We start from the raw sequence: 57671 nt of genomic DNA, 5'->3' as shown, positions 1-57671 counted from the left end.
CTGTGTCACCAAAGGCTATCTGCAGTCCTTCGGCGGTCAGCTCGATGTCCAGCTTCAGCCGGACTGGCAGATGCAGATCACCGCCGGCCATTTCGACGAGCAGCGTGAAGAGCGCTACGACGGCGAACGCCAGAGCCTGACTGAAACACACCGCGATGAAGTCGGCCTTCAGCACCGCTTCACCCGTGACAATGGCGTCGACGTACTGGGCGTCGACTATCGCCACGACAATATTGATTTCAATAATCGGGCAGGAGAATCATACCAAAAGGATAGCCGCGAAAATTACGGCATCTATGGCATGATGCAGCGCAACTACGGTGCCCACGAGCTTTCCGGCTCCTTGCGCTATGACGATGACTCCCTTTTCGGTGACAAAGCGACAGGCAACGCCGCCTATGCCTATCAGCTAACTCAAAATCAGCGTTTGGGTGTTAGTTATGGCACAGCTTTCAAGGCTCCCAGCTTAAGCGATATGTATGGCACCTATAATCCCAATCCAGACTTAGACGCCGAAGAATCCAAGAGCCTAGAAGCTTTCTGGGCTTTTTCTCAAGGCGACTGGAAGACACGTGTCACGGCTTTTCAGAATCGTATCGAGGATATGATTGTTTATACGGGAGTATCTCCCAACGGTACTTATCGAAATATAGATGAGGCTAGAATTCGTGGCCTTGAGCTCAGCGGCGGCTGGCATGGAGAGCGACTGGTAACACAGCTTTCCGTTACGTTTCAGGATCCCGAAGTACGGAGCTGGTCGGATGATTATGCCGGCATTTCAGCAGGGGACCGCTTGCTGAATCGTTCGGAGCACTATGCGCGTTTGGACACGGATTACAAAATTAATAATGAATGGAGTATTGGCTCCACCCTTTGGGCCTTCAGCGAACGAACTTCTTATGGTGGCCAGGAAGTAGGCGGCTACGGCGTGGTCGACCTGCGGACCAGTTGGCAGGTTACGCCCATGGTCGAGCTCTCGGCCAAGATGGAGAATGCCTTCGACAAGGAGTACCAACTGGTCGATGGCTACAATACCCAAGATCGCTATGTGGAAGGCGGCGTGACACTGCGCTTCTGATTCGCCTCTTCTCCTACGATGTAACGCAAACGCCCTGCCCCTTCATGGGGCGGGGCGTTATGCTGTAGGCCCTTTACAGGAGAACATCCATGGCGTTAAGCAAGACCCAAAGCAGCTTCTATCGCCGCTTATATGTCGCGCACTTGATCGCCGACGGCACGGCCAGCATCCCGGCGCTGATCGAGGCCACGGGCATGCCCCGCCGCACCGCCCAGGATACCGTCACCGCGTTGACCGAGTTGGATATTCACTGCGAATTCGAGCAGCAAGCCGGGGCCCGGCATCATATCGGACGCTATGTCATTCGCGACTGGGGACCCATCGACCCGACGTGGGTCGCCGCGCATGCCGAACGCTTGCGCGAGGCGCTGGGCTATCCGCCGGTATGACACCACACCGGTCGGGTTGAACACGTCTCCATGATGCCTATACTGTACTCATATACAGTCAAGGCGACACATGATGACGACGCCCAGAGACCGCTCCCAGGCCCGCAAGGGACGCGGCGCGACCTTCGACCCCCATAATCGCTTTGCGCCCACGCTCAGCGAGGCCGTCGACGACGGCTGGTGGCAGGAAGAAGCGCCGGTACGGCTGGCGACTCAGGTGCGCGACGAGCCCGCCAAGAGTGCGCTTTCCTGGAATCATTCGCCGGATCTGTCCTTCGATCGCTCGTTGAATCCCTATCGCGGTTGCGAGCACGGCTGCATCTACTGCTACGCACGTCCCAGCCACGCCTACTGGGACATGTCGCCGGGGCTCGACTTCGAAACCAAGTTGATTGCGCGCACCGGCATGGTCGAGCGGTTACGCGACGAACTCGACAAGCCCGGTTACGTGTGTCGCCCGATCAATCTATCGGGCAACACCGATTGCTATCAGCCGCTGGAAGCCGAGCGCGGCACCACCCGGGCGCTGCTGGAACTGCTGCTGGATACTCGCCACCCCGTCACGCTGGTCACCAAAAGTGCCCTGATCCTGCGCGACAAGGCGCTGCTCGCCGAGATGGCCGAGCACCGCCTGGTGCGCGTCTTCGTCAGCCTGACCAGCCTCGACGACGACCTCAAGCGCACGCTGGAACCGCGCACGGCGGCGCCACGCACGCGCCTCAAGGTCATCCGCGAACTCAGCGAGGCGGGCATTCCCGTGGGCACCTTGATTTCGCCGGTGATTCCGGGACTGACCGATCACGAACTCGAGTCCCTGCTGGAGGCCGGGCACGACGCCGGCGCGCGCACCGCTGCCTGGATGCTGCTACGCCTGCCGCATGAGGTCGCGCCGCTGTTCGAGACCTGGCTCAACGAGCATTACCCACTACGTGCCGACAAGGTCATGAGCCTGATTCGCCAGTGCCGTGGCGGCGAGGAGTACGATGCCCGCTTCGGCCATCGCATGCGCGGCGAAGGCGTCTTCGCGGAACTTCTGGCGCAGCGTTTTCGCACCACCTGCCGCCGCCTGGGCATCGGCAACCGTACCGAGATGGGGCTCGATACCCGTGCATTTCGCGCTCCGCACGCCCAGGGCGATCTGTTCGACTGAGCGGTCCGCCGCCGTGAATGCGACTCAGGCGGCGTCGTGGAAAACCATCGCCACACCCGCGCCGTACAACAGCACCAGTGCCACGCTCTCGAAGCCGATACGCGCCGGGCCGTGTTTCTCGCGGCGCACAAGTCCCAGCAGCAACACCGCCGTCATCAACACCGATAGCGCGATCCACAGCAATGTCTGATCGGAAACGGCGTGATAGATCGAACCGTCGCGGTAAGCGATATCGGAAGCCGCCGCAAACAGCGTATCGAAGGCGTTACCGCCGATGATCCCGCCCACGGCCAGGGTCAGTGCACCACGACGCACGGCGGCCACGGCAGTCACCAGCTCGGGCAAGGAGGTCGCGACCGAGGTCAACAGTATGCCCACGGCGGTCTGGCTCATGCCCGTTTCGGTCGCCAGCGTCGTCGCCGCTTTCTCCATCACCCAGCCGGACACGCCCAGCAACAAGGCCAGAGCGGCGAATCCGCCCCACAGCCGCGTCAAGGAATAGCGCTGGGCGTCATCATCCGGCGCATCTTCGCGGGTTTCACGCGTGCGTCGCGGCATCCACATCGGCTGGCTACGCACTTCATCGATGATGCGCAGCCCATACATATAGCCCAGAAATAGAAGCGGCGTGACCGGGTGAATCCCCCAGAATGTCCACTCCGGCGAATAACGCGCCACCAGCAGCATGCCCAGCAGGCACATCAACAATGCGCCCTGTGCCAGATTGCCGATGGAAGCCGCCGCATGTTCGAGATTGACGCGTCGCAGCGCCACATCGGCGACGGTGAGAAACAATGTCTGTGCAGCGATCCCGCCTACGGCGTTGCTCATCGCCAGTTCGGGCTGGCCTTTCCAGGCCGCCGTTACCGACAGCACGATGCCGGATAACGAGGTCGCCATGCCCATCAGCACCGCCCCGGCAATGGCCTCCCCCATGCCGGTACGATCGGCCAGCGTATCCACCACGCCGGTCAGGCGCGTCCCGACTACCCCGATGACCAGCGCGCATCCAGCGAACAACGCCACACTCAGCATCAAGCTCATATTACTCGTCCTTGAGACATGTGCGCCCTACCTTAGCAGCCGGGGTTGCGAGCCGGCACGTCAACGTTTTGGGTGACGTGCCACCATGACGGCAATAACGCCTGAATGCGGGGTTCGGCGAAGCGGTCGTCGATCAGGTGAATCGTACCCCGGTCCTCGCGGGAGCGAATCACGCGCCCAGCGGCCTGAATCACCTTCTGTACCCCGGGGTAGACGTAGGCATAGTCGTAACCGGCGCCGAACATCGCTTGCAGATAGCGTCGACGCTGCTCGTTGACCGCATTGACCTGCGGCAACCCCAGGGTGGCGATGAAGGCGCCGATCAGTCGCTCGCCCGGTAGATCGATGCCCTCGCCGAAGGCCCCGCCGAGTACCGCAAACCCGACCCCACGCCCGTCCGACGTGAAGCGCGCCAGGAAATCCGTCCGCGCGGTTTCGTCCATGCCCCGCGCCTGTTGCCATTGCGGCACCTCGGGGTGCAACTCGCGCAAACGCGCGGCGACATCCTCCAGATAGGCGAAGCTGCTGAAAAAGGCCAGATAATTGCCTGGCCGACGCGCATAGGTTGCCGCGATCAGGTCGGCGATGGGCGCCAGCGATGCCTGGCGGTCGTGAAAGCGCGTGGAAATGTGCCGGGCGATATGCACGTTGAGTTGTTCCTTGGCGAAGGGCGACGCCACGTCCAGCCATACGCTATCCTCGGGCAGCCCCAGCAGGTCGCGCTGATAACACTCGGGCGTGAGGGTGGCCGAAAACAGCACGCTGGCATGCGCGGCCTTGAAACGCGGGGTCAACAATGGCGCCGGCACGATGTTGCGCAGACTCAGGCGCGCATGACGCAGACCACGGTGGCCTGGACGCATGGCGATATCGCAGACAAAGTGGCGATCGAACAATTCGGCGATGCGTACCGTCTTCAAGGCATCGAAATAGAAACGCTGCAAGGCCGGTGACAAGGTATAAGGCGGCTCGGCCGCCACTTGCCCGATCGTTCCCACCAGGCGCTGCAACGCCGCCAGCCACGCTTCGGGCACGTGTTCGAGCGCGGTATGTTCATTGATACACTCGCGACCCAGCGCGTTCCATTCGCGATTGAGCTGCTTGAGTGCGGCGCTGACACCGGCGGGTTTGTCGCGGATCAGGGCGCGTAGATCGCCCTGATCGAGGCTGACGCTGTACATGTCACGCGCGCGTTCGACCAGGTTGTGTGCCTCGTCGACCAGCACGCCCAGACGCCAGTCGTTGGCCTGGGCCAACAGATGCAGCAAGCCGCCGCTGGCGAAGTAATAGTGATAATCGCCCACCGTGACATCGCTCCAGCGCGCCATTTCCTGGCCCAGGTAATACGGGCAGACATCATGCGCCAGGGCGGTATCGCGCAGGCGCGCGCGATCCCAGTCACCACTGGCGATCAATGCGCGGCGTGCATCCGGCAGCTTATCGAAGAAGCCCGCCGCCAATGGGCAGGACTCGCCGTGACAGGCAAGATCGGGATGCTCGCAGGCCTTGTCGCGCGCGGTCAGCTCCAGCACGCGCAGTGGGGTCGTTTCCACCACGGGCTTCAGCGCATCCAGCGCCAGCTGGCGTCCGGGGGTCTTGGCGGCGAGATAACACAGGCCATCGAGACGCTGGGTCGGCATCGCCTTGAGCATCGGGAAGAGCGTCCCCAGGGTCTTGCCGGTGCCCGTCGGCGCCTGGGCCAGCAGCGAGCGCCCGGTACTCGCCGCCTTGTAGACGTTTTCCGCCAGCGTGCGCTGCTCGCCCTGCCAGCTCGCATGCGGGAAACGCAGCGCCGCAAGCGCCTCGTCACGTGCCGAACGGTGCGCCGTCTCCTGCAACGCCCAGTCGAGAAATGCCGCGCACTGCGCCCCGAAAAAATGACGCAAGGTGTCGCGGTCCACCCGCTCGACGAGCGGTGTCTCGACCTGGCGGGCGATATCGAAATACACCAGCGCCAGCTCGAGTTCGTCGAGGTCTCGCGCCTCGCACAGTAGCCAGCCATAAAGGCGCAACTGGGCCCAATGCAGATGGCGATGATTGTCTGGCTGACGCGTCAGGTCGCCGCGATGGGTCTTGATCTCTTCCAGGCGTCCGCGTTTCGGGTCAAAGCCATCGGCGCGCCCACGCACGCGCAAGCCGTGCCCGGCAGCGCTCCAATAGACACCGCTCAAAGTAACTTCGCACTCGTAATGCGATGCGCGACGCGAGGCCACCCGGGCATGCCCTTCGATGCCCTCTTCAGCGCTGGGCGACGGCGTGAAACGCAAGTCGAGATCGCCGCGCTTGGCGGTGAAATCGCACAGGGTGCGCACCGCCACCGTATAATCCACTGCCTCGCTCATGACGCCCACGCCACGTGGCAGACATCGAGAGGCATGTCGTGACGGGCGCAAAACGCCAGCCACCGGCGTTGATTGTCCTGAAGGCGATCGCCCGGTCCCTTGACCTCGATCATCCGGTAGCCGCCCTGCTCGGGTCGGAACTGGATCAGATCCGGCATTCCCGCGCGATTGGCACGCACATCGCGCAGCAGACGCTCGAACCACAGCCGCAGATGCGCCGCCGGCAGGCAGGCCAGCGCCATCTCCAGCAACTCTTCATCGAGCGCCTCCCAGTGCACGAAGGCGGATTCGAGCCCGCGCTTGGCATGGTAGGTACGGCGAATCACGGCGCGATAACCCTGTTCTCCCTCGGGCACCTCGAGACGCGCCAGGCAGCGGGCGAAAAGCGTCTCGCGGCGCGACGCGAACTCCGGGCGCAGCAGGTCCGCAGGGGCACGCTGGAAGGGATGAAAGAAAGCCCCGGCAAGCGGAGCGAATATCGCCTCCCAGCACAGCAGACCGAACAGCGCATTGATCAGCGCATTCTCGACGTAGTACACCGGCATCGACGCGCACGACAGATGCGCCGCCACAGCACGTTCCACCGAGGCCGTGCGCGGCAACGTCATCTCCAGGCGCGTCGGCGCCGGCTCCTCGATCACGGATGGCGGCGCGAGGGCGAGGCGGCGATGCAGGCGCGGAAACAGGCGGTCCAACTGCTGACGTTCGCTTTCGCTTTCCGGCGCCGCCGCAGCCTCGTTGGCCAACGCCAGGGCCTCGGCATGGCAATCCTGGCGTTCCAGCATGCGCAGGCGACGCCCGCGTGCCCCGGGGTGAACACTCTGCGCGTAGAGGTCTTCCGCCGCCGCCAGCTCACCTTCGCGCTCACGCGCCCGAGCCAGCAGGAACAAAAGCTTGCCGCGGCGGTTTTCCAGCCATGGATTGGCATTCGCCGACGGCAGGTCATCGAGTATGGCAGCAATGGGCTCGCCGGCCTCCAGTCGCTCGCGGCAGGCATGCAGGTGTGCATAGGTGTGGATGTCCTCGCGCCGCTGAAAGGCCCGCGAGGCCGGGCTCAGCGGCACCCGCTCGAAGCGCCGCACGCCGAGGTCGGCGAGCACGAACTCGCTCCAGTCCTGATGCAGGTTGCCGAAGAACATCAGGCGCAGACGCTCGCACAGTGCCATGCGCGTCATACGCACCACGTTGAAGAGCATCTCGGGGCACCACACGGTCAGCGGATGCTCGCCGAGATCCGCCTCGGTAAGCACCTCGAGCATATCCGTCTTGCGCGCGCCACGCGTGAGGCCGTGATCGCGCAATAGCCCGTGCAGGTAGCGGCCGATCTCGGCCTTAGTCAGCAAGGGCCACAACGCGGACACCGACAAGCGTGGGTCGTCTTCCACCCACCCACGCTCGATCAACGGTGCCAAAGCCGTGGCCGGCGACCCGATTTCCGCATAGTCGAGCCGGTCGTCACGGAAGGTATCGCCCTTGCGCATGACCATGCGCACCCACAGCGCCTGAGCAGGCTCGGGCAAAGTTTCAAAGTGGGTGAAGAAGTCGCGCTCGGCGTCATCGAACAAATCCGCATAGCACGCCTCGAGCCAGCGCAAGGCGCTGCGGAAGTTATGCAGATAATAAAGCGGATCGTCGAGGGACGCGGGGCGCGGCGGGAGCGGCGGGAGCGGCATAGCGTTCATGGAGGCATGATAGCAACCGCGTCTTGGCGACCCAAGCAGCACACGCTTTACCCGGCGATATAGCGGAGCGCGACATTGCGCCGCCCCGCCACCGGGCCCTGCTTTGTTATACTCTCGGGACGCATTCAATCGACGCAGAAAGAGCCCGCCGTGAAAGATACATCCTCTCCCCGCCGCGCCAGTCGCAAAGGCTGCCTGGGCCTGATCGTCGGCGCCATCGCCTTCATCGTGGCGGTCTACGCCGTCATCATCTATTTCATCAGCCAGGGCGCGACCCCGGAAGATCAAGCCAGCGAGGAACGCGGCATCGCACAATGCTGGCAGTCGATGGCGTCGCCGGAGATGAGCGATCGCCAACGGCACACCACCGAAGAACGCTGTCAGGAGATGACCGAGCAATTCGAGGTCAAGTACGGCCATCCTCCGTCGGTGACCCAGCCGCCGTCGTCGTAGCCCCGGCGACGCGTCGCCGGGCACGGCTCGAGGCGCCATTGCGCACCGACCAACGCATGATCGGTACCAGCCGATGCACGCCCGCCCGCACCGTATGACGCTGCCAGCGCGGCATGTCGCGGTGCGCCATCTCGGCTGCCCAAAACGGTAGCAAGTCGACACCGGCGCGCATCGTCAGCGCCACTAGCGGCCGCGCCAACGGGTGTGGGGCCGGCGCCCCGATCAGCAGTCTAAAGACCTCGGCGGTGCGCGCATCGAAACAAAGCTGAGGACGCATCGCCTCGAGATAGGCATCGGTATCGCCGCGTGTGCGCGGCACATCACGCGCGCCCAGAGCCTCGGCGATACGCGCCACTTCGGCGTAGTAACGGTCCTGGTCGGCAACGCTCAGCTCAGGATTGCGATAACGCAGATGCGCGGCGAGAAAGCGACTGATCTCGGCGACATGCACCCAGGTCAGCAAGTCCGGATCGTTGGCAGCATAGGGCCGACCATCGGGTGTGGTGCCCGCCACTTCGTCGTGGATACGCCGGACCCGCTCGATGAGACGCTCGGCGTCCGCCGTGGAGGCGAAGGTGGTCGCGGCGATGAACTGGCTGGTGCGACGCAACCGGCCGAGCATGTCATCGCGAAAGTTGGAATGATCCCACACCCCGGCCAGCGCCAGCGGATGCAGCATCTGCAACATCAGCGAGCTGATGCCGCCGCACAGCATCGAGGTGAAATCGCTATGCACGCGCCAGCACACGCTCTGCGGCCCGAACAAGCCGGGGTCACCCGGTGGGTGCTCATAATCGATATCGCCCAGCGCCATGCCGGTCACGCCCATGATCTGGCGCTCGATACGCCGCCTCAGTACTTCCACCGCCGCCTCCTGCGCCTCAGGGTTGCACATCCCTCGATGCCTGACGATCATCACACAATGAAGGGGTACCCATGATAGCGTGTTATGTGCTGACGGATCGCTGGCACAATCGTCGATGAAGCGTTTGGCTGACACATGAATGTCACAACTGGCTGTCACCGTGCCCCACGCGCCATTGCCCGGGAGAAATCGTGATGAAAATGCTAGCCATCTACAGTATTAAAGGCGGCGTGGGCAAGACCGCCTCCGCCGTCAACCTGGCCGCGCTGGCGAGCCAAGCCGGGCATCGCGTATTGCTCTGGGATCTCGACCCACAAGCGGCCACCACCTTCTATCTACGCGTTAAACCCAAAGTACGCGGCGGCGTGGACAAGCTCGTCCAGGGCAAGGCCTCATTCGACAAGGTCATTCGTACCAGCGAGCTCCCCGATCTCGATCTGCTGCCGGCGTCGTTCGGCTCGCGGGAGATGGACCACCTGCTCGAGGGGCGCAAGCTCAGCCGACTACGCAAGATCCTCAAGCCGGTACACGACGATTACGACCTGGTGATACTCGACTGCCCGCCGAGCATTTCCACGCTTTCCGAGCATGTTTTCTCGAGCGCCGACGCCCTGCTGGTGCCCACCGTACCCACTACGCTCTCGCTGCGTACCCTGGAACAACTCCGCGAGCACCTCGACGAGACCGACCATTCTTGTCCGGTCTGGCCCTTTTTCACGCTCGCCGATCGCCGCAAGAAACTCCATCTCGAGGTCATGGCCACGCTGAACCAGGACTGGCCACTCATGCTGACCACGACCATCCCCAATGCCAGTGCCGTCGAGCGCATGGGGCTCGAGCGCGCGCCAATCACGCAGTTCGCACGTTCCTCCCCTGCGGCCCGTGCTTATCGTAGCCTGTGGCGAGAGCTCGAACAGCGCCTGTAAACCACGTGCGTCTGCAACGTTGTGGTGTAGGCCTGAGGCGCGTTACGTTCCCTCTTTTATCCAGGAACATCTCATGACCGACCGCCAGTCCCGCCATCGCAATGCCATGCGCAACCTCAAGTCGCATGTCGACGAGAAAGTCGCCGCCGCCACCGAACAGCGCGGTCTGTTGCTGGTTTTTACCGGCAACGGGAAAGGCAAGACCACCGCCGCCTGGGGCACCGTCACCCGCGCCCTCGGCTACGGCTATCGGACCGGCGTGGTGCAGTTCATCAAAGGCATGTGGGAATGCGGCGAGCGCGAACGCCTCGAGAGCGATCCCAACCTGAGCGTGCATATCATGGCCACCGGCTTCACCTGGGAAACCCAGAACCGTGAGTCGGACACTCAGGCCTGCCAGGCCGTGTGGGCAGACGCCCAACGCCTGCTGAGCGACCCCGAGGTCTATCTCGTGCTGCTCGACGAAATCACCTATATGCTCAAGTTCGGCTATCTCGACATCGCCACGGTTCGCGAAGCGATCGCCAACCGGCCCACCGAGCAGACGGTGATCATCACCGGGCGCAATGCCCATCGCGAACTGCTCGACATGGCCGATACCGTCACCGAGATGCAGGAAGTGCGCCACGCCTTCAATGATGGGGTCCAGGCACGCCGCGGCATCGACTACTGAGCGGCCCGTTCAAGACGACTGGGTCGCCCGTTCGAGAGCCTGGCAGACCTGCTCGACGCCCTCCGCGAGGCGTGGACCGGGACGGCTGATGGGATCGGGGTCGAGGGTGTAGAGGTGGCCATCGCGCACCGCCGGCAACCAGTCTTGGCCTTGCCAGGCGCGCTGCCAATCATCGTTGCGCGCAGCCGAGAGAATCACCTCGGGCCGCGCCTCGATCAGCGCTTCACGCCCGATCTCGGGCACCAGCACCGAGCGCTCGGCGAACAACGGTTCTCCCCCGCAATTGCGGATCGCCTGGGTGATGATATGCCCATCACCCAGCGTGGTCAGGGGCTCGCGTCCCAATTGATAGAACACGCGCGGCGTTTCCTTGAGCGTTTGCCGCGATGCGGCGAGACGTGACTCGAATGCATCGGCCGCGCGCTCCGCCGCCTGCGCGTGGCCGGTGAGTCGCCCCAGGTCGCGCAGATCCTCGGCCACGTCGTCGAGCCGGCGTGGCTCGCTTGCGTAGACCGGCACGCCGAGCGCCTCGAGACGCTCGACCACGCTACGCGGCGTGCCGCTGCGCCAGGTCACGACAAGATCCGGGTCGCGCGACATAATGGCCTCCAGCGGGATGCCGCGATAACTGCCCACGCGGGGTACCTGCTTGGCCGCCTGGGGATAATCGCTGCCCTGCAGCACTCCCACCAGCCGTTCGCCGGCTTCTACCGCATAGAGCATTTCCACGATATGCGGTGCCAACGCCACGACACGCTCGGCGGGGGCTTCGAGCGTGACCGTGTTACCAGCATCGTCGGTCACCTCCAGCGCCGCCAATGCCGTACCCGGCGATAACAGCGCGGTCATCGTCAGCAGGTATGCAAGAAACAAGCAAATACGACGCAATCTCACGACTCCCATAGCCACTCTCGGGCGCGCAGGATAGCATGCTCGCATGAGTCGCTCGCCTTGGCGGCGGCTCAGTTTCTCAATAGCCACAGGAGGTTTGCATGATGCGCAAGGATATTCGCCTTCCCTTAATGGCGACGGCGCTGCTCGGCGCGTTGCTGGTCGCCGTACCCCAGGCCCAGGCCAAGCCCGGCCCCAAGACATCGCATGAGCTTCACGTACAGGCACAGTCGAGTCTCGACGTGGCTCCGGACATGGCGCGCCTCAACGCACGCTTGTGGGAACGCACACCCGCCGTGGCACGCAGCGAAGACGACGGCGACGACCAAGCCCTCGGCGATGCGCGCGAGCAACTGGAATCACGTACGGGCGATTTGATTCACGCCCTGGAAGACGCCGGCGTGGAGAGCCGCGACATTCAAGCCGGCTCGCTCAATGTTCGCCCCGAGATCATCTCGCGCTCACAGCAGGACGACGACGCGGAAGATCAGGTGCGCACCCAGGTCGAGCGTCCTGTGAGTGTCACGATCCGCGACCTCGAGCGCTTGCCGAGCATCCTCGATGCGCTGACCGCCGCCGGCGTGGATGCCCTGGATGGCGTCGAATACGACCTGAAGGACCGCGACGCAGCCACCGACAAGGCGCTGTCGAAGGCCCTCGAGCGCGCCAAACAAAAGGCACAACTGATGGCCGACACGCTCGAGGTCGGTCTCGGCGATGTGGTCAATGTCGAGGAAACGCAGCCCCCCACCTACACACCGCGTAGCATGATGATGCGCGCCGAGTCCGCCGACGCCAAGTCAGCGCCGGAATACCGCGCCGGAGAAATCGCCATCGATGCCGGGGTCAATGTCACCTGGGAAATCGAGGACTAATTCGACCACGTCGATTCCGACATGCAGAAGCCCGGCCTTGGCCGGGCTTCTGCATGGATGCAAGACGTTCTTGCTGGGCTGCGTTCAGCCAGTGAACTGTTGCTTCACGCGCGGGCTCAGCATTTCACCGAGTACGGTGATCACCACCAGCGCCGCGAGAAACCACGGCCATTGGCTGCCGATATCGATGCTCATCACGCCCAGCGCATCGATAAAGATCAGCACGATCCCCAGCGGGCTGACATAGCGCACCATCAACAACCACAACGCATGTTGCCACCTGGCGAGACGCAGCTCGTCGCGGAAGATCTCATCGCGGAGCAGGAAGCCGGCCATCAGGCAGAGGCCCAAACCGCCCAGCGGCATCATCCACCGCGAGGTCAGGTAGTCGAGCCAATCGAAGAAGTTCTTGCCGGCGAGGGTCCAATCGGCGCCTAGATTGAACGACAGCATGGCCAAGGTGCTCAGCAACCAGAGAACGATGCCACTGCTCCAGGCCGCCGCCTTGCGGCTCATACCCTTGCGCTCGGTCAACCAGGCCACGGTGGCCTCGATCATCGATACCGCCGAGGTCAGCGCCGCCACGCTGAGCATCACGAAGAAGATGACCTGCAGTACACTTCCCATCGGCATCTGCTGGAATGCCAGAGGCAGACTCATGAAGATCAACCCCGGGCCGCTGGCCGGGTCCATACCGTTGGCGAAAATCGCCGGGAAGATCGCCAGCCCCGCCATCAACGCAATCAGCGTGTCGCAGATCGCCACGGTGAACGTCGTCCGGGCGATTGACTTGTTATCGGGCAGGTACGCGCCGTAGGCCATGATCGCCCCCGCCGACAGTGACAGCGTGAAGAACGCATGCCCCATCGCCGCCAGCAGCCCCGCACTCGACAGCTTGCCAACCTCGAAGGAAAACAGGAACGTCACCGCCTCGCCGAAACCGCCCGAGAACATGGCATAGACGATCATTACCAGCAGCAACAGCACCATGCCCGGCATCATCCAGCGCATGTTGCGTTCGATGCCTTCCTGTACCCCTTTGCCGACGATGCACATAGTCACCACCGTGACCAGGGTGCTCCATGCGCCCAGGCTCAGCGGATTGGCGTTGTTGGCCCCGAAGATGGCCGCCATGTCGTCGACACTACCGCCTTGCAAGCCGCCACTGAGCGCCTTCCACAGATAGGCCAGCGACCACCCGGCGACGACCACGTAGAACGACAGGATCATGAACCCAGCGAGCATCGACATCCAACCGAAGCCGGACCAGATCTTACCGCGTCCAGATTCCTGCGCCACACGCTTGACCGCGTCGATGGGACTGCCGCGTCCGCGCCGCCCGAAGGCGATCTCGGTCATCATCGCGGGGATACCGATACACAGGATGCAGGCCAAATAGACGAGCACGAAGGCGCCGCCGCCGTACTCCCCGGTCATGTAGGGAAACTTCCAGATATTGCCCAGGCCCACCGCCGAGCCTGTCGCCGCCAGCACGAAGCCCCAGCGGCCGATCCAAAGATTTTTGGGTTGCTGTCTTGCCGTCATGGTTCACCTGAAGGGTTATTGTTGTGGTTCATGCAGCGCGGCGCGAGCACTTGCCACCGCGAGATTCTACCGTTTTCCGTTGGCATTTCGCGAACCACGCGCCATGCCCGTATCGAGTACGCTGGAGCCTGGCCCCGGCATATGCGAAGCTGCCCACGCAACGCCGCCTGCGCGTGGCGGCAAGGAGCGACAGCCAAGGAGGTCGCATGTCTCGCCAATTCGCCATCCTGGGTCTCGGCTATTTCGGCAGCACGGTGGCGCGCGAACTCAAGCGCCACGACAACCAGGTGCTCGGCGTCGACCGCGACGAGGCGCGTGTCGATGCACTGGCCGAGTATCTCGATCATGCCGTGATCGCCGATGTCACCGACGAAAAATCCCTCGCCGAACTTTCCCTCGAGAATTACGACGCCGTGATTATCGACGTCGACGGCAATCTCGAGGCCAGCGTGATCTGCACGCTGCATGCCAAGGAACTCGGGGCACGCGAGATATGGGCCAAGGCGCACTCCGACGCCCACTACAAACTGCTCGACCGCCTCGGCGCGGACCACATCGTCTATCCCGAGCACGATACCGGTGTCCGCGTCGCCGAAAGCCTCAATTATCATGCCATGGTCGATTTCATTCGTCTCGGCGAACGCGAATTCGTCGTCGAAATCGAAACCACCGAGCGCCTCACCGCGCAATGCGAGACCGTCGCCCACCTGGGGATCGACGAACGTGCGCTCCAATTGGTGGCCATCAAGCGCGGCGACGAGGTGATTCGCGCCCCGGGGCACGACACCGCCCTCGTCTGCGGCGATCATCTCGTGCTGCTGGGCGATCTCGCCGCCCTGCGCGAGCTCGGCAACAAACTATGATCAGCGCATCACCCCACCGCGTCTGTGCATTCGGCATCCCGGGAGAGCGCTGAGCATGCGTCTCTGGAAGCGTCTAACGCGTCCGTTCCGGCATGCGCCGCACGGTCGCGTGCTGCGACTCTCCCCGCCGGAATCCCTGCTGCTGGGTTTTACCCTATTGTGCTTACTGGGCAGCGGGTTGTTGATGCTGCCAGGGGCCGCAACGCAGCCACTCGCCTGGCATCAGGCGCTGTTCACGGCGACCTCGGCGGTTACCGTCACCGGCTTGGCGGTCATGGACACCAGCAGTTTCACGGCGCTGGGTCAGGTCATCCTGTTGGTGCTGATCCAGATCGGCGGGCTGGGTTTCATGACCTTCGGCGCACTGACGCTGCTTTTGCTCGGCGCGCGTCTCCCCTTGCAGCAGCAAACGCTGGTGCGCGAGGCGCTCGGTGAAACCTCGTTCGGCGCGCTCTCGCAACTGATACGCATGGTGGTCGCCTTCGCCCTGGTGGTCGAGGCGCTGGGCACCGCGTTGCTGGCGCTGCACTGGGTGCCGGAGCTGGGTTGGTCGCGAGGGCTCTGGGCGAGCCTGTTTCATGCCGTGTCCGCGTTCAACAACGCCGGCTTCTCGCTGTGGCCCGATAGCCTGACGCGTGACGCCGGCAACCCGCTGGTGACGCTTGTCGTCAGCGCGCTGTTCATCGTCGGTGGGCTGGGCTTCGTGGTGATCAGCGATATACGCGAGAAGCGCCGTTGGGGCCGCTTCTCGATGCAGACCAAGGTGGTGATTTGCGCCACCCTGGCCGTCAATCTCGTCGCCATGCTGGCGCTGGGGTGCCTCGAGTGGCACAACCCCGCCACGCTGGGCGGGTTGGAAAGCCTCGGCGACAAACTTCAGGCCGCCTGGTTCCAGGCCGTGACACCGCGCACGGCAGGCTTCAACAGCGTGGACACCGCCGCCATGACCGATGCCTCGTCGCTGCTCACCATGCTGCTGATGTTCATCGGCGGCGGCGCAAGTTCCACCGCCAGCGGGATCAAGCTCACCACCTTCATCGTGCTCATCCTGGTGGCTCGCGCCTTCCTGCGCGGCACGCAACCCGCAGCTTTCGGGCGCGCCATCGCTCAGCAGACCGTGATGAAAGCCATCGCTGTAGCACTCGCCGGGGTCTCGCTGGTGTTCGTGACGCTGCTGGTGCTGACCATCACCGATAGCCGCCAGGCGTTTCTCGACCTGGCCTTCGAGAGCGTCTCGGCGTTCGGTACCGTGGGACTGTCACGCGGCATCACCGAAGAACTCTCGAGCCCCGGTCAGTGGATGCTCATCCTGACCATGATTCTGGGGCGTGTCGGGCCGCTGTCGTTGGGCTATTTCCTCGCCACACGGCGCACCGGTGGCATGCGCTATGCCGAGGGGCATATCCAGATCGGCTGATGGGAGCTGGCACCAATAGCCTGGGGGCTTGCAACATTTCGATAATTATTTAAATATAGAAACATCACAACCCACTTTACGACTGGGACACAACATGCCACTCGCCCTTCCCATCTTCATCGTCACGCTCGTCCTGGTCATCTGGCAGCCACGCGGCCTGGGCATTGGCTGGAGCGCAAGCGCCGGCGCCCTGGTCGCCCTGCTCACCGGCGTCATCCATCTCGAGGATATCCCCGCCGTCTGGGATATCGTCTGGAACGCGACCTTTACCTTCATCGCCATCATCATCACCAGCCTGCTCCTCGACGAGGCCGGTTTCTTCGAGTGGTCGGCACTGCACATCGGGCGCTGGGGCAACGGCCGCGGCAATCGTCTCTTCGCCCTGGTGATCCTGCTCGGCGCGCTGGTGGCCGCCGTCTTCGCCAATGACGGCGCGGCGCTGATTCTCACCCCCATCGTTTTCGAAATGCTCATCGCCCTAGGGTTCAGTGCCGGCGCCACCCTAGCCTTCGTCATGGCGGCCGGATTCATCGCCGATACCGCCAGCCTGCCGTTGGTCGTCTCCAATCTGGTCAACATCGTCTCGGCGGACTATTTCGAGATCGGCTTCGGCGAATACGCCAAGGTCATGGTGGTGGTCAATGTCGTCTCGGTGCTGGCATCGCTGGGCATGCTGTACCTGTTCTTCCGCCGCGCCATCCCCGACGCCTACGCCCTCGAGGATCTGCGCGCACCCCGCGAAGCGATCCGCGACCCGGCAGTGTTCAAGGCCGGCTGGTGGGTGCTGGGGCTCTTGCTGATCGGCTTTTTCGTCGCTGAACCGCTGGGCGTGCCAGTCTGTGTGATCGCCGCCATCGGCGCGCTGATTCTCTTCGTCATCGCCCAACGCGGCCAGCATATCCGCACCCGCAAGGTATTGCGCGAGGCGCCCTGGAACATCGTGGTGTTCTCGCTGGGCATGTACCTGGTGGTCTATGGGCTACGCAATGCCGGCCTGACCGACATGATCGCCGGCGGACTGGAATGGCTAGGTGGGCATGGCCCATGGATCGCCACACTGGGGACCGGCTTCATCGCCGCAGGGCTATCTTCGGTGATGAACAACATGCCCACGGTGCTGGTCGTGGCGCTGTCGATCGATGCCAGCGATGTGGCCGATCTAACCCAGCAGGCGATGGTCTACGCCAATGTCATCGGCAGCGACCTGGGGCCCAAGATCACCCCCATCGGCAGCCTGGCCACCCTGCTCTGGCTGCATGTGCTAGCACGCAAGGGTATGCAGATCAGTTGGGGCTACTATTTCAGGGTCGGCATCGTACTCACCGTGCCGGTATTGACGCTCACGCTATTGGCACTGACCGCCTGGCTACAACTGCTCAACGCCTGACACGCGAGCGCCGTATTTCTCGGAGGTAGACATGAAATTTCTGATCTTTCTCGGCTCGACACGCGACAGCCAGCCGCCCAAGCCACCCCGGGTCGGCGAGCGCGTAGCCCAGGCCTGCCGTCGCTACGTCGAGCTGGCGCATGCCGATCATGAGGTCGAGATCATCGACCCGCTCGACATCGATCTCGGCACGGTGTTCAAACCGCACTTCGCCTATGCCCAGCGCCAGGCGCCCGAGTCGCTGGACCAGCTCGCCGACAAGATTCGCCAGGCCGACGGCTACATCATGGTCAGCCCCGAATACAACCACGGCATGAGTCCTGCCCTCGCGCATCTGCTCAATCATTTCGGCAGCTCGCTGTTCGCCTACAAGCCCAGCCTGATCGTGACCTATTCCGGCGGCCAATGGGGTGGCGTTCGCGCGGCAGTGGCCATGCGCAGCTTTCTTTCCGAACTGGGTTGTCTACCGGTGTCCGCGATGCTGCATATTCCCAAGGCGGGCGAGGTATTCCAGGCGGACGGCACGCCGGCACTCGAGCAGGACACCGAACGCTGGAAAGGGTATTTCGGACGCGCCACGACCCAGCTTTTATGGTGGGCCGAAGCGGCCCATGCACAGCGCGAGGCGGTGGACCCGCATGCCATCATCGAAAACTTCACGCGGACGCCGGCTCAGCGCAACGCTCCCGACGAGGGACATTGATCGCCGTACGTCAGTCGCATGAAGCAGCAGTTCAGCAGCGCCCCGTGTCGTCAGGCAAGCGGCACTGCTCAGGCTGGTCATCGCAGCAATGTGCGGTCAAGTAATCAACCAGCCCGCGCATGTGCGAGAAATCGGCACGGTAATGCACATGGCGGCCATGCGATTCGCCATGCACCAGGCCGGCATGGGACAACTCCTTGAGATGAAAGGAGAGCGTCGAGGGCGATACTTCCAGCGCCTCGGCGATATCGCCGGCAAAGGCACCGTCGGGGCCGACACCGACCAGATAACGGAAAATCGCCAGGCGCGTGCGCTGCGCCAGCGCCGAGAGCGCCTTGAGCGCGTCGTTGGTTTCCATGATTGCACAACAATTGAAGTGACGTTGATCCCCGACTATCCCATACAGGAGGCCCCCATGCACGATCTTCCCAATCTTGAGGACACGCACTTCGCCGTACCCTCCACCGAGCACTTGTTCGATACACCGCCCAGTACGCAGGCGCCGCGCATCCTGATGCTTTACGGGTCATTGCGTGAACGCTCGTTCAGCCGCCTGGTCAGCGAGGAAGCCGCCCGTTTGCTGCGCGCCATGGGCGCCGACGTACGGCTATTCGATCCACGCGATCTACCACTTCCCGACAGCGAGGATGCCACGCATCCCAAGGTGCAGGAGTTGCGCGATCTGGCGCAGTGGTCGGAAGGCATGGTGTGGTGCTCACCGGAACGTCACGGCTCGATGAGCGCCATCATGAAGGCACAGATCGACTGGATTCCGCTTTCGCTCGGGGGCGTACGCCCAACACAGGGCAAGACCCTGGCGGTAATGCAGGTGTGTGGCGGCTCGCAGTCCTTCAATACCGTCAATCAATTGCGCGTGCTCGGTCGCTGGATGCGTATGCTCACCATCCCCAATCAGTCCTCGGTGCCCAAGGCATTCCTGGAATTCGACGACGCAGACCGCATGCAGCCCTCGCCGCTTTACGACCGCATCGTCGATGTCATGGAGGAGTTGATGAAATTCACGCTGCTGGTGCGTGACCGCAGTGACTACCTGACCGACCGCTATTCCGAACGCAAGGAAAGTGCCGAACAGGTCTCGCAACGGGTCAATCAACGCGCCATGTGACTTCACGAATGCCAAGGCAGCGTCTTTCATCAAACTGACACACATTGGCATTACATTATTTTTACCATATCTATTGAAAGGACGACCCCATGGCCAAACAACGCGTCCTGTTTCTGTGTAATGCCAACTCCGCCCGCTCGCTCATGGCCGAGGCACTGCTGCGCCATATGGCCGGACAGCATTTCGAGGCCTATAGCGCCGGTGTCGAACCGGACCAGCCCCATCGCGCGACGCTGGAAGCGCTCGATCGACTCGGCGTGAATAGCGATGGACTGGCCAGCGAGCCGCTGGAGACGTATGCGGGACAATACTTCGACAGCGTGATCATCCTCTGCGAGAAAACTCAGCAACAGTGTCGCGAATGGCCCGGCGATGCCGGGGAGCTGCTGTTCTGGGATATCCTCGATCCACGACTTAGCGCTCGCGAAGATGCCTACGCCCAGGCACTGCAGGAGATTCGCACCCGGCTTCAGCTATGGCTCAACGTCAAGCGACGGGAAACGTGAAGGCTCGGACGATTAACTCCCGGGCCAGCCATGTATACGCGTAACTCACATTGCTATCCTTTCCCTGCGTATAGGGAATCCTTCATCCTTCCACGACAAGGAGACACCCGATGACACTGCGTATCGGCATCAACGGATTCGGCCGCATCGGCCGTCTTACCCTGCGTGCCTTGTGGGCTGCGCGCCAGACGCAGTCTCTGGAAATAACGCGTATCAACGATCCCGGCGGCGATGCCGAGACGTTCGCGCACTTGCTGGAATTCGATTCTGTTCATGGTCACTGGGCACCGGGACAGGGCCTCGAGGCACGCGAAGACGCGCTGCTCATCGATGGTGTGACCGTCCCCTTCAGCGCCAACCGAGGCTTCGCGGACAGCGATTGGTCGGAATGCGATGTGGTGATCGACGCCTCGGGCGTCGTCAAGAAGAGCGCGCAATTGTCGCCGTACTTCGATCAGGGCGTGAAGCGCGTGGTCGTTTCCGCACCGCTCAAGGACGACGACGTACTCAACGTGATTATGGGCGTCAACGATGGCGACTACGACCCCGACACGCATCGCGTCGTCACCGCCACGAGCTGCACCACCAATTGCCTCGCCCCGGCGGTCAAGGTCATCCACGAAACGTTCGGCATTCGCCATGGCTCGATGACCACGGTGCACGACATCACCAATACCCAGACGATCCTCGACGCGCCGCACAAGGATCTGCGTCGCGCTCGCGCCTGCGGCATGAGCCTGATTCCCACGACAACCGGCTCGGCCAAGGCAATCACCGAGATATTTCCCGAGCTCGAAGGCAAGCTGAACGGCCATGCCGTGCGCGTGCCACTGGCCAACGCCTCGCTCACTGATATGGTCTTCGAAGTCGAACGCGCTACCAGCGTCGAGGAGGTCAACGCCGCCCTGGAAAACGCCGCCAATGGCGAACTGGCCGGTATCCTGGGATTCGAGACCCGGCCGCTGGTGTCCATCGATTACCGCACCGATCCGCGCAGTTCGATCATCGATGCGCCCTCGACGATGGTGATCAACCACACGCAGGTGAAGCTCTACGCCTGGTACGACAACGAATGGGGCTACGCCAATCGCACCGCCGAGCTCACCCTGAAAGTCGGTCACGCCTAGGACAATGATGATGACGGCCATCGAACGCTTACGCGCCCTTCCCTTCGAGATCCGCCAGTACTTGCTGGTGACGGGCAACTATTGGGCGTTCACGCTGACCGACGGCGCACTGCGCATGCTGGTGGTGCTGCATTTCCATCAGTTGGGTTACTCGCCGCTGGAAATCGCCCTGCTGTTCCTGTTCTACGAAGCCTTCGGCGTGGTCACCAACTTCGTCGGCGGCTGGCTCGGCGCGCGCCTCGGCCTCAATCGCACCATGAATCTGGGCCTGGGGCTACAACTGATCGCGCTGGGCATGCTGCTGGTGCCGGCGACGGCATTGACCGTGCCTTGGGTAATGGCCGCCCAGGCAATATCCGGGATTGCCAAGGACCTCAACAAGATGAGCGCCAAGAGCGCCGTCAAGGTACTGGTGCCTTCTGACGATGCCAACGCGCAAGGCGCGCTGTATCGCTGGGTGGCGATCCTCACTGGTTCCAAAAACGCGCTCAAAGGTGCCGGGTTCTTTCTTGGCGGGCTGCTGCTGACCCTGATCGGATTCCAGGGCGCGATACTCGCCATGTGGCTGATGCTCGTCGTCGTGCTGGGCTTGTCGCTATGGCGTTTGCGCGCCGATCTTGGGCGCCAGAAAGCCAAGCCCAAGTTCCGCGAGGTATTTTCCACGTCACGTGCCGTCAACGTGCTCGCCGCAGCTCGCCTGTGCCTATTCGCGTCTCGCGACATCTGGTTCGTGGTAGCGCTGCCGGTGTTTCTCTATGACCAGCATGGCTGGAACTTCTGGAGCGTCGGCATTCTCATGGCCGTGTGGGTCATCGGCTATGGCGGCATTCAAACCCAGGCGCCGCGCATCACCCGGTTGCTCCACGGCGATACGCGCACCATCACCGCCGGCTGGGCATTGGCGCTGGCGCTGCTACCGGCAGTGCTCGCCTTGACACCTCTGGATGCCACCGCACTGTGGCTGGTGATGGGCTTACTGGCCTTCGGGGCGATCTTTGCCATCAATTCCAGCTGGCATAGCTACTTGATCGTGCGTTTCGCGCGCGCCGAGGGCGTGTCGATGGACGTCGGCTTCTACTACATGGCCAACGCCATGGGGCGCCTCATCGGCACCGTGTTATCCGGTTGGGTTTACCAGGAGTATGGCTTGGCAGCATGCCTAGGGTTCTCTGCCGCCCTGGTCCTGGCAAGCGCCCTGCTGGCGCTGGGCCTACCGAGACAGGCCCAGTAACGCCGCGTTGATTGTCTCCCGTCAGCGACAAGCGGCGGGAGATATCCTAGCCGCACGCTCGGTTTTCTGCTAAAGTCTTATGCCTTTAGTTCGCTCCTTAGACGAAAGGCTAAGGCTCAAACGCCCAGCAGCGATATACTTGAGCGCAAAAAACGCCCAAGTATCGAGCCTGTAGCAGCCTCACTACCAACTAATGTCCAAGGGATTATTCTTGCTTATGCATTTGATGGCATCGACAGGTCGCCAACGCGGTCTTACTCCCCCCTAGCTTTACGCTTTCTGGCGCGCTTTCCACATTGAAAGCGTCAACGCCAACCGCACTTCAGCTTTCTTGCTGAAGCGCGACGTTTCCGAAAATAGAAAACTGACGCAACATGCGCCTTTTTGATGTGCGACAACGCATGCAAAACGGTTGCGTTTGCGAGACTGGCAAAAGGCTCGCTCTCCATACGATGAGCCTCGCGGAGCCGCCTCACGACCCCGCACAAGGACCCCTTCATGCTTCGTTCATTCCGCCAGGCATGGCTATCCAACATTCGACTTGACCTGCTCTCGGGCATTGTCGTCGCCCTGGCTCTAATTCCCGAGGCCATCGCGTTCTCGATCATTGCCGGCCTCGACCCCAAGGTCGGACTCTACGCGTCTTTCTCGATCTGTGTCATCACCGCCATCGTCGGTGGGCGTTCAGGTATGATTTCCGGCGCCACCGGGGCCATGGCACTGCTCATGGTCACACTGGTCGCCGAGCACGGCCTGCAATACCTGCTCGTCGCGACCCTGCTTACTGGCGTGCTGCAGATCGTTGCCGGCTACCTGAAGCTCGGCGGCCTGATGCGTTTCGTCTCACGCTCCGTGGTCACGGGCTTCGTCAACGCCCTGGCGATATTGATCTTCCTGGCGCAACTGCCGGAGCTTACCGGTGTCACCTGGCACGTCTATGCGATGACGATTGCGGGGCTGGGGATCATCTATCTATTCCCTTATATTCCCGTCATCGGGCGTATCCTGCCATCCCCTCTGATCTGCATCGTGGTGCTGACAGCCGTTTACATGATCAGCGGCCTGGATATTCGTACGGTCGGTGACATGGGCGAACTTCCCGATACGCTACCGGTCTTCCTGTGGCCGGACGTCCCCCTCAATCTGGAAACGCTGCTGATCGTACTGCCCTACTCGGTCATGCTGACCGTGGTCGGGCTGATGGAATCGATGATGACGGCTACCATCGTCGACGATCTGACCGACACCCCCAGCGACAAGAACCGAGAGTGCAAGGGCCAGGGTATCGCCAACATCGGCTCAGGCCTGCTGGGCGGCATGGCAGGCTGCGCGATGATCGGTCAGGCGGTGATCAACATCAAATCGGGCGGTCGCACACGGCTCTCGACCTTCAGCGCCGGGATTTTCTTGCTGCTGATGGTCGTCTTCCTCGCTGACTGGGTCTCCCAGATTCCCATGGCGGCGCTCGTGGCAGTGATGATCATGGTCGCCATCGGGACCTTCAGTTGGGAGTCGCTACGCGATCTCAGGCATCACCCCATGAGCACCAATATCGTCATGCTCTCAACCGTGATCGTGGTCGTCGCCACGCATAACCTGGCGATCGGGGTCTTCGTCGGTGTGCTGCTCGCCGCGCTGTTCTTCGCCAACAAGGTCGGTCAGGTGCTATACGTCGGCAGTGAGATGGAAGACGAACAGACACGCGTCTATCGTGTGGTAGGACAGGTCTTCTTCACCTCGGCGGATCGTTTCGTGGATTCCTTCGATTTCAAGGAGACGGTCGAGCACGTGCGCATCGATCTCAGCCGCGCCCACTTCTGGGACATTACCGCCATTGGTGCGCTGGACAAGGTGGTCATCAAATTCCGCCGTGAAGGGACCGACGTCGAAATGATCGGACTCAACGAAGCCAGCGCCACCCTTGTGGACCGCTTCGCCGTGCACGACAAGCCCGATGCCGTCGAAAAGCTGATGGGCCATTGAGGATGAGCGCAAAGTGCGCTGCGACGAATGATTGACTCAAGGTATCGATGTCATTAGGTAGCGTGCAAACAGACCTGATGACGTATAATGGACGGATACCGTCGATACCATCACGAAAAATTCAAAACAGACTCCCGGCTCAGCACCGGGAGCATGAGCAAGAGGACATCAGTAGTGAACGCTCCACTCAAGGAAACCACCACTTCTACTCAAGCGCTTGAGCAGCACAAGAGTTACCGCTTCGTCGCCGATCTTCTAGCTCGCGCCGATATCCAGATCAACGGGTCACGCCCGTGGGACATGCAGGTGCATTCATCCGAAGTCTTCGACCGTGCACTTGCCGAGGGCAATCTCGGACTCGGCGAAGCGTACATGGCCGGACTATGGGACGCCGAGCGCCTCGACGAGTTCTTCACCCGCCTGCTGCGCGCCAATATCGATAAGGCCGTGCAGCCGTCCAAGCTAATATTCCACGCCCTGCGTGCCAAGTTCACCAACCTGCAGAGCGTCAAACGTGCCTGGAAGGTCGGTGAAGCGCACTACGACTTGGGCAATGACTTCTACGCGAGCATGCTCGACAAGCGCATGACCTATACCTGCGGGTACTGGCACGACGCCGAGACCCTGGATGCTGCTCAGGAGGCCAAGCTCGATCTGATCTGCCGCAAGCTGGATCTCAAGCCCGGCATGCGCGTGTTGGATATCGGCTGTGGCTGGGGCAGCTTCATGGCCTATGCCGCCGAGCACTATGGGGTAGAATGCGTTGGGCTCACCATCTCGCGCGAGCAGGCCGACTACGGGAAATCCTTGATGAAGAAGGGACTTCCCGTGGAATTTCGGCTTCAAGACTACCGCGAGACCAACGAGGAGTTCGACGCCATCGTCAGCATCGGCATGTTCGAGCATGTCGGCCGCAAGAATCACCGCGAATACATGGAAGTCGCCCATCGTTGCCTCAAGGAAGGCGGCCTCTTCCTGCTCCACACTATCGGCAAGAACGTCCGTGAAAGCACGCCGGATGCGTGGATCGACAAGTACATCTTCCCCAACGGCGACCTCCCCTCCATCGGCCAGATGGGCGATGCTGCAGGCGGACTCTTCGTGACCGAGGATCTGCACAACTTCGGCGCCGACTACGACAAGACCTTGATGGCCTGGTGGGAGAATTTCGAAGCACACTGGCCGCAATTCAAGGAACGCTACGGCAACGAGTTCTACCGCATGTGGCGTTATTACCTACTGTCATGTGCCGCCGCCTTCCGGGCGCGCGACATTCAGCTATGGCAGTGGGTCCTCGCCAAGCCCGGCGTACCCGGCGGCTATTCACGCATCACGAACTGATCCTTCAACTCACTGGAAAGGAATCGTAGTGGGCTATAGACGCATCATCGCTCAGCATTACGGTATTCTGGCGATCGGCTTTCTCGCCGCATTTTCCGGCAATCTCGGGCAAACCTTTCTGGTGGGCTTCTTCCAGCCAGCGATTTCCGCAAGCTTTTCGCTGACCAGTGGCCAGTTCGGTATTGCCTACTCGCTGGTCACCTTGATCTCGGGCTGCCTGATTTTCTTCATCGGTCCCAAGCTGGATTGGTGGCCGGCACGGCGTTTCGCTACCTTCGTCGTGTGCGGGATGGCGCTGGGAATCCTGCTGCTGACGCTCTCGCCCTGGGCCGTCTTGGCCCTGATGGGTTTCGGACTCATCCGCTTTTGCGGCCAGGGGATGTTCGTACATATGGGCACCACTATCGCGGCGCGACGCATCGTGCAAGCCCGCGGTAGTGCCCTGGCGCTGGTGACGTTGGCCATCCCGCTAGGCGAGGCCATTCTGCCCAGCGGCATCGCGAGCGCTCTGCACGTGTGGTCCTGGCGGGAAATCTGGTGGGGCGCATTGGCAGTATTATTGCTCGTATGGATACCGGCGCTGCTGTTCTATCGCAATTGGCCGCCGCCCAGCCAAAAACGCCCCAGCAAAAGCGACACTTCGCAGAAGAACCCTTCGACGCCGACACCCAGGCCATTACGCGAAGCACGCTTCTGGCGCTTGAGCTTGATGATGCTGTCCGTCGCCATCGTCAATACCGGCATTTTCGTCTTTCAGGCGGACATGATCGATGAATTCAACGCCACGCCCTCGACCTTCGCCATTGGTTTCGCCCTGGCGGCCGCAGGACGTGTCGCCGGCTCACTTGTCGCCGGGCGCATGGTCGACCGCCTGGGGCCGGCGCTGATGGGCCGACTCTATCTGTTGCCCCTACTCGCGGGACTCGTCCTGGCAGTGATCCTGCAAAACGAATGGGGCATATTGGCTTACATGCTGCTTTCCGGGATCGTGACAGGCATGCAGGAACCCACTGTCACCAGCCTGCTCATCCAGTTCTGGGGTAGCGAGCATCTCGGGCGTTTGCGCTCGATTTTCGTGGCGGGCATGGTGTTCTCCTCAGGCCTCGCCCCCGCGACATTCGGGCTACTACTCGACGCAGGCATCACGTTCACCAGCATTCTCATGCTGATGATTGCCATGGTGATTATCGGGTTTGTACTCGCCTGGGGCCCACTCACACAAAGTTTACACGCGCAACGCAACAACTGAAGGAGGCGCGGACATGAACCATCCCGATCTCGACATGGCAACGGTACGTCAGCAGCTCGAGGAAAAGCGTCAGCGCCTCGTCGAGGAGAGTCAGGAAACCGCCCAGAGCCGGGAGGTCGTCGAACTCGATCAAACCGCCAACGGGCGCCTGACGCGCATGGATGCCATGCAGTCTCAAGCCATGGCCAAGGCGACCCAGCAGCGCCGCGAGGCGAGTATTCGCTTCATCGACCTTGCCCTCAAACGCATCGACGACCAGAGCTACGGCGAATGCATCGAATGTGGCGAACTCATCGCCCCTCAACGCCTGGCACTGGACTATGCGACCTTGAAATGCATCGAGTGCGCACAGTAAGCGCGCCATTATCTGCAACCTCTTGAGGCATCAAACACTACCTGTCTGGTAGCCCTGTCGCCCTCTTTCTTGTCCCTCCATCGCATCACAAAAAAGGGCGCCGAAGCGCCCCAAGAAAATCGCTGGTTTGTCACCATCAGCCATAGCGGCCGGTGATATAGTCTTCCGCCTTTTTGGTATGCGGGTTGGCGAACATCTGCTTGGTGGCGTTGTATTCGATCATATCACCAAGATGGAAAAACGCCGTGTAATCCGCCACGCGCGCCGCCTGCTGCATATTGTGAGTGACGGTCACGATGGTGAAGTCCTTCTTGAGCTTATCCATCAAGTCTTCGATCGTTGCCGTGGAAATCGGATCGAGCGCCGAGGTCGGTTCATCCATCAGAATTATGTCGGGTCGTACGGCAATCGCCCGCGCGATGCATAGGCGCTGCTGCTGACCGCCGGAGAGCGAAGTTCCCGGCTCGTGTAGCTTGTCCTTGACCTCGCTCCAAAGCCCCGCATCGCGCAACGCACGCTCCACCAGTTCGTCCTGGTCGGCCTTGCGGCTGACCATGTCGTGCATGCGCGGCGCATACGCGACATTTTCATAGATCGACTTGGGAAACGGGTTGGGTTTCTGGAACACCATGCCCACCCGTCGGCGGAGTGCCACTTCATCCATGCCCCGGGCGTTGACGTCGTGGCCATCCATTTCCACCAACCCCTTGATGCGCACGCTGCTGATCAAATCGTTCATGCGATTGAGACAACGCAAGAAGGTGGACTTGCCGCAGCCCGACGGACCGATCAACGCCGTGACGGTATTGGCAAAGATATCGATGCTGATGTCATTCAGCGCCTGGTGCTCGCCATACCACAGGCTGAGATCGCGCACGCGTACGCTGAGATTTTCCTCGATGCTTTCGTTGCGTGTTACCGGTTGCCCCTTGTCGGGTGTCGGCGCGTCGCTGTAATGGCGCACGGCTTCTTCGGATGCCGTGGACGAATCTTGCTGGGTCTGAAAGTTTTGCAGGGTCGTGTCGTTCATGGCGATGTGTCCTGTCGGAAGTCGTTTACCAGCGACGTTCGAATTTGTTGCGTAACCATACGGCGAGCGCATTGAGGAAGATCAGCACCGCCAGAAGCACCAATATGCCGCCCGCCGTCTTCTCGGCGAAAGCGCTATTCGGTTCACTGGCCCAGGTGAATATCTGTGCCGGCATGACCGTCGAGGCGCCCGTGATCGAGAACGAAGCATCGGGAATGAAGGCCACCATACCCACGATGATCAGCGGTGCGGTCTCGCCCATGGCCTGCGCCAGGCCGATGATAGAGCCCGTCAGAATGCCCGGCAGCGACACCGGCAGCACGTGATCGCGCACCACTTGCCAGCGTGAACACCCCACGCCAAAGGCCGCATGACGAATACTATCCGGCACGCTGCGAAGCGCCGCGCGCGTCGAGATGATGATCACCGGCAGCGTCATCAGTGCCAGGGTCAAACCGCCGACCAGCGGCGAGGAACGCGGTACCCCGAAGAAGCTGATATAAATTGCCAACCCCAGCAGGCCGAACAAGATGGAGGGAACGGCCGCCAGATTGTTGATATTGATCTCGATAATTTGGGTCAGCTTGTTATCGGGGGCGAATTCCTCGAGATAGACAGCCGTCATCACGCCGATCGGAAAGCATACCGCCATGGTGACCAGCATCGTCATCACCGTCCCGATGGCTGCCGATGCAATCCCCGCCATCTCCGGCATCTTGGAATCGCCGGTGGTGAAGAAGGTGGTATTGAACTTCAGATCCGCGCGCCCCTCCTCGACCAGATTCTCCAGCGTTTCCTTGTCGGCGGGACGCAAGCGATCCTCATTGCCCTTGAGATACTGATCGACACGGCTATCGGCGATGACCCACTGGGTCTGCGTGGTGCCCATCAACGCTGGGTTGTCTTCCATCTTGCGCGGCAAGGGGCGGAAAAAACCGCGCGAGATCAGCGGGCGCACATCTTCATCGACAGCGGCCAACGGCAACTTCTGGGACTGCTCGTCGTAGCTGACCTCGACCTGTATCTGCGCTTGCTGGAAAGCGGGCCACCCCCGCACCACCATGTCGGAAATGAAGACCACCAGAAACGCCGCCGATAGAATCAAGGCGCCCATGGTCATCCACTTCATCCGCGCCGAACGCCGATGGCGCTTCTTGAGCTGCGCGGAAATTTCTTCGAACGATTGGCTCATGCTCTCGACCTATCGGATTACAGGTTGTTGACGCGATACTTCTCGCGGAAGCGGCGAATCATGAATACCGACACCACATTCAGCGTCAGCGTCACGATGAAAAGCACCAGCCCCAGGGCAAAGGCCGAGAGTGTCTGTGCGCTTTCGAATTCCTGGTCGCCGGTCAGCGCCGCCACGATACTCACCGTCACGGTCGTCATATCTTCGAGGGGATTGGCGGTCAGGTTGGGACGCATACCAGCCGCCATGACCACGATCATGGTTTCCCCCAACGCCCGCGAAACGGCCAGTAGCGATGCCGAGATGATCCCCGGCGCAGCGGCGGGTACCACCACGTTGCGTACCATTTCACTCTTGGTGATCCCCAGCGCCAAGGCGCCTTCGCGCAGACTATTGGGTACCGAGTTGATGACATCGTCGGAAAGCGAGGAAATGAACGGGATGATCATGATGCCCATCACCAGGCCCGGCGCCAGCGCGTTGGAGTAAGAGGCGTCGAGGCCGAACAGTCCGGCGATATCCACCACTAGCGGGGCCACGGTCAAGGCCGCGAACACGCCATAGACAACGGTGGGGATTCCCGCCAATACCTCGATGACCGGCTTGGCCGCCTTGCGTACGCGCATGGGGGCGAATTCCACCATGTAGATGGCTGCGCCCAGGCCGAACGGAATCGCCACCAACATGGCGATCAAGGTAATCATGAAGGTGCCGGCAAACAGCGGAATCGAGCCGAACTGTGCGGCACTGCCACCCTCCGCGCGCCCCGCCGCACTCAGGAAACTCGCGCCCGGATTCCAGGTAGTGCCGGTAACGAAGTCCCAGAAGCTGTGCAATTGGAAGAAGCGTAGCGCTTCGCTGATGATCGACAGCAAAATGCCCAGTGTGGTGAGAATCGAGATCATCGCCGCGACGGCCAGCAGCTTACGAATCACCCCTTCGATCGCGCGTCGGGCATGGAACTCGGGGCGAACCTTATTCAACCCCATGATCAGGCCAATCAAGGCAATGACCAGGCTAGCCGCCAACAGATAAAACGTGGGGATCTCCGCGCCCATGAGTAACAGGGCAAACGCCCCCAGGGCGCTGACCAGAAGCGCCGGCCCGGCGGTAGCGAGTGCCGCAAACCAGGCATATTGATCCGGCTGTGCATGCATGGCCATGCCCGTGGCCCGCACGCGCGTGGCCTTGGCACGGCTCAGGACGAAAGCGATTCCTCCCATCACTACGAGCACGGCGCAGAACAGCAGGAAGACGATATTCATCGGCATATCGGTCTCTCAGGATAACGTTGCTCCCAGAGGGAGGCTTCAGGCTCTAACGGGACGTCAAGCAAAGGGGCCGGCAGCGTCAGCTGCCGGCCACTTCATCTAGCTACTCACGTCCTTACTGCAGGTCGCTGAGCTCGAGAGTCTCGCGGTTCTCGACGGCCTGGCGAGACGCTTCACGCTCATCGTCGGGCAAGGCAATCAAGCCGAGGCCGGGCAGGTAGCCCATCGGGCTGACCATCTGCTCGCTCATGAACATTTCCGCGTAGGGATACATGGCCGGCACGTTATCGGCATGCTGATTCTTGAGATAGAAGAACATGGAACGTGCCACCGGATAGTCGCCCGAGCTAATGTTATCGGGATTCGGCTCGACGCCATCAATAGTCGACCCGATCAAGCTATCGGCGTTTTCTTCAAGGAAGGAGTAACCGAAGACGCCGAAGGCCGTGGTATTTTCCTGCAAGCGCTGGACGATCAGGTTGTCATTTTCGCCTGCATCGATCCAGGCGCCATCCTGACGAATATCGGTATAACCTTCATCGCCGTAGATATCGAAGTTTTCGGAACCGGCTTCCATCACCAGCTCTTCGAAGGAGTCCCGCGTACCGGAGGTCGTCGGCGGCCCGTAGACTTCAATTTCACGATCCGGCAGCGAGGAGTCGATATCGCTCCATTTTTCGTAGGGGTTGTCGACCAGCTTTCCGTCCTGTGGCACCTGGGCCGCCAAGGCAAGGAAGATCTGCTCACGCGTCAGCGCTACGGCATCGTTGGCATCGGACTCGGCGACCGCAATGCCGTCATAGCCGATCTTGACCTCGGTAATATCAGTCACGCCGTTTTCCTGGCAACGCTCGAACTCGGAGGCCTTCATGCGGCGCGAAGCATTCGTGACATCCGCTGTATCCATGCCCGGACCTTCACAAAACAGCTTAATGCCGCCACCCGAGCCCGTGGATTCGATGACCGGCGTCGGATAATCGGTGGTCGCGCCGAACTCCTCGACGACGTAGCTGGCGAACGGATAGACGGTGCTGGACCCGACGATGCGTAGCTGCTCGCGAGTGTCGTTCTGCGCTTGAGCAGCGCCCGCGACGCTCATCACGGCAGCGGTCAATGCGGTGGTCTTGAGGATACGGTTCATGCAGGTAACTCCTGTCGATGAGAGTGTTCAACCTTCGCGACACCTAAGATGCCTAATGAAGATGACAGCTTCATGACAGGAAATGACGAATATCACATGAGCCGTGCCGGCAGCTCGACACGCGCTACCACTGCACTTATGCGTCGAATTAAAGCGGCAACGCCTAGCGCTCGGTGGCCACTTCCGTTTCCGCCCCCAGCGCTCGACCGGCCAGCAAGCGCAAACCGATATTGCCCAGCAACGAGGCACCGAGCATCGTCAACACCGTCGGCCAGGCACTGGCGATTTCGAAAGCCCCCACCAGCATGCCGGCGAACGCGCCGCTGGAAAATTGCAGGCACCCCTGCAGGGCCGTCGCCGTGGCACTCATTCTGGGAAAATGATCGAGCATCGAGGACATTGCGTTGGGCGCGATCAGACCCTGCATACCCACGAAGATAACCATCAGCGGCGCCACGCTGTAGATCGAATCCAGCCCCGAGAGAATCAACGCCACCAGAGCCACGCCGGCACATAGCTGGAGACCCAACCCGACAACGAGGTTCTGCTGCGGTGTGCGAGTCTTCAAGAGATGAATATTGAGCCGGTTGGAAGACGCCATGACCAGAATATTGGCCCCGAACACGAACGGGTAGACGGCCGCTGATAATCCATAATGCTCCATGTACAGATACGGCGAGCCGGTGATGAACGCGAACATGCCCGCGAATGACATCGACACCGCACAGATATACCCCATCGCCTCGCGATGGCGAAGCACACTGGCATAGTTGCCCAGCACCTGGCGTGGCGACGGCGCGTCGGGGTCACGCCCGTGGGTCTCAGGAAGCTTGGTGCCAAGAAAAAACAACAGGAATGCAGCGTACAAGGCCAGGAACAGGAAGATCGACTGCCAGTTGAAGATCCCCAGCAGCACGCTCCCCACTGTAGGCGCTACCAGCGGTGCCAGCATCAGAATCATCGCCATGGTCGACATCACCTTGGCGGCCTCACGCCCGCTGAAACAGTCACGCACGATAGCCGCCGAGTTGACCACACAGGCGCCGCCGCCCAGTGCCTGAACGAACCGCAAGCCCCACAGCGTCTCCAGAGACGAGACCTGCATGATCCCCAGGCTAGCGATCAGAAACACGACCAGGCCGGTCAACAGCACCGGGCGCCGACCCAAGCGATCCGATAGCGGCCCACACAGCAGTTGCCCAATGGCGAACCCGAAAAGGAACACGCTCAGCGACAGCTCAGTATGGTGAACGCTGGCGTTCACGGCCTCGGCAAGCGTGGGCATAGCAGGCAAGTAGGCATCGATGGCAAAAGGCGCCAGGGCAGTGTTGGCCGCCACCAGCAAGGCCAATCGCCGCGCATTGAGTTGAGTCACGACATCTCCCGAAAAACGTACGTCGATGCACCGACGCCCTGGAGGCTCGGCACACGATAATAAAGAAGGCTAACGGCTAGTGTGCTCATCATAGCCGATAACGGTCGCACTGGGGACCGAACATTAGCGTCAGTGACGGGATATCACGGCGATGACATCATAGGAGGGCGGCACCAAGCGTGCGTCAGCGGTGCGCCTTGGAACAATCCTCGTCGGATTTCTGCTCTTCGAGCAGGTCGACCAGCGGCTGGAACTCGTCGCGATTATGATCGCTCATGCGCATGAGGATACGGTGGGCTTCGAGGATGCGTTGCTGCATGTCATCCGCGTCGGCACTTACCTGCGGCAACTCATCGAGGCTCGCCGGCTCGGTCAACGGTGACTCCAGCAAGGTGAAGTAATGCGAAAACCCCATGACATCGAGCATACGGCGCACGTCGGGATGCTCGGCGACGATGGTCGGCGGTTGTTCGAGCCGCCCCTGAACGGCCATGGCCACCTTGGCCAGAAAGCCGAGTGCCGTGGAGTCGACATTCGTCGCCTCGCGCAGGTCGATCATCACCGCGACGAGGCCCGGGCTCTCGGCCACGCGCTGTGCCTGCTGATCGAGCGTCGCGCATAGCGTCAGACGCACGTCACCACTGAGCTTGAGCACGAACACACCGGCGTCGAACGCCGCCTGAATACGCCCTTCATGCATGGTCGAATCCACTCAAAGTCATGATGGTGAGATCATCCGGCAATTCATCGCCCAGAACGAGCCCATCTTTCAACGCGTCCACCGACGTACTAGAGGCAATCCGGCGCTTCAGTGCCTCGAGACGCTGATCGAGAGTATCGCCGCTCAGGCATTCCAAGATGCCATCGGAACAAAGCCAAAGGCGGAATCGTTCCGGCAATGTACAGCCATAGGTGGGGAACTCGACATGAGGAAACAACCCCACCGGCGGCCCCTCGCCTTCGAGCACGCTGACGTCGCGATCCACTTGCAAAAAGGGCATCGGCATCTGCGCGCCGAGCGAATAGTGGAGATAGCGTTGCTCGTGGTCAAGCACCCCGGCAAACACCGTGGCATGCTTACCGATACCCGTCTCCAACAGCTCTCGATTGAGCTCCGTCAGGCAGCGCGCGGGGAAGGTCTCCGCCGCCTCTTGCCGCCACTGCGTCAGCCAGCGATTGCTGAGATACTTGAGCAGTACGGTCACGAAGGCCGACGACGCTCCGTGCCCCGAGACATCGACGAAATAAAAGAAACTGTAGCGCGCATCGCAACGCTGAAAGTCGAGAAAGTCGCCCGACAGGTAAAGCGACGGTGCCAGCCAGTAATCGGCCTTCACGCCATGCCGCGTTATCGGACTGGCGGGCAGCAGCTTGCGCTGGATCTGCCAGCCGGCCTGTTGATCGAGCCGCAACATGGCCAAATGGGTTTCCAGGCTTTCGTTGAGCTCGGCCAGACGCTGGCGGTCGCGGGCATGTTCCTGAGCAAGGCGATGATGGGCGATGGAGCGCTCGATCAAGCGACGCAAGATATCGCCATGGCACTCCGGTTCGACCAGGTAATCGACCAATCCGGCATCGACGGCCTGCAGCAGATCGCCATCGAGGCGCGTCTCGCTGATGACGATGGTCGGCCAGCGCGCGGCCAACGTGGCCCAGTCATCCCGTGCGACCACTCGCACATGGGCGACCACCAAGGCAACGTCCTCGGGTAACGCGTCTACGGATGCCGTCGCCAATACGGCAAAGTGCCCGCTTCCAATGAGACGCGCCAACGCATCGCGCGATGCGCCGGGCGTGTCGAGCAGACCGATCAAAGTACGTGCGTTGGCCATGCGGGGCCTCGGGATCAATCGGCGAAGGCGTCTTCGTCGTATTCGAAATCGTCGCCGAAATCACCGCTGGCAAAGGGATCCTCTCCCGATTCACCATCGTTGATCTCGTAGCGCCGGTTCTGGAGATACGCATCACGGATGAAGCTGTAACGATCGCCACTAATCAACTCTTCGCGGTCGAGAAGTCCCGCTCGCGTATCGATGAGGTCGACGAAACGCAAACCATAACGCACCGAATCTTCTTCGACATAGGTCACCGGGTCGGTATACCAATCCACGGGTAATCCCGAAGTATGGCGCAGCGTACGGCCGCCCAGCACGGGCAAGACCACGTAAGGCCCTTCGCCGACGCCCCAGGTGGCCAATGTCTGGCCAAAGTCTTCCTCGCGCTCGACAAGCCCCATGCGTGAGGCCGGGTCGAGAACGCCGCCGATCCCGAGGATGGAATTGACCACGAAACGCCCGGACGCCATACCGGCATTGGCCCATTTCCACTGCAATACGCTATTGACCGTGGTGCCAATCTCTCCCAGGTTGCTGAAGAAATTGCCGACCCCCGACTGAACAGGCTCGGGGGTGACATAGTCATATCCTTGAGCGACGGGTTTCAACGCATAGCGATCCAGCGTGTCGTTGAAAGCGAACACCTTACGGTTATACCCCTCCCAAGGATCGTCGGGATTGGCGTCCGTCTGGCCCTGCGTCGCGCAGCCGCTGACTGCCGTCGCCATGCATGCCACAGCCAGCCACTTGGTCGTTTTCATCAAGCCTTCACCTTGCGTAATAGTATATTGCCCGCACTGTAGCCCGCTCCGAACGAACAGACCACCCCCACATCGCCCACAGCCAGATTGTCGCGATGCAGATGAAAGGCGATGATCGAACCGGCGGAACTGGTGTTGGCATAGCGGTCGAGAATCACCGGCGCCTCACTTTCATCGGGGTCGCGCCCCAGCACGCGCCGGGCGATCAGATCATTCATATGACGATTGGCCTGGTGCAGCCACAACCGCTTGAGATCGCTGGGTGCCACATTCTGCTCCTCGAGGTGCGCACCGATCAACTCGGCCACCAGCGGACATACTTCCTTGAAGACCCGGCGCCCGTCCTGCATGAACAGCTTGTCGGCGACGAACGCCGGCTCGGCATCGATCCCATGCTCCGTCACTCGGTCGAGAAAGCCGAAATTGTTGCGGATCGCATTCGAGAAACGCGTCACCAGGCGCGTGCTCATGACCTCGAAGCGCTCCTCCGCTTGCGCCACATCATCGGCCTCTAACACCACTGCCGTGCACGCATCGCCGAAGATGAAGTGACTGTCGCGGTCGCGGAAATTGAGATGCGCCGAGCAGATCTCCGGGTTCACTATCAAGACGCGTTGGGCACTACCGGCCCGAATCGCATTGTTGGCCACATCGATGGCGAAGGTCGCACTGGAACACGCCACGTTCATGTCGAAGGCATGTCCCCCGGCGCCCAATGCTGCCTGCAGTTCCACGGCAATGGCCGGATACGCCCGCTGCAGGTTGGAGCATGCCACGATCACCATATCCAGGCCATCGGGCGTGACGGTAGCATTGGACAGCGCCTGGTGCGCCGCTGCCAAACCCATCTCGGCCTGCACGCAGAGCGCGTCATTGCCGCGTGGCGCCAATTGTGGGCGCATGCGGTCGGGATCGAGAATCCCCGCCGCCTCGACCACGTAGCGACTATGAATTCCCGAGGCCTTGACGATGAACTCACTGCTCGAATGCTCGAGTGGCTGGCGATGTCCGTCACGAATCGCCTCGTGGTGGCGCGCGTTTTCGCGATCCACCCAGGCATTGAACGAGGCCACCAACGTTGCGTTGTCGATGGCGTTGGGGGGCGTATAGAGCCCCGTTCCGGTGATGACCGCATGCGTCATGAGCGTGCTCCCAGGTGCGCTTGGCGTGTAATCATTAGAATGCGCGGTGTCACTGCTGACGACCCGTCAGTTCCGCCCAGCGCCGCTCGAGGCGCTTGACCGACACCGGCGCCAGGGTGCCGAGTTGCTGGGCGAACAATGACACCCGCAACTCCTCGAGCCACCAGCCGAACTCGATGAAACGCGGGTCGCGACGGCCCTCGCGCTGATCGGCCTCGAGACGTGCACGCAGGCGCTCCTCGAATTCGTGTACCTGATGCATCGCCGCCTGATCGCGGCTGCGTTCGCGCGGCGCCTTCTCGAGCCGGATCAGCGCCGCCTGCATGTAGCGCGGATACTGCTCGAGCCACGCCTCGGCATCGCTGATGAAGCCGGGATACACCAGGCGCCCCATCTGGGCTTTCAAATCACTGTAGACCAAGGCCAATGAGAAACCGATGTTGCCCTTGAGCGCCTTGGTCACCTCCAGATGCCCTTCCAGTGCCTTCTGGAGGATCGCGACCAGAGATTCGGCATGCGCGACCAGCTCGCCTCGCGTGGCCTCGATGCGTGCCTCGAGGGCGTCGCGATCGCGCGGCAACGGATCCACGGCAACCACCTGCAGAAAGACGGCCTCGATCAGGTCATCGACGAGTTGTTGCTTGCTGCCCACCTTGGCGAACAGCAACGCACAACGATCCACCCCCTTGAGCTCGCGGGCGAGGTAGCGCACCTGCTCAGGCAGACGCAGCATCGCCGCACGCTTTACCCCATGACGATGCGCCGCGTGCGCCTTGTCCGGATGATCGAACGATTCGATGGCCAGGCTATCGCCCTGGTCGACCAGTGCCGGATAAGCCTCGACGCGAATGCCCGCCTGCTGGGTGGAGCGCGACTCGGGAATCGCCTGTGCCGGCAACTCGTCCAGCGCCTCGGCCGTCGGCCCACTCGCCGCCAGCGCCTTGGCGCCCTGGCTCGCCGCCTCGTCGAAACGCTGCTTGAGGGCGCTCAAGTCGCGCCCTTCGCCGAGCACCTTGCCATCGTGGTCGACCACCCGCAGGTTCATGACCAGATGCGCCTCGAGAGCCTCGGTATGCCAGTCATCGGGCCCCAGGCGTACGCCGGTGCGTCGACGCAGGAACTCGCCCAGCGCCTCGGTCAGCGGACGCTCATCGGGCACCAGCGTCGCCAGGGCGGCATCCACCCAATCGGGAATCGGCACCACCTGGCGGCGAATCGCCTTGGGCAGCGTCTTGAGCAGCGCGATGCACTTCTCGCGCAAGAGCCCCGGCACCAACCATTCGAGGCGTCCTTCGGGGAGCTGCGAGAGCATTGCCGCCGGCACCGTCAAGGTCACGCCGTCATCGGGCTCCCGGGGCGCGAAATGATAGCTCAGCGGGTAGCGCACGCCGTTGTGTACCAGCACATCGGGATAGGCCTCCTGCGTGATCTCCTCGGCGTCACGCGCCATCAGCGTATCGCGGTCGAGCTTGAGTACCTCAGGGGCCTCGCGCTCGGCTTGCTTGCGCCAGCGCTCGAAGCTGCGCGCACCGGCGACGTCCGCCGGCAAGCGCGCATCGTAGAAGGCGAACAGCGTCTCCTCGTCGACCAGGATATCGCGCTTGCGGGCGCGGTCCTCGAGCTCCTCGACGTCGTCGATCAAGGCGCGATTGTGCTGGAAGAAATCGGCCTGGCTGCGATACTCGCCTTCCACCAGGGCGCGGCGGATGAAGATTTCGCGCGCCTCCTCCGGCGCCACCTTGGCATAGTCGACGCGCCGCCCGGTGACGATGGGCAGGCCGAACAACGTGACCTGCTCGAAAGCCACCACCTGGCCGCGCTTCATTTCCCAATGCGGTTCGCTGTGGCTGCGCTTGATCAGATGCTCGGCCATGGGCTCGACCCAGTCCGGTTGGATGCGCGCCACGTCACGCGCATACAGCCGCGAGGTTTCCACCAACTCGCCAGCCATGACCCACTTGGGCGTCTTCTTGGCCAGCCCCGAGCCGGGATGAATCATGAACTTGCGATTGCGCGCGCCCAGATACTCGCGATTTTCCTGCAGCGTCCCCAGGTGCGAGAGCAGCCCCGAGAGCAGCGCCTTGTGCAGGCGTTCGCCGTCGACACGCGGATGCGCCGTCGCGGGGGCGTCTTCTTTGGGCGGCAGCACGGCGCTCGAGGACTCGAGCCCCATGTCGCGGGTCAATTGCTTGAGCTGGCGAAAAGTATCGTGCCACTCGCGCAAGCGCAGATAACTCAAATAGTTGTCGCGACACCAGCGCCGCAGCTGATTGCCTGACAAGGTCTCGCGCGCATGCTCGACGCCATGCCAGAGATTCAGCCAGGCCATGAAGTCGGACTCGGGATCCTGCCACTGGCGATGTTGTTGATCGGCGGCCTGGCGCTTGTCGGCCGGGCGGTCACGCGGGTCCTGGGCGGTCAGCGCGCTGACTACGATCAAGGTTTCGCGCAGGCTGCCCTGCTCGGCACCGGCCAGCACCATGCGCGCCAGGCGGGGATCGATGGGCAAGCGGGCCAGGCGTCGTCCCAGCTCGCTCAGGCGATTGTCGGCGCTCACCGCCCCCAGCTCATAGAGCAGGCGATAACCGTCCTTGACGAAGCGCGAGTCCGGCACATCGACGAACGGAAACGCTTCGATATCGCCGAGTTTGAGTGCCAGCATCGACAGGATCACCGAGGCCAGATTGGTACGCTGGATTTCGGGCTCGGTGTAGGTCGGCCGCGCCAGGAAGTCTTCCTCGCTGTAGAGGCGAATACACACACCCTCGCTGATACGCCCACAGCGCCCCTTGCGCTGATCGGCACTCGCCTGGCTGACCGGCTCGATGGGCAGGCGTTGCACCTTGGAGCGGTAGCTGTAACGGCTGATGCGCACCAGGCCGGGGTCGATGACATAACGAATGCCCGGCACGGTCAACGAGGTTTCGGCGACATTGGTGGCCAGCACGATGCGGCGCCCGGTGTGCGACTGGAACACGCGGTTCTGCTCGGCGTTGGAAAGGCGCGCATAGAGCGGCAGGATCTCGGTGCCGCGGAGATCGGCACGCCGCAGGGTATCCGCCGTCTCGCGGATTTCCCGCTCACCGGGCAGAAAGATCAACACGTCGCGCGGCCCGCTGAACCAGCGTCGCTCGCGCTCGATGGACTCGATCTCTTCCACCGCATGCAGGATGCCTTCCTGCAGGGAGCGGTCTTCCTCGTCGTCGGCATCGCGCACCAGCGGCCGATAAAACACGTCCACCGGGTACGTGCGCCCCGAGACCTCGACAACCGGCGCCGGCTTGCCTTCACGCCCGAAGTGTTGGCTGAAACGCTCGACGTCGATGGTCGCCGAGGTAATGATGATCTTGAGATCCGGGCGGCGTTCGGTGAGACGCTTGAGATACCCGAGCAGGAAGTCGATGTTGAGGCTGCGCTCGTGAGCCTCGTCGATGATGATCGCCTCGTAGCGCTCGAGATCCGGGTCGTTCTGCGTCTCGGCGAGCAGGATGCCGTCGGTCATCAGCTTGACCAACGTGCGCTCATCGGTCTGGTCGGTGAAGCGCACCTGATAGCCGACTTGTGACCCCAGCGGTACTTCCAGTTCTTCGGCGAGGCGCGTGGCGACGGTGCGTGCCGCCAGGCGCCGTGGCTGCGTATGGCCGATCAGGCCGCGCCGCCCCAGCCCCAGCTCGAGACACAGCTTGGGTAGCTGGGTGGTCTTGCCCGAGCCGGTTTCCCCGGCCACCACGACGATCTGGTGTTCATCGAGCGCCGCCAGCAGGTCCTCGCGACGCTCGACCACGGGTAGATGCTCGGGATAACGCAGCGTCAACGGCTGGGCACGCCGTGCCGCCAAGGCCTCTCGGGAGCGCGCCAGACGCGTTTCGATCTCGCGCAGCGAACGGTCGATGGGTTTACCGCCGCGCGCGCGTCCTGCCAGCTTGTCGAGACGCCGCCCCTGATCGCGGGCGTCGCGCAGCAGGCAATCGTCGAGTTGCGAGCGCAGGCGCGCCAGTTGATCGCGGGAATCGCTCGTCGGTGTCGTGCTCAAGGGCGCCTCATGAAATCAGCAAAACGGCTCGCCTTCACGCGAAGACGAGCCGTCAATTGTAACGCCAAGGCCGACCTCGCGCCTATGTCAGCCCATTACTCGGCGCCGATTCTTTGCTGTCTTGGCCGTCGCGAAGCTCGCGGCGCAGTACCTTGCCGACGTTGGTCTTGGGCAGTTCATCGCGAAACTCGATGAGCTTGGGCACCTTGTAGGCGGAGAGTTCCTGCTTGCACCAGCGGCGCAACGTCTCGGCATCCAACGCCTCGTCGCGGCTCACCACGAAGAGCTTGATCGCCTCGCCGGAGGCCTCATCAGGCACGCCGATAGCAGCGACCTCGATCACATCCGCGTGCGTGGCCACCACGTCCTCGACCTCGTTGGGATAGACGTTGAAGCCGGAGACGATGATCATGTCCTTCTTACGGTCGACGATGCGCACGTAGTCGTCATCCTGAATCACGGCGATATCCCCGGTGCGGATCCAGCCCTCGGCGTCCAGCGTCTTGGCGGTATCCTCAGGGCGATTCCAATAACCCTTCATCACCTGCGGCCCCTGAACGCACAGCTCGCCAGGCTCGCCCCGCACCACCTCTTCGCCTTCCGGACCGATCACCTTGATCGAGGTGCCGGGCACCGGCTTGCCGATAGTCCCCAGTTGAATACCGTCCGGCGGATTGACGCACACAATGGGCGAGGTCTCGGTCATCCCGTAGCCTTCCAGAATCGCGCAACCCGTGACCTCTTCCCAACGTTTCGCGGCGGCCTTGGTCAGCGCCATGCCCCCGGAAATGGTCAGCTTGAGACGCGAAAAATCCAGGGCACGGAAGTCCTCGCGATTGCATAGCGCATTGAACAACGTATTGAGGCCCACGAAACCGGTGTACTCGGTCTTGCGCAGCGTCTTGATGAAGCCGTCGATATCGCGCGGATTGGGAATCAGCACGGTGTGATTGCCGGTGACCATGGTGAACAGGCAATTCACCGTAAAGGTATAGATATGATAGACGGGCAGCGGCGCGATGATCGTCTCGCGCCCTTCCTCGATCAGCCCGGCGATCATCTGGCGCGTTTGCAGCATGTTGGCGATCAGGTTGCGATGCGTGAGCATGGTGCCCTTGGCCACGCCGGTAGTACCGCCGGTGTACTGCAGCACGGCCACATCGTCGCTCTGGCATATGGCCGCTTCGCTCGACTGCCCTCGCCCGCGTGTCAGCGCATCGCGAAAGCGCGTCGCCTCGGGCAACGTGTAGCGCGGCACCATCTTCTTGACGTGCTTGACCACGGCATTGATCAGCGGACGCTTGGGAAAGTCATGCATGTCGCCGAGCTCGGTCACCAGTACGTGACGAATCGCCGTGCGCGGCAGTATCCGCTCGAGCTTGTCGGCCATGTTGGCAAGGATCAGGATCGCCTTGACGTCGGCATCCTGAAATTGATGCGCCATCTCGCGCTCGGTATACAGCGGGTTGGTATTGACCACCACTAGCCCGGCTCGCATGGCACCGAAGATCGCCACGGGAAACTGCAGCACATTGGGCAACTGGATGGCGATGCGATCTCCTGGCACGAGATCGGTTTCCTCGCTGAGCCAGGCGGCGAAATCCCGCGAGAGGCGTTCGAGCTCTGCATAGCTCAGCGTTTTGCCCATGCAGGTAAACGCCGGCTTGTCGGCGAAGCGCCCGCAGGTGTGGACGAACACCTCGTTGACCGAGGCGAACTCCTCCATTCCTTCGAGAGGCGGACCGGAAACGACCGGCGAGGTGGCGTGGCTCATTGTATATCTCCGCTGACCGGGTCGACTTCAGAGGGTGCTTACAAAAGGGCTGCACTCGACAATTCGGCGTTAAAATCGGCCTCAAAATACTCATTTACCCCCATGTAAACTCCGTTTTTTCGGCCAATTTTGCCTTGCCTTGCCTTCGTTCGCCTGTTTTGTAAACACCCTCAGGGCGCCGACATTTATTATTGCATCTCGAGCCTGGGTCATACCGAAAAACACAGGCTTTCCGCAAGATAGCGCGACACCGGCTACGACACCAGCCAGCTCGGCGTGCGTGATGAAACATTGTTCGATATCTGTCGGACAACATCATTGACGGTGCCGTTTCCGTTATAACAGGCCAGCAAGAATTAAAACAGTCGATTGAAACTAACGTTCAATACCGACCCTCGACACATATTCACAGGCACCGGAAGACAAAAAGCCCCGGCAATCATGCCGAGGCTATGGATCTTGCCGATGGTTAGACCTGCGGTTCGCGCCGCCGCCGATGCCGACGCCGTCTGGAGCGCCGACGCAGCGTCCACAAGATTGCCAATGCCACTAGCAGCGCGGCGAGCACCACCCACGTCGAAGGGCGCTTGGCGTAGGGCTCGATATGCGGTCGCAGTGCCTGCCACTCGCCGCCGGCCTTATCCCATAGCGCGCCGGCCATGGTGGTCAGGTTACGTTCCTCGCTCGCATCACTCTTTTCCTCTTGGCTGGCAGCCTTGCCGTCCGGCAACGCCTCGGCGCGCGGCCCATCGTCATCGATCTCGGCGCCGGAAACGCCGATACGCGCCTCGGGGTTGAGGCGTAGCACAGGCAAGGCAATGGACCAGGAGCGGTCGTCGAGCGTCACCGTCACATCGAGATCCAACGGCACCGCTTGATCGGGGTCGATCTCCGGCAACGCGATCTGCCATGTCCGCTCGTCATCGGGTACCACGTCGAGCGTTTCGCCCAGCAGGCTCGCCGAAATCTGCGTATTGTCGACGTTCAGGCGCGGATGCTGCGCCTCCAGCGTGACCTGCGTGGCATCGTCGTTCAGCGTCGCGGTCACGGGGGTGACGACATTGACGCCCTGCACGCGCTCGCGCGTCCAGGCGTCGCTATCGGCATTGAGTACCAGGCGGGCATTGCCTGCCTCCTCGGGCGCTGCCAGCGTCCCCGTGAAATGCCCATCGTCACCGGCTTTCAAGGACGTGGAGACGAGCGTTTCGTCATCGAGTCCGCGCAATTCGCCACGCAGGCGAATGTCTTCAGGCAACGTATCGCCTTCAAGGGTTTCGCCCTCGCGGGATAGCCAAGCGTCGAGCGGTACATCGAAGCCCAGATACAGGGTCGGCGGCAAGCTGTCACTGCGCAATTGCAACGGCGACTCGATGCTCACGCGGCTATCGCGGCCCACCGGCCCTTCGATATGCCACTCGCCCGCCTGCGGCTCGGGGACGCGAATCAGGTCATAACGGGGATTGTCCTGCCAGAGGATGTCATCGGGATGGTCGTCACGCGTATAACGCTCGCCGTCGGGGCCCACCAGGGTGATCTCGGACGCGTCCTCGTCGTGAAAAATCAGCGCATTGAAGTTCTCGACTTCGTCATCGACATCGAAACGTCCTTCCTCGAGCGGCAGTTGATCGCGGGGCACGATGCGCTCGAGTACATCGAGAAATGCCCGCAGCAATGCTTCGGGCGTTTCAGCTACCGCCGCCAAGCCACCCGTGGCTTGGGATATCCGCTCGAGCAGCTCGCGATCCACGTTATGCGATAGCGCAATGGTATGCACCACCACATCATCGCGCGAGGCAAGTTCAGGCGCCAGCGAGCTCAGCAATGTCTCGCGCGACGCCGCATCACGGGTGCGTTTTTCCTCGCCACTTCCCGGCAAATCGACCATGCCATCGGTCAACAACACCACATGGCGCTTGCCTCCTAAAGCATCGGTGGCGTCTCGCAGCACCCCTTCTATATCGGTGAACTGCTGATAATCGACGAGTTGCGGCGCCAGCGACCGGGCACGCCGTCGCCATTGGGCATCGACCTTGCCATCGGGCAAGGGATTACGCACCTGCGAGCCGAACGTCCACACCGAACCACGCGCCTGCGAGGGCAGCAACGTCGCCGCCAGTTGCAGTGCAGAAGCGCGCAAGTTATCGGGATCATTGGCTTTCATGCTGCCCGAGACGTCGAAAATCATGCGAATATCCGGCGTCGGGGATGCGGCGGAGTCCTGTGCCCAGCCGAGGGGCGAGAGCCCCCCGCCAACACATAACAACAGCAACGCGAACAGCGCTCGCATGACCCTTCCTTCTTTTATAATTGCTTGCGTAATCTTGCGTAATACGGATATCAGAGTATCAGTTGAGCACCGGCTCACGACGCCCGGCGGCGTCATTCTGCGTATTTCCGCTGCGCGACTTACGCTGCTTGCCACGGCCACCGCGTGATGCGTCGTTATCACCACCGCTATTGCGACGCCGGCGCCACATCCATAACAGCGCGCCCAGCACGCCGCCTATCGCCATGCCGACCAACAACAGCGGCGTGGCCACGGCAAGTTGCCCGCCATCGCCCTGCAGCACCCCCACAGCGACGACGACGATGGCCGGCGCGAGACCGGAATAATGCTCTCCGTCCTCCAGCAAGGGCGAGGTAAACGGCGCTACTGCCCATAACATCCCCGCAACCGCACCGGTGACCACCCAACGCGGCAATCTGGGCAAAAAGCGCACCCCAAGGTAGCCGGTGACCAGCACCAGCAGCGATAATACAAAGTAACTCAGCCACAACTGTGGCAAGGAATCGGAAATCAGCATCGCGTCCTCTCGCGTTCGATCTTTCTTCGACATGGTACACCGCTACACATGAAAGCACAGCCGCACATCCCTGCGCTTCACGACGCAACCCAACTCTCGCCGGTCGCGCGCTTCAAACGCAAGGACGATCCTCACTGGCATTGGCTGGAGAATCGTGACGATCCTGAGGTAGAGGGCTTTCTCGAGCAGGCCAACGTAGAGTCCACCGCCTGCTTCGCGCCCCTCGAGCCGCTCGTCGAGACGCTCTACGCCGGCCACTTGGCGCGTCGCGAGCTGGCTGTCGATGGCCTGCGCACGCCACTCGATCACTATACCTACTGGAGCGAGACCGCCCACGACGCCGACTATCCGGTATGGTGGCGCCACCCCAACCACGATGCGTCACGGCGTGAATGCGTGCTCGATGTCCAGGCCCGCGCCCAAGAACACGACTTCATGGAAGTCGCCGACATGGCCATCGCACCGGATGAAAGCTGGCTGGCGTGGACCGAAGACACCAACGGCGACGAGAATTTCGATCTCTTCCTGCGTGTCCTGCCTGACGGCGAACCTCGGCGCTTGCTGACCGACATCGGCCCCGAACTGTGCTGCGCCGAGGACAACCGCAATCTGCTGTTCACGCGTTACGACGACACGCAGCGCCCGGACAGCATCTGGCGGCTGGACATCGTCAGCGGAGAAAGCGCGTGCCTATTTCGTGAAGCGGACTCTGAATTCTGGGTGGGACTGGGCAAGACCCGTTCACGCGCCTGGCTGGTGCTGGAAACCGCCTCCAAGGACACATCGGAGTGCCACCTGATCCCCGCGGCAACGCCCGATACGCCGCCGCGCTGCGTACGCGAACGTGTCAAGGGCGTCGAATACGGCCTCGAGCACCGCCCCGGTCATTTCTACATCCTGCATAACCAGGACGCGCCGCATTTCCGGCTCGATATCGCGGCCGAGTCCACGCCGGATGACTGGACGCCGCTGCTCGACCACCAGGAGCACCTGACGCTGGAAGGCGTCGATGCCTTTGCCTGGGGGCTCGTCATCACCGAACGTGATCATCGTGAGGCTCAGGTGCATCTCAGCGTGGTCGCGCTCGACACGGAGACGCCAATCAAGCGGCGCCTGCCGCTGCCCGAAGCGCCCTGCAGCCTGATACTCGGCGATACACCCGATTTCGACACCCGTCTCCTGCGCCTGCACGAGGAATCGTTCACGCTGCCGCCGCGCTGGATCGAGCACGATCTCGATACCGATGCGCGCCGTCTACTCAAGGCCCAGCCCGTGCATGGCGACCTGGCCCCCGAGCAACTGGTATGCCGCCGCCTTTGGGCCGAGGCCCACGACGGCGAACGCATCCCGGTGTCCGTCGTGGCGCGGGGCGATCTGATCGAGCAAGGGCCACTGCCGACGTTGCTCTATGGCTATGGCGCCTACGGGGAGGTGCTCGATCCGTGGTTCTCCGTGGCGCGGCTCGAGCTGCTGTCGCGGGGCGTGGCGTTCGCCGTCGCCCATGTACGCGGCGGCGGCGACCGGGGCGAACCCTGGTACCTGGCCGGCAAACTGGCGCACAAGGAAAACAGCTTCCGCGACTTTCTCGCCGCGCGCCATGCCCTGGTGGCACATGGCGTGGCAGATACCCAGCGCATCGCCGCCTATGGCGCCAGCGCCGGCGGCCTGCTAGTCGGCGCCAGCCTCAATCTCGAGCCGGATGCATTCTGTGCCGCCGTGCTCGACGTGCCGTTCGTCGATGTGCTGCGCACCATGGAAAACCCCGACCTGCCGTTGACGACCGCGGAATACAGCGAATGGGGCAATCCTAACGAACCGGAAGCGAAACGCCGCATTCGAGACTATTCCCCCCTCGACAACCTCGTCGCGCAGCCCTATCCCACGCTGTTCCTGCAAGGCAGTTGGCACGACTCGCGCGTGCCCTATTGGGAGCCGGCCAAGCTTTACGCGCGCCTGACCGAGATCGTCTCACAACTGCCCGCCGAGCAGCACCGCCCCATCCTCCTGCGCACCGACATGGCCGCCGGGCATGGCGGCGCCTCGGGACGCTTCAAGGCCTGGCACGACAACGCTCGCCAGGATGCCTTCCTACTTTGGGCACTGGGCCTCACCGACACCGAGATGCCAGCTGACCGCCCACGCTGACGCCCCATAACGAAGAAGGCCCCGGTTGGGGCCTTCTTCATATACCGCACCATGCCACCGACAACGTCATTGGCACGGGATGATGTCGATGATGTGATCTTCGAGCGCCTCGTCGGCCACCTCGCACTCGCTCACCGCGAAGTGACGCACGCTCTTTTGCTTGCGATGCATGCGCTGTGCATCGCCAGCGATCAGTGGATGCCAGGCCGCGAGCTTGCGTCCCTCGGCCAATCGACGATAGGCACACGACGCCGGCAGCCAGTGAAACGCCGCCAGGTTGTCGCGAGTCAACTTGGTGCATCCCGGCACATGCTCGAAGCGGTTTTCGTAATCGCTGCAACGGCAAGTATCGATATCCAGCAACTGGCAGGCCACGTTGAGCGTGGCGACATCGCCGCTCTCGTCGTCTTCAAGCTTAAGCAGACAACACTTCCCGCAGCCGTCGCAGAGCGCTTCCCACTCTTCATCGTCGAGCTCGTCGAGAGTAAAGCGTTCCCAGAAACGTTCACGCATAGTCGTCAGTACCGTGCCTCAGTGGGCGCCTTGTATGAATCCAGCATGTAGGCCTCGCGTGCCGGCGGCATCTGCAGGTAGAAGCCTTGTGACGCGATGGCGGCCAGCACGTCCCCCGCCTTGGCCCGCGCCAGCGGCTTGTCTTCGCTGAGCATCATCACGGTCACGGATACCGGTTTACCGAACCGCTCGAGCAGCGCTTCGGGCACATCCGTCAGCCCTCGCGCGCGATCCACGTATAAATACATCTCGTCGCGACGCGGGCTCTTGAAGATTTCACAGAGTCGTTTGGGCATCGTCTTTCGCCTCTCAGTGATCGGCCAGTGCCTGGGTGAACGCCTCGGCCAGCAAGGTGCCACGCCAGCCCAGGGGCAGTGACAGCGGCACGCCGTCCAGGTCCGCCATCACCAAGGCTTCGAGGTCGCGGCGGTTGGCCAGCACCTCGGGAGCGATGTCCAAGCGTTCGGCCTCGCGGTTGACCACGCTTTTGAGTGCCTTGAGCCGCGTCTTGAACGCCGCTGAATGCGGGGGTGGTAGCGCCGTCGGCAGTGCCTCGTCATCGAGGTGCGCGGCTGCTTGCACCATCGCCAGCAAGGTATCGCCGTCATGTTTGATCAGTTTGGGCCGGACGCCTTCAATGGTCGAGAGCTGATGGCGGTTGTGCGGCATCTCCACCGCGATCGCGAACAGCACCTTGTCGCTCGCCAGCCAGCCACGCGGCAGATCACGACGACGCACCTCGCCTTCGCGCCACCGCGTGAGCGCCTGATAAAGCGCCAGTTGACGCGGTTCGAGCCGCCACAACTGGCGATGACGCCGATACCACTGCTCATCGGCATCGCGGTTGCGACGATTGGCCTCGCACAGGCGCGCGCATTCCTCTTCCAGCCAGTCCAGGCGCCCCTGCTGCACCAGTGCGTCGCGCTGCGCTTGCCAGACAAGCGGTAGATAGACCACGTCCAGCGCGGCATAGCGTAGCTGTGCATCGGACAACGGACGCCGCAGCCAATCCGAGCGCGTCTCCTCCTTGGGCAACGCGTCGCCGGTCCATTGCTCGACCAAGCGTTGATAGCCCAGCGATGCCTGGGTACTCAGCAGGCTTTGCGCCACCTGCGTATCGGCGATTGGCGCGACGGCAACATGCGCCCAGCTCTCCAGCACTTCGAGGTCTTCGCCGCTGGCATGCAGCAACTTGAGGGGGCCGTCGGCCCCCAGGAGCGCCTGCAGAGCACTATCGGCCGCCACGACTTGCGGGTCGATCAGGAAGGCCTCATCGCCGCCGGCGTAGAGCTGCACCAAGGCCGCGATGGGAAAGAACGTCGACTCGCGGTGAAACTCGGTGTCCACCGCTAGCCAATCGGCGTCGGCCAGCGTCTCGCACGCCTCGGCCAGCGCGGTGGGCGTTTCCACCCAGCGAATCTCGAAACTCGGGGGCATCCCGTATCCTTGTTGACGATGATGAGGGTCAGCTCGACTCTTGCGCGAAGGGCAAACGGCCATTGAAGGCGCGACTCAGCGTGCCGCCGTCGACGTATTCCAGCTCGCCACCCATGGGCACGCCGTACGCCAGGCGCGACAGACGCACGCCGGTGCCACGCAGTTGTTCGGCGATATAGTGCGCAGTAGCCTCGCCTTCCACGGTAGGGTTGGTGGCCAGAATCAATTCCTCGATGGCGCCGTTTGCAAGCCGTTCATCGAGCTGATCGAGCCCGATATCTTCGGGGCCGATGCCATCCAGCGGCGACAAATGGCCGTGGAGCACGAAATAGTGGCCACGATAGCCGCCGGCCTGCTCGATCGCCAGCATATCGGCCGGTGATTCGACAACGCACAGCAGTCCTTCATCGCGCCGTGCATCTTGGCAAATGGTGCATAACGGCGTCTCGGTCAGCGTACGGCAACGCTGACAATAGCCCACCTGCTCCAAGGCCTCGCCCAATGAGGCGACCAGACGGCGACCGCCATCGCGGTCGCGCTCCAGCAGATGCAAGGCCATACGCTGCGCAGTCTTGGGGCCCACGCCCGGCAACACACGCAGCGTCTCCAGCAGTTGATCGACGAGGGGAGAAAACGCCATCGCTTAGAACGGCATCTTGAAGTCCGCCGGCAGGTTCATCCCGGCGGTAACTTCTTCCATACGCTCCTTGGATGTCGTCTCGACCTTGCGCACCGCGTCGTTGACGGCGGCGGCCAGCAAGTCCTCGAGCAATTCCTTGTCTTCTTCCATCACCGAGGGATCGATGTTCACGTTACTCACGTCGTGACGACCGTTCATGGTGACCTTGATCATGCCGGCCCCGGCCTCGCCCATGACTTCGGTCTCGGCGATTTCCTCCTGGACCTTCTGCATCTTTTCCTGCATTTCCTGGGCCTGTTTCATCATGTTGCCCATTCCGCCCTTCATCATGGTCGTATCCTCAAGGAGTTCTAAAAAGTCAGAGCCGCCGACGACTTACGCGTCGGAAGCGGCGCCATCGGTCGGCGTCACGCTACGTTCCAGCAAGTGGGCGCCGAAATCGTGTTCCAGCATCTGAATATGCGGGTCGCGGCGCAACGCTTCAACCGCTTGGGCATGACGCTCTCGCGCCTGCCGCTCGCTTTGCGAACGCGGCGTATCCAGGTTCTCGGGCAAGGCCGCGACCGTGACATTCAGGCGACGCTCAACGCCCTGATCGGCCAAGGCCTTGGCGAGACGTTCGACGTGCACATCGGCCAGCATCGCCTCCTGCGAAGGGTCCAGCCGCAACATCAGCGTTTCGCCGTCGTCATGTTCGATGATGCAATGCGCCGCCAGGTTACGCGTCAGCCCACCCAGTGCCAGCGATTCGAAAACCGCCAGCCAGCGTGCATGATCGAAAGCGCCCGCCTCGTGCGTGGCAGCGACGGGGGCCGACGTCGTGGGCTCGGGATCAGGCTCATCCACCTCAGCGGCAGCATCCATCGCCGGGGATTCTGGCACGGCGGCGGGTGACTCGGAGGCGGCGGGTGACTCGGAGGCGGCTGGTGCCGGGACGTCATCGAGCGCCCAGGGCGGCGCATCGTCCACATCGGCAACGCCAGCGGCGTCCGCCTGGCGTTGCGCTTCGTCTTCGAGCGCGGCATCGACAGCGTCATCAGGTGCGTCGGCCATGGAAGGCGGCGCCTCCTCTACCACCGGAGGGGCCTCGACTTCAGGCAGCTTGGTCTCAGGCAGCTTGGTCTCAGGCACCTTGGTCTCAGGCACCTTGGCTTCGAGCGGCACGTCCTCACTGCCCTTACCCGCTGCGGGCGCCTGAATTTCGGGGGACGACGGCTGGCTAGGCGCTGTCTCCGCAGCGGGAGCGCTCGATGGCGCGGCGGCTGGCGCCTGATTCTCGGCCGAGCCGCGAATCGGCAATGGCGTCTGCGGCGGCTTGGGTACACCCTGAGGCCGGAACGCCAACATGCGCAGCAGCGTCATCTCCAGCGCGGTACGCGGGTCCGGGGCGCTTTCCATGTCCCCGCGGCCTTGCAGTGCAATCTGGTAGTAGAGTTGAACGTCCTCGGCGGTAAAGCGCGCAGCCAGCGGCAGCAGTGTATCGCGATCGCCGTGACCGTTATCCAGCGCATCCGGCACCATCTGGGCGATGGTCAGGCGGTGGAAGACACCAGCCAGATCGTCGAGGATGGCGCCGAAGTCGGGCCCCTGTTCCGCCAGGCTGGCGACTTCCTGCAATACCCGCGCGGCATCGACCTCGGCCAGCGCCTCGGCCAATGCCAGCAGGTGGCGATGATCGAGCGTGCCCAGCATCGCGGCGACATCCGCGTGGCGCACCTCGCCCTGCCCGAAGGCAATGGCCTGGTCGGTCAGACTCAAGGCGTCGCGCATCGAGCCCTCGGCGGCCTTGCCCAGCAGCCACAGCGCCTGCTCGTCGAAAGCCACCGATTCGGCCTCGAGAATATGCGTCAGATGCCCGACCACGCGCTCCGGCGGCATGTTCTTGAGCGTGAACTGCAGGCAGCGCGAGAGCACCGTCACCGGGAGCTTCTGCGGATCGGTGGTGGCCAGCAGGAACTTGACGTGGGGTGGCGGCTCTTCGAGTGTCTTGAGCAGCGCGTTGAAACTGTGCGTAGACAGCATGTGTACCTCATCGATGAGGTACACCTTGTAACGCCCCTGGGTCGGTGCGTACTGCACGTTGTCCAGCAGCTCGCGGGTATCCTCGACCTTGGTCCGCGAGGCGGCGTCGACTTCGATCAAGTCGACGAAGCGGCCCTCGTCGATCTCGCGGCAAGTCTCGCATTCACCGCACGGCACCGATGTCACGCCCTGCCGGCAGTTCAGGCACTTGGCGAGAATCCGCGCCAGCGTCGTCTTGCCGACCCCGCGCGTGCCGGTAAACAGATAGGCATGATGCAAACGCCCCTGGTCGAGCGCGTTGACCAGCGCACGCGAGACATGCTCCTGGCCGACCAGTTCGTGAAACGTGCGGGGGCGCCATTTGCGGGCCAGAACCTGGTAACTCATACCGTCGGGATGTCCTTGCAGATCGGGCCGATTCCCACCTGGCAGCACCAAGCACTCGACACAGAGGGAAGATCGTTAAAGCGTCCATTCTAGCGGGTAGCGAGAACTTCGACGAGGGGCGAGTCGACATCGAGGCCGAACAGGTAATACGGGGGGACGAAATGGAGGCGGCCCCATCAGCCACATCCCGGCACACGCAGCCACCACTACCGTTGCTCCCTTCCGGGCCTGGCGGGGTTCGCGGTTTAGCGTTGCGGGAGGACCGACAGGGCCACCACAGCAAAATCGGTTGCGAGCGTCGTGTTGCTTGTCGCCACCGAGTCGTTCGAACATCAGAAAACGCTATGCGCTTTCAATGACTTGCCTCGAACGCCGCTGCACTATAACAGCGAGACCACTGCTCGGCAAGGTATCAAACAATCCAACGCCCACTATGCATTATAGGCTAGGCTGGAAGGGCACGGCCCTTCCCCGCGTTAAAGGAGAATCATCATGGAAAAATCCCTCGACAAGGGACATATCGCGTTATTGGGCTGGAGCTTGAATGCCATCGAGGCCGCCGAAAACTTCGACCGCCGCTATGTCGTCGTGGCCCCCGAGTGGGCCGAGGAATACTGCAAGGAGCACGCGATCCCCTACGTGCCCTGGAACTTCGAGCGCCTCAACGACCGCTCGATGGAAATCGCCGAGACACTCCAGGAGATGGGCGTCGACGTCGCCATTCCTCTGTACGAGGAAACCGTCGAATGGGCCGGCGCAATCAATTCGCTGCTGCTCGATAATCCCCGCCTCTATGGCCAAGCCCTACTGCTACGCGACAAGGCACTGATGAAGCGCCGCGCGCAATTGGGCGGCATTCGCGTGGGCATCTTTGAGGAAGCGCATGACAAGGAAGATGTCATCCGTTTCCTCAAGCGGGTCAACCAGACGCTGCTCAAGCTCGACGGCGATCCCAACGACCCGATCCACCTCAAGGCCTTCGACAAGGCGGGCTGCCTGGGGCACCGCGTGATCCGCACGCCGGACGAGGTCGACACCATCCCCGAAGAAGAATTTCCGGTGCTGATGGAATCGCATCTCGATGGCTGGGAATTCGCCGTCGAGGCGTGGATCCATAACGGCAAGATCCGCTTTCTCAACATCTCCGAATACGTGACTCTGGGGTATTCGGTGTTCGTCCCGGCGACACCGGAACTCGAGAGATACCGCGACTCGATCACCCGTCAGATCGAGAAGCTGATCAAGACCTTCGACATCGATTTCGGCTTCGTGCATCCGGAATACTTCGTCACCAGCGATGGCGAGATGTACTTCGGCGAAGTCGCCTACCGTCCGCCCGGTTTCAAGGTCTTCGAGCTGCTCGAACGCGCCTACGGCTTCAACGCCTATCAGGGGCTGATCCTGTCCTTCGACCCCAAGACGACCGAACAGGAAATTACCGACTTCTTCCCCCGCGAAGTGGTCGACGCCAAGGGTGTTGCCGGCTGTTTCGGCGTTTATCCGCGCCGCCGCGTGGTCAGCCGCCTGCAGATGCCCGAGGAAACCGAAGACCATCCTTACTTCGAATCCCATGAATTGACCGCGCCGCTCGAGGAAACCGTCACCAAGCGCACGGCTTTCGGCACGCACTGGGGGCTGTTGTATTTCTTCGGCGACGATCCGCACACCATGCGCGACCTGCTCAAGCATCAGGAAGAGCTCGACTTCTATGTATAATCATGCCTGTACTCTTGGGCAAAAGGAGCCCTTGTGACGAGCCACGACGAACATAAGCCGGATAGCGCCAAGCTCGATGCCGCACTGGCCAAGCTCGACGAAGCGGTCGAGATCCTCGCCAACGCCCCCGACTTCGCCAAGCCCGGCAAACTGCGCCGCGTCTTCGACGGCGCCCGCAAGGTGATGCTCCAACCGGGCGGCTGCGCCGCCATCGAAGCACGCGCCCAAGCGATAGAGACCGCCGGCATCTTCGACGGTTCCGACTGGGCCCAGCCACACACTCTGGTGCCGTCGCTGACCGTGCATTCGCTGAAGAGCGCCGAGAGCGACATCGTGGTACTCGAAGGACTCAGCGAATTGCGCCTGCTAGCGGTCGCCCAGAGTCACTACAAGCATGCATTGATCTCCGCCGAACAAGCGCACCACTATCTGACCCAGGTTCTGGCGATCAATCTCGATCTGCTGTTCAGCGCGCCCAGCGAAGCCGAGCGCGAAACCCAGGGTCGCCTGGCGCAGTTGACGCGTGGCCTGTTCGCGCATCTGGCCGAGACCATCGGCTACGAACATGTCATCGACCAGTTGATCGATGAGATCTGGCGCATCCTTCAGCAGCGCCCCATTCAGGTCGATGCGATCAAGCGCATGATCACCCAGATCGCTATCTGTCAGGCCAACCCCGACATCGATCTGGGCGCCAGCGGCCAAGGTGCCGACCGCCTGGTCAGCAGCCTCTTCGGGGCGACCCAGGCGTCCCGCGAGGACCCCGGTATCGAGGTCTATCTCGAGCGCCTGCACGCAATGGACAGCGGCGCCCTGCAATACGAGGCTACCGGCTTCGCCCGCGCCATGCACGATACCGGGCTGGTCTCGGCCTATCATGCGGCGCTGCTGCGTCATCTGCTCGACCAAGGCGATCATCTGCTCGCCGAAGCGCTGGGCCTGTCGGCCACCGGACGCGACTGCCTGCTCTGCTACCGCCAGCTGGTTCAGGCGCTTATCGAGGAGGGCGTTTTTCCCGAGACGCCACAGGCGGTATATGGGCTGGCGCTGATGCTCGAGCGCGGCATCCTCTACCAACCGCCGGTCGCTCCCGCGCTGTGGCGCCAGATCGGTCTGCCCGTCTCCGAGTGGTCCCAGGAGCGCATCCGCATGGCCTATGGCGATGCTGTGGCGCCTCGCGCGCGGCTGCTTGAAGGCGTGCTGTGCATGCTCGGCCTGCCGCTGGGCGTCGGCCAGGGCAACAACCCGACCTGCCAGTCGGCGCGTGCGCTGTCGATGTGGGCCTACAACGACCCCGACTATCTGCTGCAGATGGTCGCCTGGGCAGCCCGCGATGACGAAATCATCATGCATTTCGAAGGCATGCCACTGTCGTCGATGGCCAGTCTATCCGGCGTCGCCACTGCCCTGCCGCTGGATCTCGATCCAGTATCGCTGATCGTGGTACCGCATCTCGACCGCATCTACGCCGAGATGGGCCGGCGCTGCATCGGCCGTGAGGGTGACCCGCATCGCTGGGTCAATCCGGAATTCCATGGCTGGTGGGCTGGCCGTGGCTTTCGCATCAATGTCGACGTGGAGACCGGCCAACTCAAGGAACTCGACGAGTTTCTCCGCCACTTTTATGCCAGCTACCACCCGTATTACAACGGCAATCAGCCGCTGATCCACCCGCAACCCGCCGGCATCGCGGTGACCGATAGCGCAGCCCGCTTCATCGGCTGGCACGCCATCACCCTGTTGCGGGTCAATCTGGACCCCCAGGACGTGATGCGCGCCTACTTCTTCAACCCCAACAACGATAGTGGTCAGGACTGGGGCGACGGTGTCAAAGTTAGCACCGCCGGTTGCGGCGAACGCTTCGGCGAGGCGTCGCTGCCTTTAGAACAATTCGCCTCGCGCCTGTATATCTTCCATTACGACCCGCTGGAACACGGCGAGTTGGCCCATGTACCTCAGGCCGAACTCGACCGGGTGACCGGCCATGTGTATCGCAGTTGGGGAGCCGATCGGGTCCCGGCCGCGGAACTACAAGCGCTTTCCGCCCCGCACTGAGACCGCAAACGACACTCGCCCCCACCGGCAACCCGGCGGGGGCGAGACATACGCAGCATACTTGTCAGACGTCGGTCACATTAACCGACGTTCTCCTGAGCAGCTTTCATGCGGCGCCGCAGAATCGGCCCCACGACCACAGGTAGTACCAGCCCAATGATGGCCAGCGCCCACAACGTGATCGACAACCCGCTACTCCACAGCACGCTCCAGTCGCCGTCGGAAATTGTCAGCGCATGACCAAGGTTCTTTTCCATTTCTGGCCCCAGAAGCAAGCCCAAAATAATGGGCACCAGTGGGATCTCCAGCTTACGTAGAATATAGCCAGCCACGCCGAAGGCCACCATGAAATACAGATCGAAGGCAGAATTGCTGATCGAGTAGATACCCACGAAAGCCACCATAGTGACAATCGGCAGCAAGTATTTGGGCGGCACCGAGAGCAGCTTGACGAAGATGCCCACCAGCGGAATGTTGAGCAACAACAGCAGGAAGTTACCCACCAACAAGGCGGCGATGACCCCCCAGACGATATCGGCGTTCTGGGTGAACATCATCGGCCCGGGGGTGATGTTCATCGAAATCAGCAGCGCCAGCAGCACCGCCGTCGTGCCGCTTCCCGGCACGCCGAGCGTAAGCATGGGCACCAAGGCGCCGGAGGAGGCCCCGTTGTTACCCGCTTCGGGTGCCGCGACACCGCGCGGATCGCCCTCGCCGAAATGCCCTTTGCTGCCCAGGATCTTCTTCTCCAGAGTGTAGCTGATAAAGCTACCCAGCGAAGCGCCGGCCCCCGGCAGCACACCGGAGATGAAGCCCAGAACACCGCCACGCAATGTGGTGGGAAAGATGGAACCGATCTCTTTCCAGGACAGCGTGAGCTTGTTGACCTTCATCGGCCCCTTGCCGCCGCCAGCACGATCTTCGATAAAGAACATCAATTCGGAAATAGCGAACAAGCCGACGATGGCGATGATGAAATCGACACCTTCGTAGAGCTCCAGCACACCGAAGGTATAGCGCTGGGTGCCGGTGTTGTCGATGCCCACCGTGGCGATCATCAACCCGATGGCAGCAGCAAGAATCGTCTTGACCGGGTTCTTGCCGGTAATCCCACCCAAAGTGGCGAAGGCCAATACGAACAACGCGAAATACTCTGCGGGCCCAAACGTCAATGCGAACTTGGCCAGCAACGGCGCC

The 57671-nt window shown here is 62.1% G+C and carries 49 protein-coding genes and 1 other RNA gene (2 of these 50 cut by a window edge); 22 read left to right on the top strand and 28 right to left on the bottom strand.

Features of this window, described 5'->3' with window-relative positions; translation table 11 throughout:
* The 3 genes from L1071_RS04755 to L1071_RS04745 all read left to right on the top strand — a co-directional run.
* Positions 1-1078: the 3' portion of a TonB-dependent receptor domain-containing protein gene (locus tag L1071_RS04755; protein WP_246969346.1), read on the top strand. Its footprint begins 767 nt before the window's first position; 1078 of the gene's 1845 nt are visible here — the last part of the coding sequence; the start codon falls outside the window, past its left edge; the stop codon is at positions 1076-1078.
* 89 nt (positions 1079-1167) lie between these two features.
* Positions 1168-1467 (top strand): winged helix-turn-helix domain-containing protein, encoded by a 300-nt coding sequence (locus tag L1071_RS04750; RefSeq protein ID WP_246969344.1) that lies wholly within the window; start codon positions 1168-1170, stop codon positions 1465-1467.
* A gap of 73 nt (positions 1468-1540) precedes the next feature.
* On the top strand, positions 1541-2617 hold the full coding sequence (locus L1071_RS04745) for a PA0069 family radical SAM protein (RefSeq protein WP_246969342.1): 1077 nt from the start codon (positions 1541-1543) through the stop codon (positions 2615-2617).
* Positions 2618-2641: 24 nt separating this feature from the next.
* Here the strand turns inward: L1071_RS04745 and L1071_RS04740 are convergent, their stop codons facing one another.
* From L1071_RS04740 to L1071_RS04730, 3 genes are read right to left on the bottom strand one after another with little or no spacing between them, the layout of a single operon-like run.
* On the bottom strand, positions 2642-3661 hold the full coding sequence (locus L1071_RS04740; protein WP_246969340.1) for a sodium:calcium antiporter: 1020 nt from the start codon (positions 3659-3661) through the stop codon (positions 2642-2644).
* Positions 3662-3693: 32 nt separating this feature from the next.
* Positions 3694-6003, bottom strand: a complete 2310-nt coding sequence (locus L1071_RS04735) for an ATP-dependent DNA helicase (protein WP_246969337.1) — start codon at positions 6001-6003, stop codon at positions 3694-3696.
* Positions 6000-7676: a VRR-NUC domain-containing protein gene (locus tag L1071_RS04730; RefSeq protein ID WP_246969334.1), complete on the bottom strand. Its 1677-nt coding sequence runs from the start codon at positions 7674-7676 to the stop codon at positions 6000-6002. The genes L1071_RS04735 and L1071_RS04730 overlap by 4 nt, the downstream gene beginning before the upstream one ends.
* Positions 7677-7835: 159 nt before the next feature.
* On the opposite strand from L1071_RS04730, the gene L1071_RS04725 reads away from it, so the two are divergent.
* Complete coding sequence (locus tag L1071_RS04725) at positions 7836-8138, top strand: hypothetical protein (RefSeq protein ID WP_246969331.1); 303 nt, start codon at positions 7836-7838, stop codon at positions 8136-8138.
* Here L1071_RS04725 and L1071_RS04720 read toward each other — a convergent pair.
* Complete coding sequence (locus L1071_RS04720; RefSeq protein WP_246969328.1) at positions 8092-9003, bottom strand: oxygenase MpaB family protein; 912 nt, start codon at positions 9001-9003, stop codon at positions 8092-8094. The genes L1071_RS04725 and L1071_RS04720 overlap by 47 nt on opposite strands.
* A 194-nt stretch (positions 9004-9197) precedes the next feature.
* Between L1071_RS04720 and L1071_RS04715 the strand changes: the two genes are divergently transcribed.
* Positions 9198-9929, top strand: a complete 732-nt coding sequence (locus L1071_RS04715; protein WP_246969326.1) for a ParA family protein — start codon at positions 9198-9200, stop codon at positions 9927-9929.
* Positions 9930-10002: 73 nt separating this feature from the next.
* Positions 10003-10602 (top strand): cob(I)yrinic acid a,c-diamide adenosyltransferase, encoded by a 600-nt coding sequence (gene cobO / locus L1071_RS04710; RefSeq protein ID WP_246969321.1) that lies wholly within the window; start codon positions 10003-10005, stop codon positions 10600-10602.
* Between the two features lie 9 nt (positions 10603-10611).
* Here the strand turns inward: cobO and L1071_RS04705 are convergent, their stop codons facing one another.
* Positions 10612-11505, bottom strand: coding sequence for a cobalamin-binding protein (locus L1071_RS04705; RefSeq protein WP_246969318.1), 894 nt, complete (start codon positions 11503-11505; stop codon positions 10612-10614).
* Between the two features lie 89 nt (positions 11506-11594).
* Between L1071_RS04705 and L1071_RS04700 the strand changes: the two genes are divergently transcribed.
* Positions 11595-12368: an SIMPL domain-containing protein gene (locus tag L1071_RS04700; protein WP_246969315.1), complete on the top strand. Its 774-nt coding sequence runs from the start codon at positions 11595-11597 to the stop codon at positions 12366-12368.
* An 84-nt stretch (positions 12369-12452) separates the two neighbouring features.
* Here L1071_RS04700 and L1071_RS04695 read toward each other — a convergent pair whose 3' ends face one another.
* A complete protein-coding gene (locus L1071_RS04695; RefSeq protein WP_246969312.1) occupies positions 12453-13913 on the bottom strand; it encodes a sodium-dependent transporter in 1461 nt (486 codons plus the stop codon).
* Between the two features lie 206 nt (positions 13914-14119).
* On the opposite strand from L1071_RS04695, the gene L1071_RS04690 reads away from it, so the two are divergent.
* The 4 genes from L1071_RS04690 to L1071_RS04675 all read left to right on the top strand — a co-directional run bounded on the left by L1071_RS04690 (position 14120) and on the right by L1071_RS04675 (position 18283).
* The gene (locus L1071_RS04690; protein WP_246969309.1) at positions 14120-14776 is read left to right on the top strand and encodes a potassium channel family protein; all 657 of its coding nucleotides are present in this window, start codon (positions 14120-14122) and stop codon (positions 14774-14776) included.
* Positions 14777-14831: 55 nt separating this feature from the next.
* Positions 14832-16193 (top strand): TrkH family potassium uptake protein, encoded by a 1362-nt coding sequence (locus L1071_RS04685; protein ID WP_246969306.1) that lies wholly within the window; start codon positions 14832-14834, stop codon positions 16191-16193.
* 94 nt (positions 16194-16287) lie between these two features.
* Positions 16288-17580 (top strand): arsenic transporter, encoded by a 1293-nt coding sequence (locus tag L1071_RS04680; RefSeq protein ID WP_246969303.1) that lies wholly within the window; start codon positions 16288-16290, stop codon positions 17578-17580.
* Between the two features lie 31 nt (positions 17581-17611).
* A complete protein-coding gene (locus tag L1071_RS04675; protein WP_246969299.1) occupies positions 17612-18283 on the top strand; it encodes an NADPH-dependent FMN reductase in 672 nt (223 codons plus the stop codon).
* A 31-nt stretch (positions 18284-18314) separates the two neighbouring features.
* On the opposite strand, the gene L1071_RS04670 is transcribed toward L1071_RS04675, so the two are convergent.
* On the bottom strand, positions 18315-18641 hold the full coding sequence (locus L1071_RS04670; RefSeq protein WP_246969296.1) for an ArsR/SmtB family transcription factor: 327 nt from the start codon (positions 18639-18641) through the stop codon (positions 18315-18317).
* A gap of 57 nt (positions 18642-18698) precedes the next feature.
* Here L1071_RS04670 and arsH point away from each other — a divergent pair, with 57 nt between their 5' ends.
* The 8 genes from arsH to L1071_RS04630 all read left to right on the top strand — a co-directional run bounded on the left by arsH (position 18699) and on the right by L1071_RS04630 (position 27201).
* Complete coding sequence (gene arsH, locus L1071_RS04665) at positions 18699-19409, top strand: arsenical resistance protein ArsH (RefSeq protein ID WP_246969293.1); 711 nt, start codon at positions 18699-18701, stop codon at positions 19407-19409.
* An 89-nt stretch (positions 19410-19498) separates the two neighbouring features.
* Entirely contained in the window at positions 19499-19915 is a 417-nt protein-coding gene (locus L1071_RS04660; RefSeq protein ID WP_246969290.1) for an arsenate reductase ArsC, read from the top strand.
* Between the two features lie 110 nt (positions 19916-20025).
* On the top strand, positions 20026-21042 hold the full coding sequence (locus tag L1071_RS04655) for an ArsJ-associated glyceraldehyde-3-phosphate dehydrogenase (RefSeq protein WP_246969287.1): 1017 nt from the start codon (positions 20026-20028) through the stop codon (positions 21040-21042).
* Positions 21043-21052: 10 nt separating this feature from the next.
* Positions 21053-22273, top strand: a complete 1221-nt coding sequence (gene arsJ, locus L1071_RS04650; RefSeq protein ID WP_246969284.1) for an organoarsenical effux MFS transporter ArsJ — start codon at positions 21053-21055, stop codon at positions 22271-22273.
* A 498-nt stretch (positions 22274-22771) separates the two neighbouring features.
* Complete coding sequence (locus tag L1071_RS04645) at positions 22772-24256, top strand: SulP family inorganic anion transporter (RefSeq protein WP_246969281.1); 1485 nt, start codon at positions 22772-22774, stop codon at positions 24254-24256.
* 174 nt (positions 24257-24430) lie between these two features.
* The gene (gene cfa / locus L1071_RS04640) at positions 24431-25597 is read left to right on the top strand and encodes a cyclopropane fatty acyl phospholipid synthase (RefSeq protein WP_246896556.1); all 1167 of its coding nucleotides are present in this window, start codon (positions 24431-24433) and stop codon (positions 25595-25597) included.
* 28 nt (positions 25598-25625) lie between these two features.
* Positions 25626-26846, top strand: a complete 1221-nt coding sequence (locus L1071_RS04635; RefSeq protein ID WP_246969278.1) for an MFS transporter — start codon at positions 25626-25628, stop codon at positions 26844-26846.
* 13 nt (positions 26847-26859) lie between these two features.
* Positions 26860-27201, top strand: a complete 342-nt coding sequence (locus tag L1071_RS04630; protein ID WP_246969275.1) for a TraR/DksA family transcriptional regulator — start codon at positions 26860-26862, stop codon at positions 27199-27201.
* A gap of 136 nt (positions 27202-27337) precedes the next feature.
* Here the strand turns inward: L1071_RS04630 and pstB are convergent, their stop codons facing one another.
* From pstB to L1071_RS04565, 13 genes are all read right to left on the bottom strand, one after another.
* Positions 27338-28231 carry a phosphate ABC transporter ATP-binding protein PstB gene (pstB, locus tag L1071_RS04625; RefSeq protein WP_246969272.1) on the bottom strand — a complete coding sequence of 298 codons (894 nt, stop codon included), beginning with the start codon at positions 28229-28231 and terminating at the stop codon, positions 27338-27340.
* A 25-nt stretch (positions 28232-28256) separates the two neighbouring features.
* Positions 28257-29423, bottom strand: coding sequence for a phosphate ABC transporter permease PstA (pstA, locus tag L1071_RS04620; RefSeq protein WP_246969269.1), 1167 nt, complete (start codon positions 29421-29423; stop codon positions 28257-28259).
* A 17-nt stretch (positions 29424-29440) separates the two neighbouring features.
* Positions 29441-30694: a phosphate ABC transporter permease subunit PstC gene (gene pstC / locus L1071_RS04615; RefSeq protein WP_246969266.1), complete on the bottom strand. Its 1254-nt coding sequence runs from the start codon at positions 30692-30694 to the stop codon at positions 29441-29443.
* A gap of 115 nt (positions 30695-30809) precedes the next feature.
* Entirely contained in the window at positions 30810-31835 is a 1026-nt protein-coding gene (locus tag L1071_RS04610) for a substrate-binding domain-containing protein (protein WP_246969263.1), read from the bottom strand.
* Between the two features lie 163 nt (positions 31836-31998).
* Positions 31999-33210, bottom strand: coding sequence for a Bcr/CflA family multidrug efflux MFS transporter (locus tag L1071_RS04605; protein WP_246969260.1), 1212 nt, complete (start codon positions 33208-33210; stop codon positions 31999-32001).
* A 184-nt stretch (positions 33211-33394) separates the two neighbouring features.
* On the bottom strand, positions 33395-33910 hold the full coding sequence (locus L1071_RS04600; RefSeq protein ID WP_246969257.1) for an STAS domain-containing protein: 516 nt from the start codon (positions 33908-33910) through the stop codon (positions 33395-33397).
* Positions 33903-35042: a PP2C family protein-serine/threonine phosphatase gene (locus L1071_RS04595; protein WP_246969255.1), complete on the bottom strand. Its 1140-nt coding sequence runs from the start codon at positions 35040-35042 to the stop codon at positions 33903-33905. The genes L1071_RS04600 and L1071_RS04595 overlap by 8 nt, the downstream gene beginning before the upstream one ends.
* Positions 35043-35056: 14 nt before the next feature.
* On the bottom strand, positions 35057-35806 hold the full coding sequence (locus L1071_RS04590; protein ID WP_246969253.1) for an MlaA family lipoprotein: 750 nt from the start codon (positions 35804-35806) through the stop codon (positions 35057-35059).
* Entirely contained in the window at positions 35806-36948 is a 1143-nt protein-coding gene (locus tag L1071_RS04585; RefSeq protein ID WP_246969251.1) for a beta-ketoacyl-ACP synthase III, read from the bottom strand. Before L1071_RS04585 ends, L1071_RS04590 begins: the two co-directional genes overlap by 1 nt.
* Positions 36949-36997: 49 nt before the next feature.
* Positions 36998-40981 (bottom strand): ATP-dependent RNA helicase HrpA, encoded by a 3984-nt coding sequence (gene hrpA / locus L1071_RS04580; protein ID WP_246969249.1) that lies wholly within the window; start codon positions 40979-40981, stop codon positions 36998-37000.
* A gap of 82 nt (positions 40982-41063) precedes the next feature.
* Positions 41064-42755 (bottom strand): AMP-binding protein, encoded by a 1692-nt coding sequence (locus L1071_RS04575; protein WP_246969246.1) that lies wholly within the window; start codon positions 42753-42755, stop codon positions 41064-41066.
* Positions 42756-43224: 469 nt separating this feature from the next.
* The gene (locus L1071_RS04570) at positions 43225-45042 is read right to left on the bottom strand and encodes a vWA domain-containing protein (protein WP_246969243.1); all 1818 of its coding nucleotides are present in this window, start codon (positions 45040-45042) and stop codon (positions 43225-43227) included.
* A gap of 58 nt (positions 45043-45100) precedes the next feature.
* Positions 45101-45559: a hypothetical protein gene (locus tag L1071_RS04565; protein ID WP_246969240.1), complete on the bottom strand. Its 459-nt coding sequence runs from the start codon at positions 45557-45559 to the stop codon at positions 45101-45103.
* 48 nt (positions 45560-45607) lie between these two features.
* On the opposite strand from L1071_RS04565, the gene L1071_RS04560 reads away from it, so the two are divergent.
* A complete protein-coding gene (locus L1071_RS04560) occupies positions 45608-47704 on the top strand; it encodes a S9 family peptidase (protein WP_246969237.1) in 2097 nt (698 codons plus the stop codon).
* A gap of 66 nt (positions 47705-47770) precedes the next feature.
* On the opposite strand, the gene L1071_RS04555 is transcribed toward L1071_RS04560, so the two are convergent.
* The 7 genes from L1071_RS04555 to ffs form a co-directional block, all read right to left on the bottom strand.
* Positions 47771-48217, bottom strand: coding sequence for a YcgN family cysteine cluster protein (locus L1071_RS04555; protein WP_246969233.1), 447 nt, complete (start codon positions 48215-48217; stop codon positions 47771-47773).
* 5 nt (positions 48218-48222) lie between these two features.
* Positions 48223-48513 carry a YcgL domain-containing protein gene (locus L1071_RS04550; protein ID WP_246896576.1) on the bottom strand — a complete coding sequence of 97 codons (291 nt, stop codon included), beginning with the start codon at positions 48511-48513 and terminating at the stop codon, positions 48223-48225.
* A 13-nt stretch (positions 48514-48526) separates the two neighbouring features.
* Positions 48527-49654 carry a ribonuclease D gene (gene rnd, locus L1071_RS04545; protein ID WP_246969230.1) on the bottom strand — a complete coding sequence of 376 codons (1128 nt, stop codon included), beginning with the start codon at positions 49652-49654 and terminating at the stop codon, positions 48527-48529.
* A 28-nt stretch (positions 49655-49682) separates the two neighbouring features.
* Positions 49683-50294: a recombination mediator RecR gene (gene recR, locus L1071_RS04540; protein ID WP_246896578.1), complete on the bottom strand. Its 612-nt coding sequence runs from the start codon at positions 50292-50294 to the stop codon at positions 49683-49685.
* 3 nt (positions 50295-50297) lie between these two features.
* A complete protein-coding gene (locus L1071_RS04535) occupies positions 50298-50624 on the bottom strand; it encodes a YbaB/EbfC family nucleoid-associated protein (RefSeq protein WP_246969226.1) in 327 nt (108 codons plus the stop codon).
* Between the two features lie 45 nt (positions 50625-50669).
* On the bottom strand, positions 50670-52703 hold the full coding sequence (gene dnaX, locus L1071_RS04530) for a DNA polymerase III subunit gamma/tau (RefSeq protein ID WP_246969224.1): 2034 nt from the start codon (positions 52701-52703) through the stop codon (positions 50670-50672).
* A 171-nt stretch (positions 52704-52874) separates the two neighbouring features.
* An RNA gene (gene ffs, locus L1071_RS04525) (signal recognition particle sRNA small type) lies at positions 52875-52971 on the bottom strand.
* Between the two features lie 224 nt (positions 52972-53195).
* On the opposite strand from ffs, the gene L1071_RS04520 reads away from it, so the two are divergent.
* Together L1071_RS04520 and L1071_RS04515 are read left to right on the top strand one after the other, a co-directional pair.
* Entirely contained in the window at positions 53196-54419 is a 1224-nt protein-coding gene (locus L1071_RS04520) for an ATP-grasp domain-containing protein (RefSeq protein ID WP_246969222.1), read from the top strand.
* Between the two features lie 33 nt (positions 54420-54452).
* Positions 54453-56474: a hypothetical protein gene (locus tag L1071_RS04515; RefSeq protein ID WP_246969220.1), complete on the top strand. Its 2022-nt coding sequence runs from the start codon at positions 54453-54455 to the stop codon at positions 56472-56474.
* Positions 56475-56554: 80 nt separating this feature from the next.
* Here the strand turns inward: L1071_RS04515 and L1071_RS04510 are convergent, their stop codons facing one another.
* Positions 56555-57671, bottom strand: partial view of a tripartite tricarboxylate transporter permease gene (locus L1071_RS04510; protein WP_246969218.1) — the 3' portion only. 398 nt of this gene lie beyond the right edge of the window; the window shows 1117 of its 1515 coding nt (coding positions 399-1515); its start codon lies off the right edge, out of view; its stop codon occupies positions 56555-56557.

Origin of the sequence: Chromohalobacter sarecensis (assembly GCF_023061135.1) — a bacterium.
Classification (GTDB): Bacteria; Pseudomonadota; Gammaproteobacteria; order Pseudomonadales; family Halomonadaceae; genus Chromohalobacter; species Chromohalobacter sarecensis.
Note: the sequence above shows the minus strand (reverse complement) of the source record. Positions and strands in the feature narration are given on the sequence as shown.

Excerpts from the sequence above, each read along its gene's own strand:
- rnd (WP_246969230.1), bottom strand. The coding sequence starts at position 49,654 with ATGCCCCCGAGTTTCGAGATTCGCTGGGTGGAAACGCCCACCGCGCTG.
- arsH (WP_246969293.1), top strand. The coding sequence starts at position 18,699 with ATGCACGATCTTCCCAATCTTGAGGACACGCACTTCGCCGTACCCTCC.
- L1071_RS04675 (WP_246969299.1), top strand. The coding sequence starts at position 17,612 with ATGAAATTTCTGATCTTTCTCGGCTCGACACGCGACAGCCAGCCGCCC.
- L1071_RS04705 (WP_246969318.1), bottom strand. The coding sequence starts at position 11,505 with ATGGGAGTCGTGAGATTGCGTCGTATTTGCTTGTTTCTTGCATACCTG.
- dnaX (WP_246969224.1), bottom strand. The coding sequence starts at position 52,703 with ATGAGTTACCAGGTTCTGGCCCGCAAATGGCGCCCCCGCACGTTTCAC.
- L1071_RS04570 (WP_246969243.1), bottom strand. The coding sequence starts at position 45,042 with ATGCGAGCGCTGTTCGCGTTGCTGTTGTTATGTGTTGGCGGGGGGCTC.
- L1071_RS04590 (WP_246969253.1), bottom strand. The coding sequence starts at position 35,806 with ATGAAAACGACCAAGTGGCTGGCTGTGGCATGCATGGCGACGGCAGTC.
- L1071_RS04700 (WP_246969315.1), top strand. The coding sequence starts at position 11,595 with ATGATGCGCAAGGATATTCGCCTTCCCTTAATGGCGACGGCGCTGCTC.
- pstA (WP_246969269.1), bottom strand. The coding sequence starts at position 29,423 with ATGAGCCAATCGTTCGAAGAAATTTCCGCGCAGCTCAAGAAGCGCCAT.
- L1071_RS04600 (WP_246969257.1), bottom strand. The coding sequence starts at position 33,910 with ATGCATGAAGGGCGTATTCAGGCGGCGTTCGACGCCGGTGTGTTCGTG.
- L1071_RS04565 (WP_246969240.1), bottom strand. The coding sequence starts at position 45,559 with ATGCTGATTTCCGATTCCTTGCCACAGTTGTGGCTGAGTTACTTTGTA.
- L1071_RS04555 (WP_246969233.1), bottom strand. The coding sequence starts at position 48,217 with ATGCGTGAACGTTTCTGGGAACGCTTTACTCTCGACGAGCTCGACGAT.
- L1071_RS04750 (WP_246969344.1), top strand. The coding sequence starts at position 1,168 with ATGGCGTTAAGCAAGACCCAAAGCAGCTTCTATCGCCGCTTATATGTC.
- L1071_RS04520 (WP_246969222.1), top strand. The coding sequence starts at position 53,196 with ATGGAAAAATCCCTCGACAAGGGACATATCGCGTTATTGGGCTGGAGC.
- L1071_RS04685 (WP_246969306.1), top strand. The coding sequence starts at position 14,832 with ATGCGTCTCTGGAAGCGTCTAACGCGTCCGTTCCGGCATGCGCCGCAC.
- L1071_RS04670 (WP_246969296.1), bottom strand. The coding sequence starts at position 18,641 with ATGGAAACCAACGACGCGCTCAAGGCGCTCTCGGCGCTGGCGCAGCGC.
- pstC (WP_246969266.1), bottom strand. The coding sequence starts at position 30,694 with ATGCCGATGAATATCGTCTTCCTGCTGTTCTGCGCCGTGCTCGTAGTG.
- recR (WP_246896578.1), bottom strand. The coding sequence starts at position 50,294 with ATGGCGTTTTCTCCCCTCGTCGATCAACTGCTGGAGACGCTGCGTGTG.
- L1071_RS04745 (WP_246969342.1), top strand. The coding sequence starts at position 1,541 with ATGACGACGCCCAGAGACCGCTCCCAGGCCCGCAAGGGACGCGGCGCG.
- L1071_RS04560 (WP_246969237.1), top strand. The coding sequence starts at position 45,608 with ATGAAAGCACAGCCGCACATCCCTGCGCTTCACGACGCAACCCAACTC.
- L1071_RS04550 (WP_246896576.1), bottom strand. The coding sequence starts at position 48,513 with ATGCCCAAACGACTCTGTGAAATCTTCAAGAGCCCGCGTCGCGACGAG.
- L1071_RS04715 (WP_246969326.1), top strand. The coding sequence starts at position 9,198 with ATGAAAATGCTAGCCATCTACAGTATTAAAGGCGGCGTGGGCAAGACC.
- arsJ (WP_246969284.1), top strand. The coding sequence starts at position 21,053 with ATGACGGCCATCGAACGCTTACGCGCCCTTCCCTTCGAGATCCGCCAG.
- L1071_RS04595 (WP_246969255.1), bottom strand. The coding sequence starts at position 35,042 with ATGGCCAACGCACGTACTTTGATCGGTCTGCTCGACACGCCCGGCGCA.
- L1071_RS04740 (WP_246969340.1), bottom strand. The coding sequence starts at position 3,661 with ATGAGCTTGATGCTGAGTGTGGCGTTGTTCGCTGGATGCGCGCTGGTC.
- L1071_RS04585 (WP_246969251.1), bottom strand. The coding sequence starts at position 36,948 with ATGACGCATGCGGTCATCACCGGAACGGGGCTCTATACGCCCCCCAAC.
- L1071_RS04660 (WP_246969290.1), top strand. The coding sequence starts at position 19,499 with ATGGCCAAACAACGCGTCCTGTTTCTGTGTAATGCCAACTCCGCCCGC.
- L1071_RS04655 (WP_246969287.1), top strand. The coding sequence starts at position 20,026 with ATGACACTGCGTATCGGCATCAACGGATTCGGCCGCATCGGCCGTCTT.
- L1071_RS04610 (WP_246969263.1), bottom strand. The coding sequence starts at position 31,835 with ATGAACCGTATCCTCAAGACCACCGCATTGACCGCTGCCGTGATGAGC.
- L1071_RS04575 (WP_246969246.1), bottom strand. The coding sequence starts at position 42,755 with ATGAGCCACGCCACCTCGCCGGTCGTTTCCGGTCCGCCTCTCGAAGGA.
- L1071_RS04695 (WP_246969312.1), bottom strand. The coding sequence starts at position 13,913 with ATGACGGCAAGACAGCAACCCAAAAATCTTTGGATCGGCCGCTGGGGC.
- cobO (WP_246969321.1), top strand. The coding sequence starts at position 10,003 with ATGACCGACCGCCAGTCCCGCCATCGCAATGCCATGCGCAACCTCAAG.
- pstB (WP_246969272.1), bottom strand. The coding sequence starts at position 28,231 with ATGAACGACACGACCCTGCAAAACTTTCAGACCCAGCAAGATTCGTCC.
- L1071_RS04730 (WP_246969334.1), bottom strand. The coding sequence starts at position 7,676 with ATGCCGCTCCCGCCGCTCCCGCCGCGCCCCGCGTCCCTCGACGATCCG.
- L1071_RS04630 (WP_246969275.1), top strand. The coding sequence starts at position 26,860 with ATGAACCATCCCGATCTCGACATGGCAACGGTACGTCAGCAGCTCGAG.
- L1071_RS04690 (WP_246969309.1), top strand. The coding sequence starts at position 14,120 with ATGTCTCGCCAATTCGCCATCCTGGGTCTCGGCTATTTCGGCAGCACG.
- L1071_RS04735 (WP_246969337.1), bottom strand. The coding sequence starts at position 6,003 with ATGAGCGAGGCAGTGGATTATACGGTGGCGGTGCGCACCCTGTGCGAT.
- L1071_RS04535 (WP_246969226.1), bottom strand. The coding sequence starts at position 50,624 with ATGATGAAGGGCGGAATGGGCAACATGATGAAACAGGCCCAGGAAATG.
- L1071_RS04645 (WP_246969281.1), top strand. The coding sequence starts at position 22,772 with ATGCTTCGTTCATTCCGCCAGGCATGGCTATCCAACATTCGACTTGAC.
- L1071_RS04680 (WP_246969303.1), top strand. The coding sequence starts at position 16,288 with ATGCCACTCGCCCTTCCCATCTTCATCGTCACGCTCGTCCTGGTCATC.